The organism is Paraplanobispora takensis, from assembly GCF_016863195.1.
Taxonomy (GTDB): Bacteria; Actinomycetota; Actinomycetes; order Streptosporangiales; family Streptosporangiaceae; genus Planobispora; species Planobispora takensis.
In genome coordinates this window covers 1-56097 of the sequence record NZ_BOOK01000062.1, presented here as the reverse complement: position 1 = coordinate 56097, position 56097 = coordinate 1, and the positions used below count along the sequence as shown (strand labels likewise).

Below are 56097 nucleotides of genomic sequence, written 5' to 3'. Positions count from 1 at the left end.
CGCTTCAGGCGCAGCCCGTAGCCGGCCTGCCGCCCGTCGGCCTGCTCGGTTTCTTCGTCGAAGTCGATGAGCCGGCCGCGAACGTCGTGCACGCGGTCCGGTACTTTCCCGATGCGTCGCGCTTGCGGGAGTGCACGCCCCCGACTACCCGGTTCCGCAACGACGAGCTGACCGCCTTTCCCGCCTGCGCGTTGCGCGTGCGGGCGACGGTGAGTCTGCCGCAACGGCTGCTGTGGGACCTGGGTGATCTCGGTGAGCGGCTGCGGAGGCTGCCCCGTCCCGCGCCTCCCGGCCTCGAGGGCCGAAGCCGCATCGGCGGCCATCCTCAAGACGGCACCGGCCGGGACGCCTGTCGGCGGTGTCCCGTGGGCCGGTCGCCTCACTCACGGTCACCCCGTCATCGAGAGTGGGCCGGAGCCCGGATATCTCACCATCCGGCCGGTCCGGTCTCGGTTCTCCTCCGGTCTCGGGGCTCAACCGGTCTCGGGGGTGGCGATGTGCACGACCTTGGTGTGGGTCATCTCGTCGAGCAGCTCCGGGCCGTAGCCGAAGCCCTGGCCGCTGGCGCCCAGGGGCTGGGCCGCGCCGCCGGGTGCTCCGCCGAACACGGCGTTGATCTTCACCGTGCCGGCCCGCAGTTCGCGCCAGGCCCGCTGCATGTGCGCGAGTGAGGGCGTGAGCACGGTCGCGGCCAGGCCGTACTCCCCGCCGTTGGCCAGCGCGAGCGCCTCGTCGAAGCTGTCGACCACGCGGACCGCCGCCACCGGCCCGAACGTCTCCTCCCGCATCACGGGCATGTCGTCGGAGCAGCCGGCCAGCACGGTCGCCGGGTAGAAGGTGCCGGGCCCGTCGGGGACCTCGCCGCCGGTCAGCAGCTTCGCGCCCGCGGCCACCGCCGAGCGGACGTGCTCGTCGACGAGATCGCGCTGGCGGCCGTCGACCAGGGGGCCGAGAGCGGTCGACTCGTCGAGCCCCGAGCCCATGCTCAGCCCCTCGGCCTCGGCGACGAGCGCGGCGGTGAACGACTCGGCCACCGCCCGGTGCACGTAGATCCGCTCGATGGCGACGCAGATCTGCCCGGCGTTGGCGAAGCAGCCGAGTGCGGCCTGCCCGGCCGCCCACTTCGGGTCGACGCCCTCGTCCACGATGAGCGGGTCCTTGCCGCCGTTCTCGCGGAGTACCCGTCCGCGGGCGACGGCGGCGATCTGGCGGCCCGCCTCGCTGGAGCCCACGTGGGCCACCAGGTCGACGTCCGGGTGGGCGGCCAGCGGCCAGCCGGCGCTCTGGTCTCCGGCGACCATGGTGAGGGTCCCCGGGGGCAGGTCGGCGGCGAGCAGCTCGACCAGGCGGGCCCCGGTGTGCGGGGTGCGCTCGGACGGCTTGTGCACCACCGTGTTCCCCGTCACCAGCGCGGCGCCGATCAGGCCGCACGCGATCGCCACCGGGTCGTTCCACGGGGTGATGACGGCGACCACGCCCAGCGGCTCGCGGACCATCAGGTCGGTCGCGCCCCAGCCGCCCTGCAGGGTCCGGCCGCCGTGCAGGGGGCCCAGCTCGGCGTACTGTTCCAGGGTCCCGGCCCCGGCCTCGACGCCGCCGCGCGCGTCGGCCAGCGGCTTGCCCATCTCCCGGGTCACCAGCCGGGCCAGCTCGTCGGCGTGCTCCCTGACCCGGGCGGCGGCGCGGCGCAGGATCGCCCCCCGCTCGGCGGGGGCGACGCGCGCCCAGCCGGGGGCCGCCCCGCGCGCCGACCGTACGGCGGCCCGGACGTCCTCCTCGCACCCGCGCGGGCATTCGCCCACCCGCTCGCCGGTGGCCGGATCGTCCACGGCGATCACGTCGTCGCCCGCGCTCTCGCGCCATTCGCCGTCGGTGAAAAGCCAGAGCGTTCTCATCGGGGGTTCACGCCTCCACTCCTGCGGACCGGGTCGCGGGACACCGGTGGGCGATGAGGCAGTGCCCGTGAACGGGCTTGCGGAAACGCGCCGCCCGGGTCCCGGCCGGATTCAGGCCGGGACCCGGGCGGGGACGCGGTTCAGGCGCCGCTCTCCGCCAGGGTGCGCTGGGCGACCGCGAAGGCGGCGTTGGCGGCGGGGACCCCGCAGTAGATCGCCGTCTGCAGGAGCACCTCCTTGATCTCGTCCGGCGTCAGGCCGTTCCGCAGGGCCGCGCGGACGTGCATGGCCAGTTCCTCGAGGTGCCCGCCCGCCACGAGCGCGGTCAGCGTGACGCAGCTGCGGGTGCGCCGGTCCAGGCCGGGGCGGTTCCAGATCTCGTCCCAGGCGTAGCGGGTGATGAGGTCCTGGAAGTCCTCGGTGAAGGCGGTGGTGCGGGCGATCGCCCGCTCGACGTGCTCGTCTCCGAGCACCTCGCGACGGGTCCGCATCCCGGCGGCCCGGCGGTCGTCGTCGTCCCGCGTCCCCGCGATCGGCCGCTCGTCCCTCCGCGGGGAGGACCCGCCCGCGGCGGACGCCCCGCTCCGGCCGTCCCCCGCGGACGGCCCATTCCCGACAGATGATCCGGTTCCGGCGGGGGAGCCGGTCCCGCTATCCGTGGGCACTCCGGTCTCGTGCAGGTGGCGGGTCACCGCGGAGGTGACCGCCGCCGCCCGTTCCACGCTCGCCAGGTGGGCGCCGGGCACCACGGTCAGCAGGGCGCCGTCGATGCCCCGGACCAGGGTGAGGGCGTGCTCGACCGGGGTGGCCGGGTCGCCGGCTCCCGCCACGACCAGGGTGGGCGCCGTGATCGCGCTCAGCCCGCCGGTGAGGTCGTAGCCTGCGATGGCCTCGCAGCAGGCCGCGTAGGAGCCGGGGTCCACGGCGTGCAGCATCTCCAGGACCCAGGAGATCCGGCCGGGGTCGCCCTCGGCGAAGCGGGGGGTGAACCACCGGCCGACCAGGGTCGGCGCGAGCTGCCGCATGCCCTCGCGCCGTACGGCCGCCGCCCGCTCCCGCCACGGCCCGGGCTCGCCGAACCGCGCGGAGGTGCAGCACAGCACCAGGCCGGTCACCCTGCCGGGGACCCGCGCGGCGACGGTGGCCGCGATCGCCCCGCCCAAGGAGATGCCGCCGATCGCGAACCGCTCCTCGCCGACCAGCTCCAGTACGGCCTGCGCCAGTGCGTCGACGGTCAACCCGGCGGCGGGAGCGGCGGCGATCGATCCCGCGACGGGTTCGACAGCCTCCGGTTCCACACCGGACACGCCGGCAGACGGTTCCGCAGCAGACTCGTCAGCGGACGATCCCCCGGCGGGAGCGCTGCCGCCGTGGCCGGGCAGGTCGTAGCGCAGCACCCGCCAGGAGGCGGTCAGCGCCTCCATCTGCGGTTCCCAGATCTCCAGCGTGGTGCCCAGCGAGGGTCCCAGCACCAGCAGCGGCGCGCCGGCTGGGCCGTCGAGGCGGTGATGGAGCCGCACCGCCGTACTCCCCGCCCCCGCCCCCGCCCCCGACCCCGACTCCGTACCCGTCTCCGCCTCCGCGCCGTGCCGTACGGCCGCCGCCCGCTCCGCCCCCGGCGCGTGGTCAGAACTCAAGGAAGACCGTCTCCCCCTCGCCCTGGAGGCGGACGTCGAAGCGGTAGACCTCCCCGTCGCGCTGCGCGATCAGCGTCGCCCGGCGCCCGGGCTCCAGGCTGTCGAGCAGCGGGTCGGGGCCGTCCTGGAGGTAGACACGGGTCGAGACCGCGCACAGCAGGCCCCGCGCGAAGACCAGCAGCGCGAGGTACGGTCCGGCGGGGGGCGCGGTGCGGAACCGGTAGGTGCCGTCGGGGGCGGTGGCGCAGCGCCCGAAACCGCAGGCGCCCTCTCCCTCGCGCCGCAGCACGCCGCGGGTGCCGGTCTCCCCCGTCCACAGCTCCAGCATCGCGTCCGGCACGGGCTCGCCCGCCCCGTCGAGCACCCGGCCGGTGACGGTGATCGCCCCCGGGTGCCCCTCGGGCACCAGGTCGGGGCCGCCCTCGTAGGGCAGGGCGTGGCCGAAGAACGGCCCCACGGTCTGCGAAGGTGTGAGCATCAGTCCTCCATCGGGGTACGGCCGAGCACGACGTCGAAGCGGTAGCCCAGCGCCCACTCCGGCTCGGTGACGTCCAGGTCGAAGGCGGCCACGAGCCGCTCGCGGACCACCGGGTCCGGGACGGACTGCATGATCGGGTCGAAGGGGAAGAGCGGATCGCCCGGGAAGTACATCTGGGTGACCAGGCGCTGGGTGAAGGCGGTGCCGAACACCGAGAAGTGGATGTGCGCCGGCCGCCAGGCGTTGGGGTGGTTGCGCCACGGATAGGCGCCCGGCTTGATCGTGACGAACCCGTAGCGGCCCTCGTCGTCGGTCAGGCACCGCCCCGCCCCGGTGAAGTCGGGGTCCAGCGGCGCCGGGTGCCGGTCGAGCTCGTGGGCGTAGCGACCGGCCGCGTTGGCCTGCCAGACCTCCACCAGCGTGTTCCTGATCGGGCGCCCGGAGGCGTCGAGGATCCGCCCGGTGACGATGATGCGCTCGCCGATCGGCTCGCCCTCGTGCTGGCGGGTCAGGTCGGCGTCGAGCGGGCCGACCTCCCCGTGGCCGAAGACCGGGCTGGTCAGTTCGATCGCGTCCGGGTCGGCCTTGAAGGCGACGGCCGGCTTGGACGGCGCCCGCAGGAGCGTGCTGCGGTAGCCGGGGCTCAGGTTGGGGGGGTGGATCATCAGCTTCCTTCGGGGACGGGAGGCGGGGTCCGTCATCTCAGTGGCCGCCGTCTCGGGGGGCGCGCCGGCTCCGGTGGTCTCGCTCACCGGGCCGCCTCGTACGGCAGGCCCACGTAGTTCTCCGCCAGCGTCGTCGCGGCCGCCTCCGAGGAGGTCACGTAGTCCAGGTACGACAGCTGCAACCGGCGCGCGTAGGCGTCGTCGGAGTCGAAGGTGTGCAGCAGCGTCGTCATCCACCAGGAGAAGTGCTGGGCCCGCCAGACCCGCTTGAGGCAGATCTGCGAGTAGCGGTCGAGCAGTTCGGTGGAGCCGTCGGCGTAGAAGCGGGTCAGCGCCTCGGTCAGCACGCGCACGTCCGCGACCGCCAGGTTGAGCCCCTTGGCCCCGGTCGGCGGCACGATGTGCGAGGCGTCCCCGGCCAGGAAGAGCCGGCCGTACTGCATGGGCTCGGTGACGAAGCTGCGCAGCGGGGTGACGCCCTTCTCGATGATCTCCCCGGTGGCGAGGGTGAAGCCGGGCACCGTCTCCAGGCGGGCCTTCAGCTCGGTCCAGATCCGCTCGTCCGGCCAGGCGTCCGGGTCCTCGTCGGCGGGCACCTGCAGATAGAAGCGGCTGACCTCCGGCGAGCGCATGCTGTGCAGGGCGAAGCCGCGGTCGGTGCAGGCGTAGATCAGTTCCTCGGCCGAGGGCTTGACCCGGGCCAGGATGCCCAGCCACGCGAAGGGGTACTCCCGCTCGTAGGCGGTGAGCACGCCCTCGGGGATCGACGGCCGGGACACCCCGTGGAAGCCGTCGCACCCGGCGATGACGTCGCAGTCGAGGCGCTCGCCGCCGAAGGTGATGTACGGCGCGTCCTCCAGCGAGTGCACGGCCACGTCGTCGGCCTCGAAGCGGATGTCGCCTCCGGCGGCCAGGCGCGCGGCGATGAGGTCCTTGACGACCTCCTGCTGGCCGTACACCGTGATGGTCCGCCCGGGGACCAGCTTCTCGAAGGCGATCCGGTGACCCGCGCCGCCGTAGCGCAGCTCGATCCCGGAGTGCGGCAGCCCCTCTCCGAGCATCCGCTCCCCCACCCCCGCCTCGATGAGGGTGTTCACCGTCCCCTGTTCCAGCACGCCCGCGCGCACCCGCCGCTCCACGTAGTCGCGGCTGCGGCGTTCCAGGACCACCGAGTCGATGCCGTTGAGGTGGAGCAGGTGGGAGAGCAGGAGCCCGGCGGGGCCCGCCCCGACGATTCCGACCTGAGTTCGCATGGAGGAGAGCATTCAGCTCCGGGCCGGGAAAACCGAGCCCGGTCTTCCGCTCAGTGGAATACCGGGGCAGGATTCTCACCGGGACCGCAGGTGCGGCCCGGGCGCGGAGGCCCGTACGGATCTCCGTGCCCGCCGCACGCCGGACACGGGGAGACGATCATGGCGGGTGGGGCGCGCGAGCCGGGGCGCTCGGTCACGTCCAAGGTGCTGGCGGTCCTGGGCGCGTTCGATAGCGCCCATCCGCAGCTCAGCCTCTCCGACATCGCCCGCAGGAGCGGGCTCCCGCTGACCACCGTGCACCGGCTGGTCGGCGAGCTGGAGGCGTGGCAGGCGCTGAGCCGCACCTCCGACGGCCGCCTGCGCGTCGGCATGCGGCTGTGGGAGCTCGGCCAGCTCGCCCCCGCCCGGCTGCAGGACCTCGCCCACCCCTGGCTGCAGGAACTGTTCGTCACCACCGGGGAGAACGTGCACCTCGCCGTCCGCGACGGCATGGAGGTGCTGTACGTGGACAAGGTGCACGGCCGGCGGGCCGTGCCCATCGTCTCCCGGACCGGCGCGCGCCTGCCCATGCATCCCACCGGCGTCGGCAAGGCGCTGCTGGCGCACGAGCCGGAGTGGTTCGTCAGCTCCTACCTGGCGCGGCGGCTGGAGCGGCCGACCCCGCACACCGTCACCGAGCCCGGCAGGCTCGCCCGCGAGCTGGCCGCCGTGCGCGCCCAGGGGTACGCCCTCACTTTCGAGGAGATGACCCTGGGCTCGTGCTCGGCGGCTGCCCCGATCCTCGTCGGGGGCCGGGCCGTGGCCGCCATCGGTCTCGTGCTGTCCTCCCGGCGGGCGCGCGAGCTCAAACGCCTGGTGGAGCCGTTGCTGGCCGCGGCGGACCGGATCGCGCACGACTACGCCCGGGCGCACGCGGCCTGAGCCGCCCGCCGGAGGGTCATTGCAGCCGGTGCTGCAGGGCCGGGGCCAGCTCGGTGGTGGTCAGCAGGAAGGCCACGACGTAGTCGACGAGGTGGTCGCGACCGGTGTCCAGGTCGCCGCGGAACCAGGTGGTCAGCAGGTCCCACAGGCCGGCGGTGACGGTCAGGGCGGTCAGGTGGAGGTCGGCGGCGGACAGGGGGACCTCCTCCAGCAGTTCGTGGACCTGGGCGGTGAAGATGGCCGCCAGGGTCTGGATGATGTGGCGGCGGCGCTGTTGCAGCAGCGGATGGGCCGAGAACTCGTGGGCCAGGATGCGGCCCCGGCGCGGGTCGGCGGACAGGAAGTCCACGATGGCCTCCACCACCGCGTGGGCGCGGGCGCGCAGGCGGGGGGGCGCGGACCCGGCCGCGGCCAGGATCACGGCGGTCCCCCGGGCGGCCTGGTCGTCGACGACGGCCAGCAGCAGGGCGTCCAGGTCGGTGAAGCTCTCGTAGAAGTAGCGGTCGTTCAGACCGGCCTGCCTGCACACGCCCCGCACGGTCGCGGCCGCCCAGCCGTGGCGGCCCAGCACCTCCAGGCCGGTCTCCAGCAGTGCGGCGCGGCGCTGCGCCCGCCGTTCTTCGGCCGGCATCCCGCGGTAGGGACGCGCGGAGGAGGTTGAGGAGGTCACGGCATCCGATTGTGCCTCAGCCCTTGACACCTTGGCTAAATCTGGTGATGGTTGACACCAGAATTTCTGGTGTTGGTAAGCACCAGAAAATGCGTCCCTCGACCCGAGCAGGGAAAGGCGGTCGCCTGTGACCACGCAAGAGTCGACATCCCCTCCTCCCCTCACGCCGGCCTCCATCGACCTGAGCGACCTGAGGTTCTGGGCCCGGTCACCGGCCGAGCGCTCCCGGGCCTTCGCGTTGTTGCGCGCCCAGCCGCACCCGTTGTGCTTCCGGTTGCCGAAGGTCCCCTTCCTTCGGCGCGACCCCGGCTCCTGGGCACTGGTCAGGCACGCCGACGTGGTGGAGGCCGGCCGCCGTCCCGACGTCTTCAGCAGCGAGCCCAGCGCCACCAGCCCCACCGACATGCCGGGCTGGATGAGCGGATACTTCACCTCGATGATCGACATGGACGATCCGCGGCACGCCGAGATCCGCCGGATCGTCTCCCGGGCGTTCACCCCCAGGATGCTGGCCGAAGCGGAGGACGACATCGCGCGGCGGGCCGCGCGGATCGTCGACGAGCTGATCGCGGCGGGGCCGGGCGACTTCGTGGCCCGGGCGGCGACGCGGCTGCCGGTCGAGGTGATCTGCGACATGCTCGGCATCCCGCCCCGCCACCACGCGCGGGTGGTGAAGCTGACCAACGTCGTGGTCGGCTACACCGATCCCGAGTACGTCGGCGCGACGGCGGACTACTCCGGCGCCGAGGCGAAGGTCTCACCGCTGCGGGTGATCCGCGTGCTGAGCACGGTGGCGCTGGCCGGATGGCGGCTGCACCGGCTGGCCGCCCGGCTGGGCCGCCGCCGCCGGCGCACGCCGACCGGCGACCTGACCTCCGCGCTGGTCAACGCCAACATCGACGGAGAACGGCTGAGCCCGCGCGAGTTCGCCGCGTTCTTCCTGCTGCTGGTGGTGGCCGGCAACGAGACCACGCGCACCGCGATCGCCCACGGCCTGAAGCTGTTCACCGACCATCCCGAGCAGCGGAGCCTGCTGCTGGCCGACTTCGAGGGCCGCATCGCCGGCGCCGTGGAGGAGATCGTGCGCCACAGCAGCCCCGTCATCTTCATGCGCCGCAACGTCACCCGCGACATCGAGATCAACGGTCACCACTACCGGGCCGGGCAGAAGGTGATGCTGTTCTACGCCTCCGCCAACCGCGACGAGACCGTCTTCACCGATCCCGACTCCTTCGACATCACCCGCTCCCCCAACCCGCACGTCGGTTTCGGCGGACCGGGACCGCACTTCTGCCTGGGAGCGCACCTGGCCCGCCGGGAGATCACCGTGATGTTCCGCGAGTTGTTCACCCGCCTGCCCGACATCACCGCCGGCGAGCCCGACCGGCTGCTGTCCAGCTTCGTCAACGGCTACAAACGCCTGCCGTGCACCTTCACCCGTCCGGCGGCCGGAACCGGCGACCGGCAGGCCTGAAACGGCATCCGGCCGGCGGAGGCCGGTGCCGGGACACGGCCCGGACGCCGGGACACAAGCCGGTGCCGGGGCGGCCGCCCCGGCACCGGCACGGTCAGTACTGCAGCGAGGTCATGTTCGTGAACTCCTCGATGCCCATCGCGCCGAGCTCGCGGCCGTAGCCGCTCTGCCCGAAGCCGCCGAACGGCGCGGTCGGGTTGAACACCCCGCCGTTGACCGCGACCTGACCGGTGCGCATCCGCCGGGCGAAGGCGGTCGCGCGGTCGGCGTCGCCCGCCCACACCGCGCCGGACAGGCCGTACGGCGTGCCGTTGGCCACCTCCAGCGCCTCCTCGTCGCCGCCGTCGTAGGGCACGACGGTCAGCACGGGCCCGAAGACCTCCTCCTGCTCGATGCGCGCGCCTGCCTCGGCCACCAGGACGGTGGGCCTGATGAAGAACCCGGACGGGGTGGTCTCGGGCTGCTCGGGCCCGCCCGCCACCAGCCGCGCCCCGTCCTCGATCGCCTCGCGGATGTAGGTGCGCACGCGTTCCTGCTGGACCTTGCTGACCAGCGGGCCCTGCTGGGTGCCCGGGTCCATCGGGTCGCCGACCGTCGCGAACTGCGTGAACAGCTGCAGCAGCTCCTCGGCCTCGGCCAGGCGGGCGCGGGGCACCAGCAGCCGGGTGGTGGCGCTGCACGTCTGCCCGCTGTTGATCAGGCATCCGGTCAGCGAGCCGGCCACCGCGTTGCCGAACTCCTCGGCCGACAGGTCGTCCAGCAGCACACTGGCCGACTTGCCGCCGAGCTCCAGCGAGGTGCGCTTGGGCGCCGCGGCGGCCAGCTCGGCGACCCGGCGCCCGGCGCGGGTGGAGCCGGTGAAGGAGACCATGTCCACGGCCGGGTGGGAGACGATCGCCTCGCCGACCACCGGGCCGGTCCCGGTGACGAGGTTGAACACGCCGGGCGGCAGGCCCGCCGCGTCGACGATCTCGGCGAGCAGGTAGGCCACGCCGGGCACCAGCTCCGACGGCTTGAGCACGACCGTGCACCCGGCGACCAGGGCCGGGGCGACCTTGGCCGCGATCTGGTGCAGCGGGTAGTTCCACGGAGTGATGGCGCCCACGACGCCGACCGGCCTGCGTACCAGCACCGAGTTGCCCGAGCGCCGCTCCCACTCGACCTGGCCGGCGACGTCCTCCATGGAGGCGAAGTCGATCACGGGCAGGCCGGCCTGCACCATGACGGCCAGCTGCCAGGGCGCGCCCATCTCGCGCGAGGCCGTCAGGGCGATCTCCTGCGCGCGGGCCTTGAGTCCCTCGGCCACGGCCGCGCACATCTTGAGCCGGTCGGCCAGGGGCGTCTGCGACCAGCCGGGCAGCGCCCGGGCGGCGGCGCGGGCGGCCTTGTCGACGTCCTCGGGAGTGCCCTCGGGCACGGTGCCGATGACCTGCTCGGTGAAGGGGTTGACGACCGGCAGCGTGCCGGTGCCGGTCGAGGGGATCCAGGCGCCGTCGACGTAGATGTGCTCGCGGGTGTGCTCGATCTCCGGAGTGGTCATCTCTCGCTCGCTTTCAGGCCGCGGTGATGTGCTCGGCGGTGCGGTGGGCCAGGGCCATGCACGTGAGCATCGGGTTGGCGCCGGAGGGCGTGGGGAAGGCACTCGTGTCGCCGATCCAGACTCCGGCGACGTCGTGCAGCTCGCCGGTCGGCTTGGCCACGGAGGTCTGCGGGTCGGTGCCCATGCGGGCGGTGCCCATCTGGTGGGCGCTGCCCATGAACAGCCCGCCCGCCCCGATGTGGATCGAGTCCAGGCAGGCCATCCAGGCCTCGAAGTCGTCGCCGCGCCGGAAGACCGGCGGGGTGGCGCCGAACCACAGCTCCTCGGCCCCGGCGGCCAGGTGCAGCTCGGCCAGGGCGCGCAGGCCCCTGCGGTAGGCGGCCACGTCGCGCTCGTCGGTGAGGGCGTAGGTGTGCACGGCCTCGCCGTCGGCGTCGATCGTCACCTGTCCCCCGGCGTGCTCGCGCAGGACGAACAGGAAGTCGGCCATGCGGCCGAGCTTGCTCATCGCCTCCTTGGCCTCGCGGCCGTCGCGCCGCGCCAGCTGGAAGGCGAAGACGCCGGTGTAGTACTGCGAGCCCTCGATCAGCAGGCCGTACCCGTCGCCCAGGTCGCGGTACTCGTCCACGATCCCGGCCTGCGGCGGCCCCCACCACGCCTGCTGGTCCTCGGGGTAGACGCCGAAGATGCCCGCGCTGGGGTGGAGGTAGAGGTTGTGGCCGACGGCGGGCCCGCCGATGCCGGAGCGCAGCAGCAGCGCCGGGGTCTCCAGCGCGCCGCAGGCCACCACGACGTCGGCCGCGCGCACCGTCACCCGGCGGGTCTCGCCGCTGCCGGGGTCGGTGTGGACGGCCTCGACCCCGACGGCCCGGCCGCCCTCGGTGAGGACCCGGTCCGCGCGGGTGTGGACGAGTATCTTCGCGCCGTGGTCGAAGGCGTCGCGCAGGTAGGTGTTCAGCGTGCCGCGCTTGCTGCCGCTCGGGTCGCCGAACTGGGTGTAGCCGGCGGCGACCGGGTCGTAGGCGGCCTCGTCGACGTTGCGCACCGCGGTGTGCATCGACCAGCCCAGGGCCTTGGCGCCCTCGGCCATGCGCTGGTGCGGGCCGTTGAAGTCGCTGCACCGGTCGTTGGCGCCCATGCGGGTCAGCACCGCCTCCAGGTGGCGGTCGAACTCCTCGGTGTCGAGGCCCTCCAACCCGTGCTCGCGCGCCCACTCGCGGCGCACCGCGTCGCTGGGCCGTACGCAGTTGTGCCAGTTGACGGTGGTGCCGCCGCCCAGGGTGTGCCCGGCGAGCAGGCCGATGTTGCCGTCGGCGGAGACCGACAGGCCGCCCCGGTACATCATCTGCCTGCCCTCGATCTCCAGCTGGCGGTAGTCCCGCTCGCTGGTGGCCCCGCCCGCCTCCAGCACGACGACGCGCCGGCCGCGGGTGGCCAGCACGCCGGCGATCGTGCCGCCGCCCGCCCCGGAGCCGACGACCACCACGTCGGCCTCCAGCACCTCGCCGTCGGCCGGGACGTGCGGGGTGATGTACGGCTCCGCCTGCGGCGGTGTGATCTGCGGGCCGGGATAGCCGTACTGCGCCCAGAAGGGGTTGCGCCCGCTCTCGTCGGTGACGGAGTGGGCCAGCATGCACGCTCCCGCGCGCAGGGTGGAGATCGCGACGAGCGCCTCGGGCGCCAGCGCCATGGCCGTGGCGAGCATGCCCTCGCGGGTCGCCCGCCCCTGGTGCTGGAAGCCGAGCATCGCCAGGCCGTCGAGCAGCTGCGCGACGCCCGTCTGGTCCGCCTCCGGCAGGGTGTCCAGGTACTGGGCCAGCGCCTCGTCGGCGCCGACCGCCGAGCCGGGGGTCGCCCAGAACCCGTGGGGATCGTCCTCGGCTTCCAGCGCCGGGACGGCGGTGTCCACCAGCGCGCGCAGCACCTGGCGCTGGACGGGGGTGAGAGCAGGCACAGGTCCTCCATCGGAAATGGGCGGACGCTCGCCCGCCCGGCGCATGTGACCACCGGTCACATTAGAACTTGATTCTGTGACGTGCAACACTCCGGGCAAATGGAGTGACCTGGGCGGTTGTGCGCATTCCACTCACCCAGCACAGTGAGCACATCCTCACCTCCGGCTCACCTCGGGAGCGATCGATGGACATCGTGGAGTACGCGGACCTGGTCTGGAGCGGAAAGGCCGACGACAGCATCGTGCAGGGCGGCCTGGCCGGGCACGGCGTCGTCGACGTCGTGGACGGCGTGGGCTTCCGCAGCGGCTTCGGCAACACGGTCGTCGTCCGGGACGCCGGCCGGGCCGCGCTGTTCGACACCGGCAACCCCTTCGACGCCGCGCGGCTGCACCGGGAGGTGCGGGAGTGGACGGCCGACCCGGTGACGGAGGTGGTCTACTCCCACGGGCACATCGACCACGTCTCGGGGGTGGGCCCGTTCGACGCCGAGGCCGAGGCGGCCGGGCGCCCACGCCCCGTGGTGAGCGCCCACGAGGCGGTGGCCGCGCGCTTCGACCGCTATCTCATGACCCTCGGCTACAACTCGGTGATCAACCGCAGGCAGTTCCAGATCGACGACCTGAGCTGGCCGTCGGAGTACCGCTATCCGGACGTCGTCTACCGCGACACCCTGACCGCCGGCCCGTTCGAGCTCTTCCACGGCAAGGGCGAGACCGACGACGCCAGCGTCGGGTTCCTGCCCGGGCAGCGGGTGCTGCTCCCCGGCGACCTGTTCATCTGGGTCAGCCCCAACTGCGGCAACCCGCAGAAGGTCCAGCGCTACCCGCGCGAGTGGGCGATCGCGCTGCGCCGGATGGCCACGCTGAACGCCGAGATCATGCTGCCCAGCCACGGCGCGCCCGTCTTCGGCGCCGACCGGGTCGAGCAGGCGCTGATCGAGACCGCCGAGTGGCTGGAGAGCCTGGTGGAGCAGACCCTCGCCATGCTCAACGACGGGGCCAGGCTCGACGCGATCGTGCGGGAGGTCCGCCCGCCCGCGCGGCTGGCCGACCGGCCGTATCTGCGGCCGCACTACGACGAGCCCGAGTTCATCGTGCGCAACATCTGGCGGCTGTACGCGGGGTGGTACGACGGCAACCCGGCCAACCTCAAGCCCGCGCCCGACGCCGTGCTGGCCGCGGCGGTGGCCGGGCTCGCGGGCGGTGCGGCCAGGCTCGGCGAGGCGGCGCAGCGGGCGCTGGAGGCGGGCGACCTGCGGCTGGCCGGGCACCTGGCCGAGATGGCCGTGCAGGCGGCCCCCGAGGACGCGGACCTCCACCGGATCAGAGCCGAGGTGTTCGCGGCCAGGGCGGCGGCCGAGGCCTCCCTGATGGCCCGGGGGGTGTTCTCCTGGGCCGCCGCCGAGTCCCGCCGGGCGGCCGGACCGCAGGGCGGGTGACCCGGTTCCCGGGATCAAGGCTCGGTACGGTGCCCGGGATCAAGGCTCGGTACGGTGCCCGGGATCAAGGCTCGGTACGGTGCCCGGGATCAAGGCTCGGTACGGTGCCCGGGGTCAGGGCTCGGCGGTGACGCGGGTGCCGAAGGCGGCCTCGAACACGTCCAGCAGCCGCATGGCCGCCGCCTCCACCTGGGCGGGGTCGCCGCTGCTCAGGCCCAGGACCGGGTCGAGCCCCGGATAGGACGGCGCCAGCGCCAGGTGCGGCAGGACCATCAGCAGCAGCGCGAGGCAGGCGTCCAGGTCGGCGTCCGGGCGCAGGTCGCCGGCCTCGCGCGCCCGCTCCAGCAGGGGCCGCAGGTCCCGCAGGTAGAAGCGGTTGACCACCTCGCGCACGGCCAGGCGCGCCGAGGGCTCCGGTTCGAGGTTCACCGCCGCCGTCAGCGCCAGCTCCACCGGATGGGTGCGGAAGTACTCCATCCACACCAGCACCAGCTGCCGGTAGGCGGCGAAGAACCCCCGCTCCCACGGCATCCGGGCGATGTGCCGGCCCATGTGCGCCGAGATGCGCGCGCAGGCCAGCTCCGACAGGTGGGTGTACAGGTCGATCTTGTCGGTGAAGTACTGGAACAGGCTGCCCTTGGCCACCCCGGCGTTGCGGGCGATGACGTTGAGGCTCCCGCCGGAGAACCCGTGCGCCGCGAACTCCTCCTCCGCCGCCCGCAGCACCGCCGCGCGCCGCGCTTCGGGAAGCCGTTCCCACGTGGCCGTCGGCACGGCCCACCTCCTCGGGTCCCGGATGACCGCCGATCATCATCATGACCCATGCGCGGCGCGGCCACCCGCCGGTCCGGTGACCGGCGGGCGGCCGGTGCGGGGGCCTCCGCGCCGATTCCCCCGCGGTCTCAGCGGCCGTCGGCCAGCTTGCGCAGATAGCGCAGTTCCTCCTCGCGCTGGAAGCCGCCCCCGCCCTCGTGGCCGTTCCACGGCCACACGGTGATCTCCTTGGGCCCCTTCCAGTGGTTGTGGGCGGCGAAGACCGTGGAGGGCGGGCAGACCTCGTCCATCAGCGCCGCCGAGTAGAGCGCGGGGACCTGCCCGCGGGCGGCGAAGTTGAGCCCGTCGAAGTAGGACAGCGTGCGGAAGACCCGCTCGGCGCCGTCGCGGTGGGTGGCCAGGAAGCGCACGATCTCCTGGTACGGGTCCCTGCCGGTGATCTCCACGGCCCGGCGGAAGTGGGTCAGGAACGGCACGTCGATCAGCGCCGCCCGCACGTCGGGCCGGAGCGCGGCGACCGCCTGGGCGATGCCCCCGCCCTGGCTCCCTCCCCCGACCGCGATCCAGCCGGCGTCCACCGCCGGATGCGCCGCCGCGACGTCCACCCCGCGTACCGCGTCGGTGAACACGCGCCGGTAGTAGTACTCCTCGGGATCGAGGATGCCGCGGGTCATCATGCCCTGCGCCTCGGCGAAGCTCCCGCCGTGCGGGTCCCCCGTGACACCCGGCCGCTGGTTGTTCTGACCGCCCTGCCCGCGGGTCTCCACCACGAGCACGGCGAAGCCCGCCGCGGGCCACATGAGGTGGTCGTGCGGGAACCCCCGGCCGCCGCTGTAGCCGATGTAGTGCACCAGGCACGGTACGGGACCCTCCGCCTTCGGCGTCACCAGCCAGCCGCCGATCCGGTGACCGCCCCATCCCGCGAAGGAGACGTCGTAGACGTCGACGGCCCTCAGAGCCGTGTCGTACGGCGTGAACACGGGGTCGAGGTCGAACGCGCCCGCCTCGGCGAGGGTCCGGGCCCAGAAGCCGTCGAAGTCGGCGGGCTCGTCACGCTGCGGGAGGTAGTCGCGGAGGCTCTCCGGGGGCAGGTCGAACAGGGGCACGGGGTCTCCTCATGGGTGGGGGCCACTCGCCGCGATGGGCTGCGATCAGGTTCGATACCTTACTTCCGTGATCCCCAGTGATCACTTCCCGCTCCCGGTCCCGCGGCCCCGCGCCGGTCCCGGGCGGCGGGGCCCGCCGTTCCCGATCCTGTGACCGGAAGGACCGCTCGTGAGCGCCGTCGATTTCCCCGTCCCCGCGACCAGCGGCTACAGCGCCGTCGCGAGCGTCGCCCCCGGCAGCCGGCTCGTCTGGACCTCGGGCCAGGTCCCGATCGCCCCGGACGGCACGGTGGCGCCCGCCGGCGACTGGGAGGCCCAGACGCGCCAGGTCATGGAGAACGTCGGGGCCGCGCTCGAGGCCGCCGGCGCGACCTGGGACGACGTGTTCAAGCTGACCATCTTCGTCGTCGACACCTCGGCGCTGCCCGTGGTGCGCGCCGTACGCGACGAGTTCGTCAACACCGCACGCCCCCCGGCCAGCTCGCTCGTGCAGGTCGCCGGTCTCTTCCGGCCGGACATCCTGATCGAGGTCGAGGCGGTCGCCGCCGTCTCCCCCGCCTGACCGCCGCCACCAGGCCATCGCTCCCCCTCCCATCAGCCCATCCTCAGCGCGAGCGCCGGGCACATCTCCACCGACCGGCGGGCCAGGCGCAGCAGCTGCGGCGGTACGGCCTCGCGGGAGAAGACCGGGAACCCGTGCTCGTCGAGCCTGACGAGATCGGGGGCGAGCTTGGCGCACAGGCCGTGACCCTGGCAGCGGGTCCAGTCGATGGTCAGCCGGATCTCGGGCTCCTTCTCCTTCTCGGGAAGGGGGAGGACCCCGGTGATCGGGCGCCCGCAGGTCCCGCGCAGCAGGTGCTCCTGAACGTCGTCGGGGAAGGCGGTCAGGGCCGACAGCACGAACTTGGACGTGCCGTCGGGGTGGAAGCACGCGCCCCTGCCCCGGACGGCGGCCGCCCTGCGGCGCAGCTCCTCCAGGGCGGCGGCCGACCCGTCGACGAGGTCGCCCATGGTGCGGGCGAGGTCCGGCAGGCCGAGCCGGCAGGGCCCGCACTGCCCGGACGACTCCGCGGCCAGATAACGCGCCACCCGGAGCGTCTCGCCCAGCGGGCAGGTCTCGTTCCCCAGCGGCACCATGATCCCCGCACCGAGGCTCCCGCCCGCGTCGGTGATGCCCTGCCGGGACACCGTGGCCAGGGCGGCGGCGTCCGGGTGGATCCACGCGCCGTGGTACCCGCCGATCAGCACGCCGTCGCCCGACGTCGCCCGGCAGGCGTCCATCACGGCGTACAGCGGCGTCCCCGCGGCCACCTCCACCACCGCCGGGTCGCCCGCCGCCCCGCCCACGGTGAGCAGGACCGTGCCGGGCTCGCGCGCGGTCCCGACGTCGGCGTAGCTCTCGGGTCCCAGGGTGGCGAGCACCGCGAGCTGGGCGAAGGTCTCGGCGTTGGACAGCAGGGTGGGGCGGCCGTCCACGCCGCTGTCGCTGGTCCTGGTCTTGCGGCCCGAGGGCCCGCCGCCCTGCCCGTTCACCGCCCTGACCAGGGTGCTGCTCTCGCCGGAGATGAACCTCTCCTTGATCCCGACCACGCGGACCTGGTCGCCCGCGCCCCGCTCCTCGATCGCGGCGGCCACCGACGCCTCGCCGAGCCCGCCGGCGGCGGTCGCGACCACGATCTTGCGCGCGCCGAGCGCGCCGGCGGCGATCAGGGCGCCCTCGATGACCAGGTGCGGGGTCCGGGTGAGCAGCATCGCGTCCTTGCTGCTGGCCGGCTCGCCCTCGGCCCCGTTGACCAGGACGACCGGTTCCGTGCGGTTGGCGCTCACCGCGCGGACCTTGCGGGCGAAGGGGAAGGCCGCGCCGCCCCTGCCCCGCAGGTCCACCGAGTCGGCCAGTTCGGCGAGCTCCTGGGCGTTCATCCGCGGCCCCGTGCCGTGCATGGCCCGGTGGGCGGACAGGTTCATCCTCCGGGTCTCGTCCAGTCCCGCGGTGAGCCTGGCCGGTCCCAGCCGCTTGATCGAGGGAACTCTGTAGGGAATCATCCGATCCCTCCTATCCGGCGGACGTCCGCCAGGCTCTCCGTTCCGTTCTCTGTCACATCGTCGGGCGCGACCCTGATCCGTGCCGCGTCGTCGGGCACGACCCTGATCTGCGCCACGTCGTCCGGCACGATCTGGATCTCTCCCGTGTCGTTGGGCACGATCCGGATGCCGCGCTCCCGGCGCGGGACCCGGCCGACGATGCTCGTGGGCGTGTTCGCGCCCCCGCTCGCGGGTGCGGCCAGGTCGTCGGTCCCGGTGCGCGCCGCCACGACCTCGACGGGCCGTCTGAGGTCCTCGGGCCGCTCGGCCGCGACGATCCGCTCGGCCGCGGTCTCGGCGAAGGTCGGCGCCTGCCTGGGCCGCAGGGTGCTGGCCACCCTGATCAGCAGCGCCACGCCGACCGCGACCAGGCAGAGCACATAGCTCCAGGTCACCCACGAGGCGGGCGACCGGCCCGCGCCCAGTCCGTGCATGATCGCCGGAGGCCACGCCAGGTAGGCGGATCCGTGCAGGATCCGCCAGACCCACGGCCTGCCGCTGTCGGCGAAGCCGGCGCGGGCGATCCCCGTGGCGAAGATCAGGATCATCACGTCGGAGGCGAAGGTGCCCAGCCCCAGCACCACGGTGGTTCCGGGCATCGGCACCACGGCGGCCACGGCCGGGGCCCGCCCCTCCGAGATCTTCATCAGTATGTGGGTCGCCAGGAACGCCATGCCGACCATCGCCGTCGCCCGGTGCAGGAGCTGGGTCCTGACCCTGCCCATGGCGGGCAGCACGACCCGGTCCGCGGACAGCAATCCGAGCGCGACGGTGGCCGTCAGCGAGACGAGCGCGAAAACGCCGGCGAAGAAGGAGAGGAACCCCCACAGCCTCCCGGTCATCTGCGCGCCCGCCTCGGTCCTGGTCAGCATCAGCAGCCCGACCGTGGCCACGGTGATCCCCGCTCCGACCGCGATCCGGGTGAGCCGCCGGTCGAGGTGGGACACGGGCTCCTGACGGGAGTGCCGTGCCTGGCCGCGTCCGGGTCTCTCCGTCTCGCGCGGGGTGTTGTCCATGGTGTTGCGCACAAAGCCTCCTCGTCGTCCAAGCGGAGAGGGTGCCGCTCAGGATGGAGAAGACGGCGTCGGTGGAGAAGACGGCGTCAGCAGCGACGGCCTCGGTTGATGCAGTCCACCGCGAAGCGCATGAGCCTGTCGGGCATCACGTTCGCGAAGTCCGCGTGGTCGGTCACCGGATTGTGGAGCTGCTCGGGGAAGGCGTCGACGGCGAAGGAGGCCGTACGCGGCACGGAGTAGGCCAGGGTCATCCGCAGCTGCGGGATGGGCCGCGTGCCGGCCGGGCAGGCGCCGTTCCCGTCGGGGAACAGCACGTGGGTGCGGTGGTTGGCGCTGTCGGTGTTCTGGCCGTCCCAGCAGCTCGGGAAGTCCAGGATCCGCATGAGCAGGCTGCCCCGGGGGCAGAGCGGATACTTGTCGGTCAGCACCCGGTTGGTGAACCCGCTGCAGGTCCACTGGGCCCTGGCGTTGGCGCCGCCGTTGGTCGCGGCCTTGGCGTCACCGGTGATCAGCCGCAGGAACCGCGGCATCGCGGTCACCCTGGCCACCGGGTTGCCCCGGAACTGCATGGTCGCCACCCGGGGCGTCAGGATCTGCCCGACGTTCCCGTCCGCGTCCTGGGTGTTGACGTCGGCCGTACGGTCCCTCATGACGGGCCAGAAGTAGGTCGAGCGGTCACCGAAGGCGCACGTGGTCCCCGCCGCGGCCAGGCTGGCGTCGGTGGAGAAGCCGTCGGTGGACAGGTTGCCGACGTAGTCGTGCACGTGGTGGGCGCCGTTGCTCACGCCCGGCGCGACGATGAAGTTGTCGGAGTTGCGGTGGCCGTTCTGGTTCCTGCCGCACCGCGAGACGAAGGCGCCCCTGGAGCCGCCGCGCTGGAAGCGGGGCGTCTGGACGTTCGGCTGCACCTGACGGATGTCGACGAAGTCCTGCGGGAACGGGCCGAGGTCGGCGCACGCCTCTTCCTCGCCCTGCTCGTCCTGACCCTGACCCTGCTGGTCCTGGTTCTGGTCCTGCTCACCGGGGTCCTGCGGCGCCGGGTCCTGCTGGTTCTGACCTTGCCGGCCCTGCTGGTTCTGCTGACCCTGCTGGTCCTGGTTCTGCTGACCCTGCTGATCCTGCTGGTTCTGGTTCTGGTTCTGGTTCTGGCCCTGCTGATCCTGCTGGTTCTGCTGGTTCTGCTGGTTCTGGTTCTGGTTCTGGCCCTGCTGGTTCTGGTCCTGCGCCTGCTGGTCCTGGCCCTGGCCCTGCTGATCCTGTTGGTTCTGGTCCTGCTGGTTCTGGTTCTGCTGCTGACCCTGATCCTGGCCCTGCTGATCTTGCTGGTTCTGCTGGTTCTGCTGGTTCTGGTCCTGCTGGTTCTGGTCCTGCTGTCGGTTTTGCTGTTGGTTCTGCTGCCCCTGCTCAGCGGGGTCGCAGTGGTCGGCGGCAGCGGGGCCCGCTCCGCTCAGGACTCCGGCGACCAGGGTGAAAGCGATCACCGGGGTGTACAGCCGTTTCATCCGTTTCATGGATCTGTCTCTCCTCACTGTGGCGCGGGCGGTTCGGGAAGGGTCGTGTAGTCGACGAGACCCGTGCTCTCCAGCAGGGTCATGTGCTTCATGACCACCTCCACCGCCCGCTGGGCGAAGGATCGGACGAGGTCGTTCCGCGTGCCGGCGCGTACGGCGGCGACCACGTTGAAGACCTTGCCGTGGGCCTGACGGAGCCGGGCGGCGAAGACGCGGTCGTAGTCGGCGCCGGACTTGGACGACAGTTCGGCCATCCAGCGCCGCTGGTCGGCGCTCGCCTGGTCGGGCAGCTTCACGTCCAGCTGGGCCGCGACCGAGCGGACCTGCACGTCGAGCTTCTGGTGGTCGGTCACCAGGTGCATGCCGACCTCCTTGACCCGCTTGCTACCGGCCCGCTGCTGGGCCTGCCGGCCCGTGGGGATCTCCCACAGACCGGCCTGGCGGACCTTGACCAGGAAGTCCCGGTCGGCCGGGCTGAGCGGGCCGTACTGGGTCTGGGTCCAGCCCTGGGGGGTGGCCGCCTGCGAGGCGGGCAGCCCTCCGGACGGGGTGATCAGTACGACCGCCAGGCCGGCTACCGCCAGGAACGTCCCGAACAGCAGCAGCTCTCCGTTGCCGACACGGCCGAGCAGCGATCTGCGCATCGCCCGTCCCGGCAGTGATCTGCGCATCGTCCGTCCCGGTTCAGTAACCGTCCGGAGCCTGCGGTTCCGCACCATCCGGTGCCTGCGCCTTTCTGCCGTCCGGGGCGCTCGCGAACCAGGCGCCTCCCGCACCGTGGCCCTTGACGTCCCCGGGAATCTGATCTCCGGAGAATCGGTAGAGTGGCCAGCCACCCAGGGTGACCTGAACGGTGCCGTCCGAGCGTTCGGTCGTGCCGACGAGGCTCTCGTCGATGCCCTCGACCATGACCTGGTCGGGGGTGGTGACGGGCGGCCACTCGGCCGCGCACTTCTCGTCGCAGTTGGACACCGACGGCTCGTCCCTGTCGAAGCGGTAGAGCGTGCGGCCCTCGGCGTCGAGGACGGTGCCGAGGTCCGACGCCTGGAGGAAGGCGTGGCCCTCGTGCTCCTTCACCGCTTCGGAGGTGGCGTAGGCCTGGCCGGAGGAGTTCTGGGCGGAGGTGGCGTCCATGCCGCATCCGGTCAGGGTGACGAGGGCGAAAACGGTCCCGGCCAGCCAGGGGGCGTACCGTACTGCCATGATCGTTCCTTTTCCCAAGAGCCCGCAGGTGCGGGCGCACTTGGTGGGAGGTACGCGCCCATCTCAGAGGTGGTTCACCACAAGTTCGGAGATAGTTAGAAATAACTGGAGTTGCGAGAGTTGCACACGGGACCATAACGATGGTGTAAAGATGTGCTCGTGCCTCGTCATCTCGACAGCCGGTACGAGAGCGCGGAAACCGACGATGATGATGTCCTGATAGAGGTTCTCTACCAGGAGTTCGGTGCTCCTCTGCTCCGGCATGTACGCAAGGCCACCGGCAACGATCTGCAGTGGGCCGAGGACGTCGTCCAGGAGACGATCGTCCGGGCCTGGCGAAACGCGGGGAGATTGCACCGGGAACCAGGCCTTTTGTGGGCCTGGTTGCTCACAGTCGCCCGCCGCATCGTCATCGACGGCCGCCGCCGTAGGGGGGCTCGACCTCAGGAGGTCGAGCCCGCCGACGCGGACGCCATATCCGTCCCCGACGGATCAGAACAGGCTCTGGAGGCGATGCTCGTCGCTGAGGCTCTTCGCGATCTGTCCGAAGAACATCGTGAAGTCATCGAGCACACTTACCTACGGGACCGTACGATTAGTGAGGCGGCGGAGATCCTCGGGATCCCGCCCGGCACGGTCAAGTCCCGGCTTTACTACGGGATCCGGGCTCTCCGGAGGATCCTGAAGGAGAGAGGTGTGGCGAGCTGATGTCCCCCTCCTCACGCGACGTGCATGAAGACGTGGCGGCGTACGCCCTCGGCGTGCTCGACGAAGCCGACCACGAGGCGTTCGAAAGCCATCTCATGTCGTGTGAGGCGTGCCAGGTCGAGCTCCGGGAACTGAGCGAGGTTCCCGGCCTGCTCGACGCGGTGCGGCGGGACCGATCCAACTCCCTCGACGACGACCGGACCTCGCGCTGAGGCCTCGCACCGAGACCTCCGGCTGAGATTCCGGGCCGAGGTTCCGGACCGTGGTTCCGGACCGTGGTTCCGGACCGTGGTTCCGGGCCGCACCCGGCCCCGCCGCGCAGCCGCCCGGACGGCGGCCCGCCGCGCCCCGCTCAGCCCTCGCGCCACTCCCCGGAGGTGAGGGCGCCGGCCGCCTGCGGACCCATGAGGACCAACCCTCCGTCCACGAACAGGGAGGCCCCGGTGACATACGACGAGGTCGGGCCCGCCAGGAACGCCACGGCGGCGGCGACCTCGCGGGCGTCGCCGGGCCGGGCGATCGGATAGCCGGGACGGCTGCCGGGCTTCGGCGGCTGGTCCTCCTGGCCCGTCATCGGGGTGGCGATCTCGCCCGGAGCGACGGTGTTCACCGTGATCCCGTGCGGCGCCAGCTCCAGCGCCAGCACCCGGCTGAGCATCCGCAGGCCTCCCTTGGCCGCGCAGTACGGCCCCGCCCCGACTCGCGGATACTGCTCGTGGACGCTCGTCACGTTGACGATGCGCCCTCCCCTGCCGGCGTCGACCATGCGCCGCGCCGCCCGCTGGGCGCACAGGAAGGCGCCGTCGAGGTCCACCGACACCACCGACCGCCACTCCGTGAAGTCCATCTCCAGCAACGGGCGGCTGCTGCCCGTCCCGGCGTTGTTGACCAGGACGCCGAGCCCGCCCAGTTCCCCGGCCAGCTCGTCCACCACCAGACTGGCCCGCTCGGGATCGGTCAGGTCATGGCGGCGTACGGCCGCGGCCCGGCCGTGGCCGCGCACCAGCTCGGCGGTCTCCTCGGCGCCGGACTCGTCGGTGTGGAAGGTGATCCCCACGTCGAAGCCCTGCTCGGCCAGGGCCACCGCGCTGGCCTTGCCGATGCCGGAGTCCGCCCCGGTGACGATCGCGATCCGGTCGTATCCGGAGTCGGAGATCGGTGCCTCGCTCATGCTCGTCCTCTCCCGAAGGATCCCTCGCCCGGCGGGGACTCCCCCGCGGCCCCGTCAGGCCCGGACCCCTGTCCGTCCCGGCCCGCGACGAGCGGGTATTACCCGTGCCCGCGGCCGTCATGCGATCCCCGGGGACGCGCGGCGCCGGTCCCGTCTTGCCCGGAGCGCCCATCCGGCGAGGGCCGCGGTCCCGGCCAGGCAGGACCAGGCGAACCAGTCGCCCCAGCCGGTGTAGAGGGTGCCGGTTCCGCCGACCGGGACGGCCGCCGTGACGGTCACGATGTCGCGGCCCCCGGTCGCCCGCTCGGCGAGGACGCGCCCGTACGGGTCGCTGACCGTCAGGTTGCCGTCCGCCCCGGTGCGCACGACGGCGAAGCCGTTCTCCACGCCGCGCGTCACCGCGATCCGGGAGTGCTGCCAGGCGTCGAGCTCGAAGTCCAGGGAGGGCACGAGCATGACCGCGGCCCCGCTCCGCCGGTTCTCCCTGGCCAGGGCGGGGAAGTCCAGGTCCTTGCAGATCGCCACCCCCGTGTCGCCGAGGACGAGGGTCCGCTCGCCCGGCTCGTACGGCTCGACGCCGGGCACCATGTGCCGTTTGCGGTAGACCTCCGGCTCTCCCCCTCCGGCGGGGAAGAGCATGGCCGTGTTGTGGCCGGCGTCGGTGACGATCACTCCGGCGACGATGTCCATCCGGCGCTCGCGGGCCAGCGCGGCCAGCGGTCCGGTGATCTTCGGCAGGTCCGCCCCGTCGGTGACGAAGGCGGCCTCCGCCAGCACCGCCACGCCCGTCTCCCGGGGCAGGGCGCGCAGGCGCGCCAGCATGTCCCGGAGCTTCTCGGCTCCCCGGGGCGTGTCCACCGGGGCCCAGTCCCCGTGCAGCCCGGCGGCCAGCAGCGCCACGTTCCGGTGCGGGCCCGCGGGGGCGGCGAGCCGTACGGTCCCGTACCCCACCGCCGCGGCGAGCAGCGCCAGCGTCGTGAGGCCCACGCCCAGGCGCGCGCCTCCGCCCGTCCCCGGCGTGAGGATCGCGGCGACGGCCGCCGGGACCGCCATCAGCGTGAACGTGATGCCCCACACGCCGGTGAGCGAGGCGAGCTGGAACACCGGCAGCACCCCGGCCTGGGTGTAGGCCAGGCTCCACAGCGCCCCGTCCGGCCCGAGGACCGAGACCAGGTACTCCCCGCTCACCCACACCGCGGGCACGGACACCACGGCCGCGACCGGCCTGCCCCGCCGCAGCAGGGCCCGCAAGAGGAGCACGGCCGCGACCGCCAGCAGGGCCGGGACCACCACGCTGAGCAGCGCCACCGGCAGCGGGACCTCCAGCCGGTCCCGCTGCAGGCTCCACAGGTTCAGCCCACCGGCGCCCCAGGCCGCGAACGCCGCGACGGCCGCGACGGGCGCGGAGACCCGGGGCGCGAGCAGCAGCACCGGCAGGGGCGCCAGCCAGGTGAGCCACGGCAGCGGGGTCAGACCGGTGCCGGAGAACAACAGGACGGCGGTGGCGACAGTGGAGACGGCGGCGGCGGCGAGGACGACCGGCAGGCGCACGCCGGCGGGAGGAGACGGCACGGTGGGGCCGGAGGACTCGGGAGGGGACGGGGGCGGCGCGGTGTGGAGGGGGGATGCGTCGGGACCGGGCGGCGGGTGCATCGGAGCGTTCTCCTCACAGAGTGGACCTCAGGCCCGGGAGGGGCGCAGGGCCGGTACGGGCTTCGAATGCTGCCCGTGAGGAGCGCTCGGGGGATCGCCGCGAGGAGTGAACCCGCCCTCATTCCCAGGAGTGAGCCCCCGCCACGACGAGGCCCGACTCGTAGGCGAAGACCACCGCCTGCGCCCGGTCGCGCAACCCGAGCTTGGCCAGCAGGTTGCTGACGTGGGTCTTGACGGTGTGCTCGCTCACGTACAGCGCCGCGGCGATCTCGGCGTTGGACATCCCCCGCGCCACCCGCTCCAGCGTCTCCCGCTCCCGGGCGGTCAGCTCGCCGAGCCGGGCCTTCAGACCTGGTACGGCACCGCCCCGCCGTACCAGGTCGGAGATCAGCCGCCGCGTCACCGTCGGGGCCAGGAGCGCCTCCCCCGCGGCGACCACGCGGACGGCGGCGACCAGCTCGTCCCGGTGGGCGTCCTTCAGCAGGAAGCCGCTGGCTCCGGCCCGCAGCACGGCGTAGACGTACTCGTCGAGATCGAACATGGTCAGCGCCAGCACCCTGGCGTCGCTGCTCCGGCAGATCCGGGTCGTCGCCTCGATCCCGTCCATGCCCGGCATCCGGATGTCCATCAGCACCACATCGGGCCTGAGCTCCACCGCCTTGCGAACGGCCTCGGCGCCGTCGGCGGCCTCCCCGACCACGGTGACGCCGGGCTGGGCGTCGAGGATCAGGGAGAAGCCACCACGGAACAGGTCCTGGTCATCGACGACGAGCACGCGCACCATCGGCGCTCTCCTCCCGTCCACTCGGCGGCATCACGACGGCCGCGGACTGTTCCCGTCCGGCCGGGGTCCCGGTCGGTGACGTCCCGATCGGCAGGGTCGCGGTGACGGTGAACCCGCCGCCCGTTCCCTCGCCCCGTCCGGGATCGCCCCGTCCGGGATCGCCCCGTCCGGGATCGCCCTGTCCGAGGTCGCCTCGCCCCGGGCCCGTCCGCAGCACGCCCCCGCACGCCTCGACCCGCTCCCGCATACCGATCAGGCCGTGTCCCGCCACAGTCCCCTCCGGCCTCTCCGGGGCCGGGCCGCGACCGTCGTCGGTCACCTCGATCCACAGAGCATCCGGCGACCAGCGCAGCCGTACCCACGCGGTGGTGGCCCCCGCGTGCCGGAGCGTGTTCGTCAGCGACTCCTGGACGAGCCGGTAGACCGCCAGGTCGACATCGGCGGGCACCGGCCCGGCCTCGCCGAGGGACTCGACGACCACCTTCAGCCCGGTGCCCCGGACCTGCCCGGCCAGGCGCCCCAGCTCACCGAGCCCCGGCGGCGGCGCGTTTCCGCCGTGGCTCCAGCCCTCACGCGTGCCGCCCATGACTCCGTCACCGTCACCCGACCGCAGCGCACCCAGGACACGGCGGAGCTGGCCGACCGCCTCCCGCCCGGTCCGCCCGATCGCCTCGAAGGCGGCCTCGGCCCGGTCCGGGTCGGCCCGCACCACCAGCGAGCCCGCGTCCGCCTGGACGACCATGATGCCGACCGAATGAGTCAGGACGTCGTGCATGTCGCGCGCGATGCGCATGCGCTCCTGCGCGGCGACCGCCGCCCGCTCCTCCTCCAGCCGGCGGGCGCGCTCCTCCAACGCGGTGATCTCCGCTCTGCGCGCCCGCACTCCGGTCCCCAGCGCCCAGGCGGCGGCGAAGGCCATGCCCACGTACCCGAAGGACTCCGGCGACTCACCCGGCGCCACGAGGGACACCACCAGCAGCACCGCGCCGGCGGCCCCGCTCAGCAGGCGCACCCGCCGCGCGCTGAGCGCCGCCACCGTGTACACCCCCACCAGCGCGCCGTACGGCAGCGGCGGCAGCGCGTGGGCCATCGCGAGCCCGGTCGTCGCCGCGCACACCGCCGAGGCGGCCAGGACGGGCGCCCTCCTCCGCCACAGCAGCGGAACCGACGCCCCCAGGGCCAGCACCACCACCCCCGGCCCTCCACCGGCCCACCGCACCCCGGACCAGAGCGTGGCGACGGCCACCGTGATGACGATCACGGCGTCGACGGCCACCGGCGAAACCCCCCGGAACCCGGCGGCCCACCCTCGCACGGACGTGGTCCTCCGCACCGGCACGATCGAGGGGATCGGCAACGCGCACCTCCTGAGGCGGGATCCGCCCCCAGTATCCGATGACCGCCCGGCCTTCCGTCCGGCGGACCGGTCGTCGAACCCCTCACCGGTCCGCCGGGAACCCCTCCGGGGAACCGGCCTCCGGCGGGCCCCGCAGGGGACCGGCCGGGGAGGTGCCGTTCAGGAGGCGGGCCGTCGTGTGTCGTTCGGAGCGGAGTTCCCGGATCGTCACGCCCACGTAGCGGAGCAGGCCGTACCGGTCGGTGCCCGGCCGCAGCAGCGCGCGTGCGGTCCAGCCGGCCAGGCGGCGGAGGGTGAGCGCCTGGCCCGGCCGCACGGTCCGGGAGTAGACGTCCAGGAAGGCGGTCATCAGGGCCGGGTCGGCGCGCAGGGCGCGGTGCATCTCCACATCCAGCGGGCCGACCGGGTCGGCGCGGCCCATGCGGGCGGTCCAGTGGAAGGTCTCCAGGCACTCGCGGTCGCGGCGGCGCTGCCACGCGGCGACCGCCCGGTCCACCGCCGCGTCGTCCGCCCCCGCCCCGATCGCCTCCGCCAGCGTCTCCCCCAGCAGGCGGCCGAAGCGTACGGCGTCGCGGATGCCCTGGGCGGTGACGGGGTCCTTGAAGTGGCCGGAGTCCCCGGCCAGGGCCCAGCCGGGTCCAGCCGACCGGCGGAAGAAGGACTCCAGGTGCGCGGCGCCGAAGACCTTCGAGCGCCGGGTGCACCCGGCCAGCCGGGCGTGCAGGCCGGGCAGGAGTTCGGCGATGGTCCGGTCGTACTCGCGCCCGGGATCGCCCCGGAAGTCCCCGGCCCGGGAGTCGGGCGGCATCAGCAGGACCAGGGTGAGGTCCCCGTCGCAGGGGAAGGCGGTGCCGAGTTCCCTGCCCTGCCGCCACTGCGCGGCGACCGGGCGCAGCTCCGGATGGGGGTCGTCGAAGTAGGCGTAGTAACAGGCCCGCCCGTCCGGACCGGACAGGTACGGCGGGCCCGCACCGGCGAGCCGGGCCACGGTGGAGCGCCGCCCGTCCGCCCCGACGACCACCGGGGAGTGGATCTCGTAGGTCCGCCCGTCCCGCTCACGGACGACGACCCCGGTGACCCTGCCGTCCCGGTCGCTCCCGTCACCTTTATCGCTCCCGTCACCTTTATCGCTCCCGCCTCCCCCGCCGCCCGCGCGGAGCAGGCCGACCACCCGCGCCCCCTCGCGCACCTCCGCGCCCGCCTCCCGGGCGGTCTCGACGAGCGCGAGGTCCAGCCCGGTACGGCGCACGCACATGGCGTAGTCGACGCCGCCGACCGGGCTGTAGCGGCCGGACGCCGTGATGCCGGGGACGGCCACGGCCGCGACCGGGAGCCGGGGCGCCCCCAGGGCCTCGACCCGCTCCAGCGCCCCGATCCCGGCCAGCTCCGCCAGGCCGCCGGGCCAGAGCAGGTGGGTGGAGACCACCGGGGAGGGGAAGCGCGCGGAGTCGACCGCGATCACCTTCCGGCCCGCGCGGGCCAGGGCGACGGCCGTGGCCGACCCCGCGCATCTCGCGCCCACGATCACCGCGTCGGCGCGCTCCCCGTTCACGGCCACCGGGTGTCGAGGACGTCGAACTCGTTGGGCAGGCCGAGCCGGTAGCGCACCCTGTCGGTGTTCTTGAACGGCTCGAAGATCGGCGAGCGGTAGAGGCTGTGGACCCGGCAGCGGGAGGCCTCCGATCCGGCCGCGTCGAGCAGGGCGTTCACCGCCTGCCTGCCGCCCTGGTTGGCCCCCTCCATGGTGGTGACGTTGATCGGGGTGCGGACCCAGTCACCGGCGAGGAACAGGTTGGGGATCGCCGTCTTCGACTCCGGGCGGATCCGCCACGAGCCGGGGTGCTGGATGAACAGCGGCTCGTCGTTGGTCACGTTCGCGGTCCCGGAGCCGGTGATGGCCGGGTCGAGGAACCAGGAGTGCAGCATGTCGTCGGTCAGGACGGTCTTGCCGCCGTCGTTGAGGTGGGCCTTGATCTGCGCCCACGTCTCGGCGGCGACCTCCTGGGGCGTGCAGTCCCTGGCCTTCTTGCCGTTGACGTTCCCGGCCGTGAACCAGTCCGAGATGATCGTGGACAGGCAGTCCCGGACCGTGCCGTCGCCGTACGCGGCGAAGTCCCGGCTCCAGAACTGCGCCTGGCTGATGGAGGTGACCGCCCAGCCGGAGTCCATGTAGTTCACGTGGCCGGGGGTGAGCGGCAGTTCCTTCCTGAGGAAGAACATCAGGCCGTTCATCCAGTCCTGGCGGAGCTTGGCGATGTCGGCCAGCTTCGGGTCGGCGGCCACGAGGGCGGGGCTCATCAGCTTCGCCGCCTGCTCCGACGGCATGGAGACGATGAACCAGTCGGCGTCGACGGTCTGGGACGCGCCGCGCGGGTCGCGCGCCGTGGCGCCGGTGATCCTCCCGCCGGAGACGTTCAGCGCGTCGACCGTCCAGCCGACGTCGAACCGCACGCCCCGGCCGCCGAGATGGCTCACCCAGGGGTCGATCCACATCTCGTTGGTCGAGCCCGAAAGGACCCGGTCGACCGAACTGCCGGGCTCGTTGCCCAGGCCGAGGATGCTCCACACGGTCGCCTCGCCCACCAGGCCGATCGAGTGGGTGCTGGCGTCCTTGGACTTGGTGGCGGCCAGATTGCGGATCTGGCCGTCGGCGAGGAACTTGTTGTACTCGTCGGAGAACCGGTCGGACCGGATGAAGTCCGCCCAGGTGATGTCGTCCCACTGGCCGAGCCTGCGCTCGTCGCAGCTGGTGAAGTAGACGACGATCTTCTGGGCGAAGAAGGCGATCTCGACCGCCGAGAGCCTGCCGAGCGTCTGCAGCCCGGAGGTGATCGTGGAGAGCAGCGTCGCCGGGGAGTAGATCCGCGGGTTGGGCGGGAGCGGGAAGGGGAAGGGCGCGGTCAGGTCCGGACGGCCCTGCCGCGACATCATGTAGGACGTGGCGCGGGTGAGGTTGTCCCAGCAGCCGCCCGCGTTGCCGGGGAACGGCGTGCGCCGCATCGTGTCGGTCAGGTCGAAGTAGAAGCCGGGGAAGAAGCGGAACCCGTGCTCGCCCGGCAGGTCGGCCCGGCCGCCGGTGCCGGTGGCCGGCACCGGGATGCTGCGGGCCTTGCCGCCCAGCGCCTTGCGCTCGTAGACGGTGACCTCGAACCCCCGCTCGGCCAGTTCGTGGGCCGCCGACAGGCCCGCGACGCCGCCGCCCAGCACCGCGACCCGCCTGCCCGCCGCCCCGCTCCGCCCGCGCCCTGCCCGTTCTCGGGCCGCCCACGACGGCCTCGTGCCCCCGAGGATCCCGGCGGTCGCCGCCGCGCTCCCCGCGGCGATCCGGAGAAAGTCCCTGCGCGTCTCCTCACTCATCTCGCCTCCATGGCGTGAGGGGCTGTTGATGTGATTCGTAGCACGCTATTGACGGACCGCCAATAGTTTTTGGCGGTCCGCCAGTTTGCCTCCGGGCGGTACGGGGAAACAGGAGAGAATCATGGGTGTGGAACGCATGGACCCGGACGAGCGCCGGGGGCAGATCATCTCCCGCGCGCAGGTCCTCTTTCGGGAACGCCCGTACAGCGAGGTGTCCAACACCGAGATCGCCGCCGCCGCCGGGGTCAGCCGGGGGCTGCTCAACCACTACTTCGGCACCAAGCGGGAGCTCTACCTCGCCGCGGTGGCCGAGATGCTCAGCGTCCCCCCGGTGCCGGTGCCGGAGTACCTGCCGGGCGCGAGCGTGCGCGATCGCACCTGCCAGAGCGTCGAGGGCTGGCTGGAGCTGCTGGAACGCAACCGGGAGACCTGGCTGGCCGCCATCGGCATGGACGGTCCCGCCGATCCCGAGCTGGAGCGCCTGCTCGACGCCGCCCGCGACCGGCTGGTGGACCACATCGCCGAGGTCGTCGGGCTGGGGCCGTACGCCAGGGAGCACCCCGAGGTCCACGCGCTGCTGCGCGGCTTCAGCGGCATGGCGGAGGCGACGTCGCGGGAGTGGCTCAAGCGCGGGCGGCTCACCCGGCGCCAGGTCCACGTGTTCCTGGAGGAGACCCTGCTGCGGATCCTCACCGGCATCCTGCCCCGGGTCGTCGAGGACGACGGGAGCGGACACCACTGCGCCCACGCCGGCCGCACGACCACCGGAACGCCCTCACCGGACGTGCGATGACCGCGCCCCCCGATATCGCGGCACACGGAGAACGCGGAGTGCTCAGCCCAGGTTGAAGGCCACATCCGTCACCCGGACGGTCCGCACCTGCGGATCGTCGAGCAGGGCACGCAGATCGGCCAGCATCCAGGATTCGGCGACGAAGGCGTGCGCCACGCCCTTGCCCGCGGCTTCGGCCAATCCCGCCCGGGTCAGGGCCAGCTGCCGCAGGCCGGCCTCGTCCTCCGGGCGCAGCGCGGCGACCCAGGAGCGGAACGACGCCAGCGCCGCCTCCGGCTCCTTCTCGCACTCGTGCGACAGGCCGTCCGCCTCCGGGAACGGGTTCATGCCGACGTTCCAGCTGACCGCGTTCTCCACGTCCAGGCCGTTGCCGTGGCCGAAGGGCCGGTAGACGTAGGTGGTCATGCCGCAGCGCTCGTGCCGCCGGGTGAAGCCGACCAGCTGGGCCGCGGTCAGCGGGCGCTCGAACTCCACCAGCGCGACCGCGTTCATCGCGGCAGGCAAGGCGTCCAGGCGCTTTCGGGCCTGGCGCAGGGCCTTCTCCCGGCTCTGGTCGCGCTCACCGAGGGTCATCAGGCTCTGATCGAGCGCCGAGTCGCCGATGCTCAGGGCGGATCCGGCGTCGACCGTGCCGGAGGCGTCCCTGGTGACCTCGTAGGTGACACCTGGGCCGTGGATGTCCTCGGTGATGCCGTCACCGGCCGCCAGCGGCTCACCGGTCAGGCGCAGCCGGTCCGATCCGTCGTCGCCGTCGTTGCTGAAGCCGTGGAAGTCGTAGTCGGGGTTGGCGATCTGCACGGCGGTGTCCATCACCGCGGCGAATCGCTCGCCTGCCTGCTCCGGTCGACGACTGTCGGCGATCATGGAGAGCGCGACGGCGCCGAACATGAACAGCGACACGCTCAGGACGACGACCCGGGCCAGGGAGCGGATGACGAGCAGCCAGTCGGGCTCCCCCGGGGCATGGGGAGGAATTCTGATCACGGGCACGTCATACTCACAGGGCACCTAAAATCCGACAAATACCGACAAATACCGACAAATGGTATGTGGTGGCCTGTGTAGCCGCCTCCCCGCGCGCAGGCTCGTCGTCACGTGAACCAAACAATCGCTTGTGCATAGAGAGGGTCCGGACTAATGTCTGGACATGTGTCCGGAAAGTTGGTTGCAGAGCCCACCCGCCGGCGGCTGACCGAGCGTCAGGCGGACACCGTGCGGCGGCTGACCGAGGCGGCCGTGGAGGAGATCCGGGAGACCGGTTTCGACGGGCTGACCGTGCGCAACGTCGCCCGCCGGGCCGGGGTCGCGCCGGCGACGGCCTACACCTACTTCGCCTCCAAGAACCACCTCGTCACCGAGGTGTTCTGGCGGCGGCTGAGCGCCCTGCCACCGGTGGACAACCCGGTGGAGGCTCCCCCGGAGCCCTCGGCGGGCGCTCTCCCCGCGGGTTCACCCGGGACGGCGGCCCCGTTCCCGGCGGACACGACGGACACCGTGGCCGGGGCGCGTGAGCGCGTGGTCGCCGTGCTCCGCGAGATCAGCCTGCTGGTCTCGGACGAGCCCCGGCTCGCCGCGGCCTGCACGACCGCGATGCTCGGCACCGATCCGGACGTCCGGGAACTGCGCGCCCGCATCGGCCTGGCCATCCGCCGCCGCCTGCGGGCCGCGCTCGGCTCGCGGGCCGACCACCGCACGCTGAACGCACTGGAGTTCGCCTACGCGGGCGCGCTCCTCCATGCCGGGATGGGCTACACCTCCTACGGGGAGATGGCCGACCGCCTCGCCGACATCGCCGAGCTGATAGTGAGGTAGCCGCCGTGGACTCCTCCCTCCGGAGTACGCACGAGCAGAGCACGCACGAGCAGGTCGCGTACAACCCCTACGACTACGCGATGCACGAGGACCCCTATCCGACGTACGCGCGCCTGCGGGAGGAGGCACCGCTCTACCGCAACGACGAACTCGGGTTCTGGGCGCTGTCCCGGCACGCCGACGTGGCGGGCGCCTTCAGGGACCACGAGCGCCTCTCCAACGCCAACGGCGTCTCGATCGACCCGAGCGCCTGGGGTCCGCACGCCCGTCGCACGATGTCCTTCCTCGGCATGGACCCGCCCGGGCACACCCGGATGCGCTCGCTGGTCTCCAAGGGTTTCACCCCCCGCCGGGTCCGCGAGATGGAGGACGAGGTCCTGCGCCTGACCCGCCGCCATCTCGATCCCGCCCTGGAGAAGGGCGAGTTCGACTTCGTCGCCGACGTCGCGGGCAGGCTTCCGATGGACGTCGTCTGCGAGCTGATGGGCGTGCCGGAGGCCGACAGGGACGAGCTGCGGCGCCTGGCCGACCTGGTCGTCCATCGCGAGGAGGGTCTCAACGACGTCCCGCCCGCCGGGATGGAGGCCTCCCTGACCCTCGTCGGCTACTACCAGGACCTCGTGGCCGAGCGCCGCCGCAGGCCCGGCGCCGATCTCCCCTCCGCGCTGCTGACCGCCCGGGAGGGCCGTGACCGGCTGAGCGAGGAGGACGTCATCGCCTTCCTCTTCCTCATGGTGGTGGCGGGCAACGAGACCACCACCAAGCTGCTGGCCAACGCGCTCTACTGGGCCCGGCGCAGCCCCTCCCAGCTGGCCAAGCCCATGGAGGACCCGGCCCGGGTCGGCGACTGGGTGGAGGAGACGCTCCGCTACGACGCCTCCAGCCAGATGATCGCCAGAACCGTCGCCGAGGACATCGAGCTGCACGGCCGGGCGGTCCCGGCCGGCGACCGGCTGCTGCTGCTGATCGGCGCGGCCAACCGCGACCCCCGGGTCTTCCCCGCCCCGGACGTCTACGACCTCGACCGCGACACCTCCCAGATGGTCACCTTCGGCGGCGGGCGGCACTTCTGCCTGGGCGCCGGCCTGGCCCGGCTGGAGGCGCGCGTGGCGCTGACCGAGTTCGTCCGGCGGGTCCGGGACTACGAGGTGGACGAGGACGACGCCGTGCGCGTGCACTCGGTCAACGTCCGCGGCTTCGCCTCCCTGCCCGTCTCCGTCTCCCTCCGCACCCCCTCATGACCGCCCCGGACCGCACCCCGTCACGACCGCCCCGAACCGCGCCGCGAGCACGCCGGACCCCGGGCCCGTGATCGCACCCGGTCCTCCGCCCCGTCCTTGGAGAGCGCGCCCATGCCCCGATTCGAACCCCATCCGCACCGCCGCCCCGCGCTGATCGCCGGGGCCTCCTCCGGGATCGGTGCCGCCACCGCCGCCCTGCTGGCCGCCGCGGGTCACCCGGTCGCGCTCGGCGCGCGGCGGGCGGACCGGTGCGAGGAGATCGCCGAGACCGTCCGCAAGGACGGCGGCGAGGCCTTCGCCCACCCCCTGGACGTCTCCGACTCCGGCTCGGTCGCGCGCTTCGTCTCGGCCGCCGCCGCAGCGCTCGGCGATCCCGAGATCGTCGTCTTCGGGGCCGGGGACCTCGGCGCCGAGCGCGTCCACGAGCTGGACTCCGACGGTTTCGCGGCTCAGCTCCAGGTCCATCTCGTGGGCGCGCACCGTCTCGTCTCCCACGTCGTGCCCGGCATGGTCGCGCGTGCCCGGGGCGACATCGTGCTCGTCTCCTCCGACGTCGTACGGGCCCCGCGCACCCGCATGGGGGCCTACGTCGCGGCCAAGAACGGCGTGGAGGGCATGGCCAGGGCCCTGCAGATGGAGCTGGAGGGCACCGGGGTCCGCGCCTCGGTCGTCCGTCCCGGCCCGACCATGACCGGCATGGGCATGGGCTGGGACGCCGAGACGACCGGGGAGGTGCTTCAGGAGTGGGTGCGGTGGGGGCTCGCCCGGCATCCGTACTTCCTGCGGCCCGAGGACGTCGCCGCCGTGATCGCCGCCGTCGTCGCCACCCCGCGCGGCACCCACCTGACGCTCGTCGAGGTCCAGCCGGAGGCGGCCGTCGGCGCCGGAGGGGAGCGGACGCGATGAAGGCGATGAAGCAGCCCGCCGTCGTCTCGGGAGGCCCCGATCATCTCGAGGAGCTCCGTACCGATCCCATCGCCCTGATGCGGCGGGTCCGCCAGGAGTGCGGCGAGGTCGGGGAGTTCCGGCTGGCGGGGCGCGCGGTGGTGCTGCTGTCGGGGGCGGAGGCCAACGAGTTCTTCTTCCGCGCCCCCGACGAGGAGCTGGACCAGGCCGAGGCCTACCCCTTCATGACGCCGATCTTCGGCGAGGGCGTCGTCTTCGACGCCACCCCCGAGCAGCGCCGGGAGGCCCTGCACAACCAGGCGCTCAAGGGCTCCTTCCTCAAGGGCCACGCCGCCACGATCGCCGCCGAGGTGGACCGGACGGTCGCCGCGTGGGGGGAGGAGGGTGAGATCGACCTGCTCGACTGGTTCGCCGAACTGACCATCTACACCTCCTCGGCGTGCCTGATCGGCAAGCGCTTCCGCGAGCGGCTGGACCGCCGCTTCGCCGAGCTGTACCACGATCTGGAGCGGGGCACCGACGCGCTGGCCTACGTCGATCCGTACGCCGACATCGAGAGCTTCCGCCGCCGCGACGCCGCCCGTGTGCAGCTCGTCGCGCTCGTGCAGGAGATCATGGACGAGCGGGCCGCCGCGCCGCGCCCGCCGAGGGAGGAGCGGGACCTCCTCGACGTCCTGATGTCGATCCGCGAGGAGGACGGCTCGGAGCGGTTCTCGGCGGACCAGGTCACCGGGATGTTCATCTCGATGATGTTCGCCGGTCACCACACCAGCTCGGGCACGGCGGCCTGGACCCTGATCGAGCTGCTGCGCCACCCCGGGGTGCTGCGCGGGGTCGTCGAGGAGCTCGACGAGCTCTACGCCGACGGCTCGGAGATCAGTTTCCAGGCCCTGCGGGAGATCCCCCGGCTGGAGTCGGCGATCAAGGAGGCGCTGCGCCTGCATCCGCCGCTCATCCTCCTGCTGCGGGTGGCCAAGTCCGACCAGGAGGTGCTGGGGTACCGGATCCCGGCCGGGACGATGGTCGGCTGCAGCCTGGCGGTCTCCAACCGGATCGCGGAGGACTTCCCCGACCCGGACGCCTTCGACCCGGCGCGCTACGCCGTGCCCCGCGAGGAGGACGTGCTCAACCGGTGGACCTGGGTGCCGTTCGGCGCCGGGCGGCACCGCTGCGTGGGCGCGAACTTCGCGATGATCCAGCTCAAGGCGATCTTCTCGGTGCTCCTGCGGGACTGGGAGTTCTCCCTCGCGCAGGACCCGGGCTCCTACCGCAACGACCACTCGAAGATGGTGGTGCAGCTGGCCCGCCCGTGCGCGGTGCGCTATCGCAGGAGGCGGCCGTGACGAACCCGGGGAGGCCGCGTTGAGGGTGGAGGCCGATCTCGACCTGTGCCAGGGACACGCGATGTGCGAGCTGGAGGCGCCCGAGGTCTTCGAGGTCCCCGGGAAGGGGAAGGTCGAGATCCTGGATCCCGAGCCCCCCGAGTCCCTGCGCCGCGAGGTCGAGGCGGCCGTCCGCTTCTGCCCGACCCGGGCGCTGCGACTGGTCCCCAAGCCCTGACTCCCGAACCGCTGATCCCCGAACTCTGACCCCGAACCCCTGAGCCTGTGGAGAGGAGACCCCGTGCCCGCCTTCGACCGTGAGGAGCTGGACGAGATGGTGAACCGGTGGCTGGAGGCCAACCGGCGCTGCGAGGAGGCGGGCGACTGGCGCCCGCTGGCCGAGCTCTACACCGAGGACGCCACCTACGGCTGGAACGTCGGCCCCGGCCAGGACTTCATGGCGGTGGGCCGCGAGGAGATCCGCGACCTGGCGCTCGGCTCGGAGATGGGCGGCCTGGACGGCTGGTCGTACCCGTACCGGAGCATCCTCGTCGACGACCGCAACGGCGAGGTGGTCGGCTTCTGGAAGCAGGTCGCCGACGCCAGGCGCCCGGACGGCGGCGCCTACGAGGTGGCGGGCATCGGGGGCAGCTGGTTCCGGTACGGCGGCGGCTTCCGGTGGTCCTGGCAGCGCGACTGGTTCGACATGGGGAACGTCACCTCGCTGTTCGTGAAGATGATGAAGGCCGGTGTCCTGTCGGACGGCATGAAGCGCCGCCTCGACCGGGCCGCCTCGGGGGAGCCGGTCCCCGGTTACTACCGGCGCGGCGAGACCCCGGTCCCCCTCTGGTGATCCTCGCCGGCGGTCTCCTCCGGCGAGATCGCCGCTCCGGCCGACAGCAGCCTCTCCGCCAGCACGCGGCAGCGCCTCCTTAGCTCCGGAGGGTCGAGCACCTCGAAGTCGTGCCCCAGCAGGACCACGTGCATGAGCACGAAGTCGAGACTGCCGGCGCCGCTGAGCACCTCGCAGCTCCCGCTCCCCCGCTCCCGTACGACGGCCGCCGACGCCGGGATCTGTGCGCGCACCGTGTCGGCCGGCGCGTGCACGAGGAAACGCGCCCGGTGCGGGTAGACCCGGCTCGCCACGCTCTCCTGTACGTACGCCGCCGCGTCGGGCGTCGCACGCGGGCGGAAGCGCCAGGTCCGCGCGGAGACGCCGGTCATCCGGTCGACGCGGAAGTTGCGCCAGTCGTCGCGGTCGAGGTCGTAGGCCAGGAGGTACCAGCGCCGGTCGGAGGCGACCAGGCGGTGGGGCTCGGCCCGCCGCCGTCCCGCCTCGTTCCCCGACGGGTAGTCGAAGCCGACCTCGACCTCGTCACGGCAGGCCCTGGCCAGCGTCATGAGCGCCTCGGGATCGACCGGCGTGCGGCCTCCGTCGAAGGACTCCACCGAGCCGGACAGTGCGCGCACCTCCTGCCGCAGCCGGGTGGGCAGCACCCGGTCGAGTTTGGCCAGCGCCCGCAGTGCGGCGTCACCGGCTCCGGCGACCGCGCCGCCCGCGCCGGCGAGCAGCGAGACCGCCGTGGCGATCGCCTCCTCGTCGTCGAGAAGCAGCGGCGGCAGGTCCTTGCCCGCGCCGAGCCGGTAGCCGCCGCCGACCCCCTGGCCGGCGTGCACCGGATAACCGAGCGCGCGCAGCCGCTCGACGTCACGCCGTACCGTGCGCGGCGTGACCCCGAGCCGGTCGGCGAGTTCGGGGCCGGTCCAGACCCGGCGCCGCTGCAACAGCCCGAGCAGGGTGAGCACCCGTTCCGTCGTGCCCCGCTCGTCACCGCTCGCCGTGTCCACATCACCCACTCTGCCAGAAATAGCGGACCGATCCTGTCCGCCAGGGGTGTCAGGGTGGTTCCGCGGGCACAGGGAGGCTCCACTGGAACCGGACGCTGTGAGACCTCTGCCCGCACACGGAACCGATACGAACGGAGCAATCCGATGAGCCGTCACATCCAGGTCACCTTCGACGCCCACGACCCGCGGGCGCTGTCGGCCTTCTGGCGCGACGTACTGGGCTACGTCCACCCCGGCCCGCCCGGAGTCGACCTGCCCGAGGGCGCCGACCCGCTGGCCGCGTGGGACGACTTCCTCGCGCGGGCCGGCGTACCGGAGGATCAGCGCAACGCGGCGTCGGCCGTCGAGGACCCGGACGGGCGGGGCCCGCGATTGTTCTTCCAGCGGGTCCCGGAGGGCAAGACCGCCAAGAACCGCGTCCACCTCGACGTCCGCGCGGCTCCCGGGCTGCAGGGGGAGGAGCGGATGGCGGCGCTGGAGGCCGAGTGCGACCGGCTCGTCGGACTGGGAGCCAAGCGGGTGCGCCGTCACGAGCCCGAGCCCCCGATGAGCGCCGGCTTCATCGTGATGACCGACCCCGAGGACAACGAGTTCTGCCTGGACTGACGCGGGCCGTACGGCGGGCGTGGTCAGGCGGGGACGTGCGGGGTGCCGTCGCGCATCGGCGGGAAGCGGAAGCGGGCGGCCGTGGTGCCCCGGGTCATCCGGGTGATCTCGGCCTCCCCGACCGGCTCGGTCTCCTCGTCGATGACGACCTCCCAGCGGCAGTGCGGGACCCGCCCGGCCGGGTCCCGCGGCGGGCGGTGCACCGGGCGGATGCGGGCGCGCGGGTTGACCGCCTGGGCGGTCCAGTCGAAGGTGCCGTCCTCGATGTGGTGGCACATCCCGCGGATGGCGCGCTCCCCGAACGGCTCGACGTCCAGCAGCGCCCCGCACGTGCGGAGCTGGAAGAAGCCGTGGGTCTCGGAGACGAGCTCGTACTCCACGTCCATGTAGTGCTGGGCGAAGCCGGGGTCGAGCTGGAGGCACTTGAAGATGGCCGAGACCCCGTCGCCCTCGATCTTCATGATCTCGCGGATCCGGTCCGTGTAGATCGGGCTGGCCCCGCGCCACTCCTCGATGGCGATCTCCTCGACCACCTTCTGGCCGTACCGCAGGCCGACCGCGGTGAGGGCCGCGCGGTCGAGCAGATGGACGATCACGCCGTACTCGCGGACGAGACGGACCAGGGCCTCCTTCGACAGATCCTCGAAGCGGAAGCCTGGATCGAATTCTCCGGAATAGTCCTTGCGTTCCGTCATGGACCGAACTGTAGTCTGGACATGTGTCCAGAACAACCGATCGCTTGCTTGGCAATCTCTCGCCGCTGCTGATCGACGGGGAGCTCGTCCCCGCCTCCCGGCGCTTCGCGACGGTCGATCCGGCGACCGAGGAGGTCCTGGGCGAGGCCGCCGACGCCGCCCCCGCCGACATGGACCGGGCGATCGGCGCCGCCCGCCGCGCCTTCGACGACTCCGGCTGGGCCGGCGACCTCGGCCTGCGGGTGCGCTGCCTGCGCCAGCTCGGCGAGGCGCTCGCCCGCCACTCCGACGAGCTGCGCGAGCTCACCGTCTCCGAGGTGGGCGCCCCGCGGTTCCTGACGTACGGCGCGCAGCTCGACGCCCCCGTCGCCGACCTGGCCTGGTTCGCCGACCTGGCCGAGCGCTACGAGTGGGAGCACGACCTGGGGCGGGCCTCGCCCATGGGCATGGCCAGCGACCGCCGCGTCGTGCGCGAGCCGGTGGGCGTGGTCGGGGCGGTCACCCCCTGGAACTTCCCGCACCAGATCAACCTGGCCAAGCTCGGTCCGGCGCTCGCCGCGGGGAACACGGTCGTGCTCAAGCCCGCCCCCGACACGCCCTGGTGCGCGGCGGTGCTCGGCGTGCTCATCGCCCAGGAGACCGACATCCCGCCCGGCGTCGTCAACGTCGTCACCGGCGCCGACCACGCCCTCGGCGCGATGCTGTCCGCCGACCCCCGGGTCGACCTGGTCTCCTTCACCGGCTCCACCGCGACCGGGCGGGCCGTCATGCGCGACGCCGCCGAGACGGTCAAGAAGGTCTTCCTGGAGCTGGGCGGCAAGTCGGCCTTCATCGTGCTCGACGACGCCGACCTGCGCGGCGCCTGCTCCTACGCCGCGTTCGCCGGGATCACGCACGCCGGGCAGGGCTGCGCGATCACCACCCGGCTGCTCGTCCCGCGCGCCCGGTACGACGAGGCCGTGGAGATCACCGCCGCCACGATGGCGAAGCTCGGCGCCCGGGACCCGCGCGACGACCGCACGGTCTGCGGGCCGGTCATCTCCGCCCGGCAGCGGGAGCGGATCGAGGGCTACCTGGAGCTCGCGCGCGCCGAGGGCGGCGCGTTCGCGACCGGGGGCGGACGGCCGGAGGGCCGGGACAAGGGCTTCTGGATCGAGCCGACCCTCATCACCGGGCTGGACAACACCGCCCGCGCCGCGCGGGAGGAGATCTTCGGCCCGGTGCTGGTGATCATGCCGCACGACGGCGACGACGACGCCGTGCGGATCGCGAACGACTCGCCGTACGGACTCTCGGGCGCGGTGCACGGCGGCGACCCGGAGCGGGCGCGGGCGGTGGCCCGGCGGCTGCGGGCCGGGACCGTCAGCGTCAACGGCGGGGTCTGGTACGGCGCGGACGTGCCGTTCGGCGGCTACCGGCAGTCGGGGATCGGCCGGGAGATGGGCGTGGCCGGGTTCGAGGAGTACCTGGAGACCAAGGCGATCGCGGAGAGCGCATGAGTCACGGAGGGAGTCGGATGAGCCGCTTCGAGAACAAGGTCGCGATCGTCACCGGCGCCGCGCAGGGCATCGGCGAGGCGTACGCGCGGGCGCTGGCGGCCGAGGGCGCGAGCGTCGTGGTCGCCGACGTCAGCGAGAAGGGCGCGGCGGTCGCCGAGGAGATCGAGGGGTTGTACGTCCGCACCGACGTGTCCGACCCCGAGTCGGTCCGGGCGATGGCCGCCGCGGCGGCGGAGCGCTTCGGCGGCGTCGACCACCTGGTCAACAACGCGGCGATCTTCGGCACCATGCGGTTGGACTTCCTGTTCACCGTGGACTGGGACTACTACAAGCGGTTCATGGCGGTGAACATGGACGGCGCGCTGCTGTGCGCCCGCGCCGTCCTGCCGTACATGGAGGGGCGCGGCGGCGGGGCGATCGTCAACCAGTCGTCCACCGCGGCCTGGCAGTACTCCGGCTTCTACGGCCTGGCCAAGGCGGGGGTCAACGGGATCACCCAGCAGCTCGCCCACGAGCTGGGCGGGATGAACGTCCGGGTCAACGCCATCGCGCCCGGCCCGATCGACACCGAGGCCAACCGCGCGGTCGTGCCGGAGGGCATGGTGCGGAAGATCGTGCGCGACAAGCTGGCGCTCAAACGCATGGGCACCCCGCAGGACCTGGCCGGCATGTGCCTGTTCCTGCTATCGGACGAGGCGGCCTGGATCACCGGGCAGATCTTCAACGTCGACGGCGGCGAGGTGTTCCGCGCATGACCGCCGCGCCCGCGCCGCACGGGGCGGCGGAACCGCACGAACCGGCAGGACGTCACGAGTCGTCAGGGCTCCGCGAACCGTCGGGATCCCGCGAGCCGGCGGGGCCGTACGGCTTCATCGGGCTGGGCCAGATGGGCGCCCCCATGGCGGCGCACCTGGCCGGGCGCGGCCTCGTCGTCTACGACACCCGCCCGCAGGCCGTGGCCCCGCTGGCGGACAAGGGCGCCCGGGCCGCGGCGGGCCCCGCCGAGGTGGCCGCCGCCTGCCCGATCATCTCGATCATGGTCCGGGACGACGCCCAGGTGGAGGAGGTGACGGCCGAGATCCTCCCCGCCGCGGCCCCCGGCACGATCGTCGCGATCCACTCCACCATCCACGCCGACACCGCGGTACGGCTCGCCGAGCGGGCGCTGCCGTACCGGATCGACGTCGTGGACGCGCCGGTCAGCGGCGGCTTCATGGGCGCCGAGGCGGGCACCCTCGCGGTCATGGTCGGCGGCGCCGAGGACGCCTTCGCCCGCTGCCGGGAGCCCTTCGGGGCCTGGGCCGATCTCGTCCTGCACATGGGACCGGTCGGCGCGGGCACCCGGGCCAAGCTCGCCCGCAACCTGCTGCACTTCACCGCGTTCGCCGCCGCGGCCGAGGCGCAGCGGCTGGCGGAGGCGGCCGGGGTCCCGCTGCGCCGGCTCGCCCGGGTGGTCAGGCACTCCGACGCCGTCACCGGCGGGCCCGGCTCGATCATGCTCCGCTCCGCCACCGGGCCCCTCGATCCGGGTGACCCGCTCTACGCAATCATGGAGAATGTGCTCGCGCTCGGCGAGAAGGACCTGTCCCTCGCCCTCGACCTGGCCGCCGAGCGGGGCGTCGACACGCCCCTGGCCCGGCTCGCGCTCGACCGCCTCGCCGAGGGCCTCGGACTTCCCCCAAGGAGGCACGGTGAGTGACGAGCGGCGGCGGCGCGGACTGGAGATGATGCGCCAGGTGTACGGCTGGGAGGTCGGCGACGCCCCCGGCGACTTCTTCGGCATCACCGTGGACCACCTGTTCGCCGAGATCTGGACCCGTCCGGGTCTGTCCATGCGCGACCGGCGGCTGCTGCTCATCGGGGTGCTCGCCGGTCAGGGGCTCAACGACGTCCTCGACATCCAGATCCCGGCGGCCCTGTCCAACGGCGAGCTCTCCCCCGCCGAGCTCCGGGAGGTCGCCGTCTTCCTCACCCACTACGTCGGCTGGCCCCTGGGCGCCCGGCTGAGCGTGCAGATCGACACCCTCATCGCCAAGTACGACAAGCAGCGCTCACTCGACCCGGACGACTGAGGCCGGGGAGAGAACCGGCGCCCGCCCGCCCGGCGCCGAGACGGGATCAGCGCCCGCCCGCCAGTACGTCCCTCGCCAGGGCGTCCCGGGCGGCGCTCTCCCGCTCGGCCGCCTCCTGCTCGGCCAGCGCGCGGGCGTCGTAGGCCGCCCGGGCCGCCGCGATCTCGTTCTGGTGCTCCTCGGTCCAGGTGACCAGGGTGCGGATGGTGTCGTGCAGGGTCGCCCCCATCGGTGTGAGCTCGTAGTCCACCCGCGGCGGCACGGTCGGGTGCACCGTACGGCTGATGAGACCGTCGCGCTCCAGATGCCGCAGGGTGCGGGTGAGCATCCGCTGGCTGACCCCGTCGATCTGGCGGCGCAGCTCGGTGAAGCGCAGGCTGCGCCGGTCGAGCAGGGCGATCACCAGCAGCGACCACTTGTCGGCGACGCGGTCGAGGATCTGCCTGACCTCACAGTCCTCGCGGGTGTCCCACTGCAGAACGCCGTAGTCGTCGCCGGTATCCCCGCAGTGCCCGGGGAACTTCGAAGTGCCGTCTTCCACGGTCCCCGATGGTGCCCGACGATGCTGCTGGTTACAAGAGGGAACCGGCGCACATTTGAGAACCGAGCCGGTCCCGCGTTCTCCCGAGAGGAGTCGGCTCATGTCCACATCGAGCGTCCGCATGGACGGGCGCGCACGGGGCGTGCTGATGGTGCTGTGCGGGGCGATCTTCCTGGAGGGGATCGACGTGGCGATGCTGAACGTGGCGCTGCCGTCGATCCGGGCCGATCTGGGCCTGTCCACCGGGATGCTCAGCGGCGTGGTCAGCGCCTACGTGCTCGGCTACGGCGGGTTCATGCTGCTGGGCGGGCGCGCCGCCGACCTGCTGGGCCGCCGCCGGATGTTCCTGTTCTGGCTGGGCGTCTTCCTGGTCTTCTCCGGTCTGGGCGGTTTCGCCACCGAGGGATGGATGTTGCTGGCCGCCCGCTTCGTCACCGGGGTGGCGGCCGCGTTCATGGCCCCGGCCGGGCTGGCGCTGGTCACCGCCAACTTCCCCGAGGGTCCGCAGCGTGTCAGGGCGCTCGGGTTCTACGCCGGGACGGCGGCGGGCGGCTTCTCGCTCGGCCTGGTCGCCGGCGGCCTGCTGGCCTCGTTCGGCTGGCGGTGGGTGTTCTTCGCCCCGGTCATCCTGTCGGCGGTGATCCTGGTGGCGGCCGTGCTCCTGGTCCGGGACGACCGCCCGCCGCGGCGGCCGGCGGGCGGCTTCGACCTGCCCGGCGCGTTCAGCGTCACCGGGGCGATGCTGCTGCTGGCCTACGGGGTGGTCCGCCTGGAGCACCCCGGCGACGGCTGGGCCGGCACGGTCGCGGCGTTCGCCGGCGGGTCGGCGCTGCTGGCCGCCTTCGTCGTGATCGAGCGGCGCTCGGCCGCCCCGCTGGTACGGCCGGGCATCCTGCGCGCGGGAGCCCTGGCACGCACCGGCGTGGCCGCGCTGCTGTTCATCGGCGCCTTCGCCGGGTTCCAGTTCCTGGTCACGCTGTACCTGCAGGAACTGCGCGGCTGGAGCACCCTGGAGACCGGCCTGGCCATGCTGATCGTCGGCGTCGACACCGTCCTGGCCCCCACCCTGACACCGCGGCTGGTCGAGCGCTTCGGCAACGGCGCGGTGCTGTTCGGCGGGCTGGCGCTGGCGACCGTGGCCTACGGGCTGTTCCTGCCCGTGACCCCGGACTGGACCTACGCCGCCATGCTCCCGACCATGGCCCTGCTGGGCCTGGCCTTCTCGCTGGCCTACGGCCCGCTGACCATGGCGGCCACCGACGGCGTCGCCGAGCACGAGCACGGCCTGGCCGGCGGCGTGCTGTACACCGCCATCCAGTTCGGCACCGCCCTCGGCCTGTCGGCGGTGACCGCCGTCAGCGTGGCGGCGCTCGGCGGCGACGGCTCACCGCAGGCCCGGCTCGACGCGCTCCGCGCGGCCCTGGCCGTACCGGTGACCGCGGCGGTCCTCAGCGCGATCGTGGCCGCGTACGGCCTGCGCGCCCGCAGGACCGCGGCACCGTCCGGAGCCGGAGCGGCGACCGAAGAGCCCGCCGAAGCCGCAGGGACCGCCGAACCGGAATCCGTGCCGGCCGCGCCCTGATCCGGGAAGGCCCTGGGCCGGGAGCCTCGGTCCGGGGGCTCAGAGCTCCTTGAGGAGGCCGCCGTCGACGGTGGACTCCGCCCCGGTGGTGCTCGCCGAGCGCGGCGAGGCCAGCAGGGCCACCACGTCGGCGACCTCCTGGGGGTCGGCCAGGCGGCCGGTGGTCAGCCGCATCATCTCCGGTGCGACGGTCGCGAGGACGCCGTCGCGGTCGGTGCCGGCCTGGGCGGCGATGACGTCGGCCGCACCGCCCCGCCTGGTCCACCAGTCGGTGCGCACCGGCCCCGGAGAGACGGTGTTCACCCGGATCCCGCGCCCGCCGAACGCCTCCGCCGCCTCGTCCACGGCCCGGCCGGGCGCCTGCGGATCGGTCAGGTCGGCCGCCACGTGCACCGGTTCCGACCCGGCCAGGCCGTCGAGCTCCGCGAGCTCCGCGAGCTCCGGACTCGTCTTGCGCGAGACGGCCGCCACCCTGGCACCCTCGGCCGGCAGGGTGCGCACGACGGCCAGGCCGATCCCCTTGGACGCCCCGGTGACGACCGCGATCTCGCCGGTCAGCTGCAGGTCCATGGATCCCCCTTCGCTACAGATCAACTGCAGCCGAAGGTACGCCGGACGCGGGGCCCGCATCCGGCGGGATTCGGACCGGCTTCTCGCGCGGGAAACGGACCCGGAAGCGGGCGGGTCAGCAGACCCCGCGCAGGGTGCAGACCTTGGCCGCCATCTTCCTGGCGTCCTTCGCCTGGACGCGGAAGTCCGAGGTGCGCACCTTGCTGTACTCGCCGGCGCGCACGTAGATCGCCAGCGCACGGCCCTTGCGCACCACGACGGTCCGCTGGCCGCCGATGGCCGGAGCGCCGTCCGGGCCGTAGGCCTGGGCGGACACCCGGGCGGCCTCGTCGCCGGCGTCGAGGGCATGCGCCTTGACCTTGAAGACCGGCAGAGTGTCGATGCGGTCGCACTTGGCGACCTGCGCCAGGAGCCCGGCGAAGGCCTTGTGCGCGGCGCCCGCGGAACGGAAGACGACCAGTTGCTCCGACTTGTGGAACTCCGGGGCGGAGTAGGTGATCGTCCGCGCGCTCACCCGGCCGGAGCCCACGGAGCTGCGCAGCCCACAGGGGTTGAGCGTGAAGTTCTCCGTCCGCCTGTTACTGATCGTCCACTCCTCCTCCTCCGGGTACTTCACCGGCTTGCGGGCCTGCGCCTCGTACAGCAGGAAGTCACGCGGCAGCTTCCCCGCGGCGCCGCTCACGCCCTGTCCCGTCTGTCCCGTCTGTCCCGCCTGGCCCGTTCCGGCGTGGGCGGCGCCGCCCGCGAGCGTCCCGGCCACCAGCGTCCCCGCCACGGCCACCCCCGCCAGGCGCGCGGCCGTCCGCCCGGTCCCCGTCGTACCGCCGCCGCTCAGCTTCTTCAGTAAGATCCCCATGCACCATGAGACACGCGCCGGGCGTAGAAAGTTCGCCTCCGGCGGGGTTTCCGGCGGACCGGCCGATTCCCGCCGGCAGACTCTCCCCATGGAGATCAAGCTGATCCAGGGCGACATCACCGAGCAGGAGATCGACGTCATCGTCAACGCCGCCAACTCCTCCCTCCTGGGAGGCGGCGGGGTCGACGGGGCGATCCACCGGCGCGGCGGCCCGGCGATCCTCGAAGAGTGCCGCAGGCTGCGCGCCTCGCACTACGGCCGGGGCCTGCCCACCGGCCGGGCGGTGGGCACCACGGCCGGCGATCTCCCGGCCCGCTGGGTCGTCCACACCGTCGGCCCGGTCTTCTCCCCCGCGGAGGACCGCTCGGAGCTGCTGGCCTCCTGCTACCGGGAGTCGCTGCGGGTGGCCGACGAACTGGGCGCCAGCGGCGTGGCCTTCCCCGCGGTCTCCACGGGGATCTACCGATGGCCGATGGACGACGCCGCCCGCATCGCCGTCGGCACCGTGCGCGCCGCCGCGACGCGGGTGGCCGAGATCCGGTTCGTGCTCTTCTCGGCGCACGCGTACGCCGCCTTCGAACGGGCGCTCGCCGAAGCGGGATCCCCGTGATCGAGGCGGCACGGAGATCTCCTGGAAACGATCTCCTCAAACGCGACAGAGGTCACTAAGGTGGCGGCGAGGCACTCGCTTCCCCGTCGCCGCCGGAACGCCGGACCCCGTCTCCGCCGGACGCGTTCCCGCCCGGCGTGACCCGCGAGCCCGCGGCGACGCGACCACCCCTCAGGAGGCATGATCGTGCGAACCCGGGTGATCCCCGCCCTCGTCCTGTCCCTGCTCACCGCCGGCTCCCTCGCCCTGCCCGCCGAGGCACAGGTCCAGCCGGCCCCTCCGCCCTCCGCGGCGGCCGAGGACACCCTGCTGGCCAAGCTCAAGGCGATACCCGGCCTGAGCGTGGTCTCCGAGACCCAGCCGACCGGCTACCGGTTCTTCGTCCTCACCTTCACCCAGCCGGTCGACCACCGCGACCCCGGCAAGGGCACCTACCAGCAGCGGCTCACCCTGCTGCACCGGTCGGAGACCGCTCCGGTGGTGCTCTACACCGGCGGGTACGGCCTGCCCGTGAACCCGGCCCCCTCCCGGACCGAGCCGACGCGCCTGCTCGACGGCAACCAGATCTCCGTCGAGCACCGTTTCTTCCGCTCGTCCCGGCCGGACCCGGCGAACTGGCGCGACCTGAACATCTGGCAGGAGGCCGGTGACGAGCACCGGATCGTGCAGGCGCTCAAGACGGTCTACTCCGGCAAGTGGATCCAGACGGGCGCCAGCAAGGGCGGCATGACCTCCCTCTACCACCGGCGCTTCTACCCCGGAGACGTGGACGGCGTGGTGGCCTACGTCGCACCCAACGACCGGATCAACCCCCTCGACGGCGCCTATGACGCGTTCTTCGCCCGCGTCGGCGACGCCGCCTGCCGTACCGCGCTGGACGATGTGCAGAAGGAGGCGCTCAAGCGCCGCGACCGCCTGGTGCCCAAGCTGGAGGCGTACGCCGCGCAGAACGGCTACACCTTCACCCGGACGCTGGGCAGCGCCGACCGGTCGTTCGAGATGACGGTGCTGGACACGGTGTGGGCCTTCTGGCAGTACTCCACCACCGCCGACTGCGCGGACGTGCCGCCGGCCACCGCCACCGACGACGAGCTGTACGCCTGGATCGACTCGGTCGCGGGCTGGTCGTTCTACACCGACCAGGGCATCGAGTACTACACGCCGTACTACTACCAGGCCGCCACCCAGCTCGGCTGGCCGGAGCTGCGCTTCAGGCATCTGCGCGGCCTGACCCGTCACCCCGGCCTCTACCAGCCCAACTCGGTCCTGCCGGCCGAGCTGCGCTCCCGGCACGACGCGCTGCCGATGCTGGACGTGGACCACTGGGTGCGCCGGCATTCCGACCGGATGATGTTCGTCTACGGCGAGAACGACCCCTGGGGCGCCGAGCGCTTCACCCCCAGCAGGAACGACTCCCACCTGTACGTCGCGCCGGGCGCCAACCACGGGGCGAACATCGCCGCCCTGACCGAGGCCGACCGCCAGGCGGCGACGGCGACCCTGCGCCGCTGGGCCGGGGTGGCCGACGTGCCGCCGGTCATGCGCAGCGCGCCGTCGATCCCCGACGACGACATGCTCCCGGGCCGCCGGACGTTCTGAGTCCCGGTACGGACGCCTCCCGGCCGCCGGAGCCTCCGGGCCCGGTCAGGCGACCTGCTGCCACGGGGTGACCGCCAGCAGGCCGTCGACCTGCAGGGCGGCGACCGGCGGGGAGAACAGGTAGCCCTGCGCCTGCGGACAGCCCATCTGCTGGAGCAGGGCCGCCTGCTCGGGGGTCTCCACGCCCTCGACGATGACGTTCAGGCCGAGACTGGCCGACAGCTCCAGGATCGCCTTGGTGAAGGCGCGCATCTGGTGGTGGTCGGCGTGCCCGGAGGGCGGGAGGAACGACTTGTCGATCTTGAGGATGTCCACCGGGAGGGTGCGCAGGTACGACAGCGAGGAGTAGCCGGTGCCGAAGTCGTCCAGGGCGACCCGCACGCCGTGCTCCCGGAGCGTGGCCAGGGCCGCGATGATGCGGGCGGTCTCGGCCGGGGTGGTGGCCAGCAGCATGCTCTCGGTGATCTCCAGCACCAGCGCCTGCTCGGGCAGGCCGTGCCGGGCCAGGATGTCCAGCACCGTCTCGGCGAAGTCGGGCTCGCGCAGCTGACGGCCCGAGACGTTGACGGTCACCGAGACGCCGTGCCGCTCATACCAGCGGCCCGCGTCCCGGCAGGCCTGCTCCAGCACCCAGGTGCCGATCGGCACGATCAGCCCGCTCTCCTCGGCGATCGGGATGAACACATCCGGCGGCACCGGCCGTGAGCCGGTCGGGTTCCAGCGCAGCAGCGCCTCCACCTTGCGGATGTCCCCGCTGGCCAGGTCGACGACCGGCTGGTAGTTCAGGACGAGCTCCCCGCCGGCCAGCGCGCGGCGCAGCCCGATGGTCAGCCGGGTGCGCTCCAGGCGGTCCTCGCGCAGGGCGGAGGTGAACATCGCGTACTGGTTCTTGCCGGCGTTCTTGGCCGCGTACAGCGCCAGGTCGGCATCGCGCAGCGCCTCCGACGGGGTGGCCGTCGGCAGCCCGGCCAGCACGCCGATGCTGGTGGTCAGGTGCAGCTCGTGACCGTCGAGGAGGTACGGCGCCCGCAGCGCGGTCAGGATGCGCTCGGCCACGGCGACCGCGTCGCCGACGGCGGCGTCGGGCAGCACCAGCGCGAACTCGTCGCCGCCCAGGCGGGCCAGCGTGTGACCGGCGCCGCCGGCGACGTCCTGCAGGCGCGCGGCCACATGGGTGAGCAGCTCGTCGCCGACCGGGTGGCCGAAGCTGTCGTTGACGTCCTTGAAGCCGTCCAGGTCCAGCAGCAGCAACGCCGGGGGCCGCAGGCCGGGCAGGGCCATGCTGGGGATGATGGCGTGCTGCAGGGACTGGCCCAGCAGCGTGCGGTTGGCCAGGCCGGTCAGCGGGTCGTGCAGGGCGTTGTGCGACAGGCTGCGCTGCAGGACCTCCTGGCGGCGCAGGGCGGTGCCCAGCTCCTCGGCGTGCTCCTCGGCCAGGCGGGCCACGATGCTCAGCCGCGCCACCAGCAGGACGGCCAGCACCACGGTCAGCCCGATGATCCCGAACGCGTCACGGGGGCGGAAGGTCGTGCCGAAGAAGAACCACTGGCCGAGGATCGAGGTCAGCGGGCTGAGCAGCGCGAGCCCCAGGAAGACGGTCACCCTGGCCCTGCTGGAGACGGCGCCGGCCCGCAGCCGTCGCGCGTCGGCCATGGACGGGTGCATGGCCGAGACGGCCACCAGGACCGACCAGCCCAGCCAGCCGATCGTGGAGGCGACGCCGTAGTCGCGGCCCTCCGTCTGGTCGAGCAGGTAGATGCTGTCGGCCGCGAACACGCTGAGGTAGGCGAGGTTCAGCAGCGCCAGCCAGGGCGCGCGGCCGTTGTCGAGGGTCAGCCTCGTCATCAGCCCGATGATGAACAGGTCGATGACGGGCAGGAGCAGCACGAAGGGCATGTCGACGCCGGTGTGCGCGCTGCGGTCCAGGGCCGGCTTGATGACCAGGCTCCAGATCGGCATGGCCACGCCGACGGTGATGATGCCGGCGTCCAGCAGCGCCGTCCCCCGCGCCCCCGCGCCCCGCGTGCTCAGGGCGACCAGCGCGGCCAGCGACACGAGATAGGAGATCAGCGTGCCGACGTTGTACAGGGTCATCAGCAGGGGGATCTTCAGCCAGACCCAGCCGATTCCCCAGCCCACGGCGGTCGACACCCACGAGAGCACGAGGGCCAGGCGGATCAGCCGCCAGGGCCGCAGATCGGCCAGGCCGTACCGGCTGACGGCGTTCAGCACGGCCAGCGCGCAGATGCCCTGCAGCGTGACCCATGACAGCAGTTCCAGCAGCGCCGACCGGGTGGCCAGTACCGGCGTCAGGACGGCCAGCAGGCCTCCGAGCAGTAGATAGACCAGCCAGCCGCGCGGGTGCCCGGCGAACCGGGGGCAGGCGGAGACGACGGCCGCGATCGGCCGAAATCTTCTCATTTCCCCCCATTTCACCCATGCTGCGCCGATGAGTGGTGCAGGTGTCCTATCGACGCGCGCGGGGAGGGCATGAGCCTTTTCCGGACTCCCTTTCCGCACCGGGGCGGGGAAACGGGGCCGGCTCGCCGCCGGGGCCGCCCGGGCCCGTCAGTAGCGCCAGCGGCTGCGTTCGACGATGTCGTCCGGCTCCGCGCCGTCGAACAGCGCGAGCTCGCCCCGGCGCACCGCCACCACGGTGTCCGCCATCTCCGGCCCGAGCGCCTCGCCGAGGACCCGGTCGTCCTCGAAGGCGGCGACGGCCTCGGTCAGCGTGCCCGGCAGGGCGGCGATCCCCCGCTTGCGCCGGGTCTCCTCGTCCATGGCGGCCGGGTCCGTCTCGACCGGGTCGGGCAGGCGCGACCCGGCCGCGACGCCGGTACGGCCGGCGGCCAGCAGGGCGGCGACCAGAAGGTAGGGGTTGGCCGCCAGGTCGACGCACTTGACCTCGATGTTGGCCGCCCGGTCGCGCTCGCCCTCCGAGCCGGTGACCAGGCGCAGCGCCGCCTCCCGGTTCTCCCTGCCCCAGCAGGCGAAGGCGCCGGCCCAGTGCGAGGGCACCAGCCGCAGGTAGCTCGCGACCGCCGGGGCGCCGACGGCGAGCAGGGCGGGCAACCGCTCCAGGATCCCCGCCGCGAAGCCCTCGCCGTCGCCGGTCAGCCCGTACGGGCCGGGACCGCCGGACATCAGGCTCATCCCGTCGCGCCACAGGCTGAGGTGGACGTGGCCGCCGTTGCCGACCCCGCCGGCCAGCACCTTCGGCGCGAACGTGGCGCGCATCCCGTGCCGTGCGGTGACCGCGCGGACGGTCTCGCGCACCAGCACCGCGAGGTCCGCCGCGCCGACCGGGTCGGCCGCGGCGACGGAGACCTCGTACTGACCGGCGGCGTACTCGGGGTGCAGTTGCTCGACGGCGACCCCCTGCGCGGCCAGGGCCGTGAGCACCTCGCGCAGATAGCCGGCCAGCTCGGTGAGCCGGGTCATGCCGTAGGCCGGGCCCCGGCACGCGGGCACGAAGTCGTCGCCGGTGCCCAGGGAGACGCACCACTCGATCTCGAACGCCGCGCGCACCGCGTAGCCGTCCCCGGCCAGCCGGTCGGCCTCGCGCCGGGCCAGGCCGCGCGCGTCCAGCGGGTGCGGCCGGCCCTCCTGGTCGTAGCGGTCGGCCGGGGCCCAGGCCCAGCCGGGGGCGGCGGCCAGGCGGGTGAGCCGGCCCAGGTCGGGGTACAGCCGCAGGTCCCCGACCGGGCCGCCGGCGTACCGGCCGGACACGATCGAGTCGTCGAGCAGGAAGGCGTCGAACACCGGTGAGGCCCCGACGCCCCAGGCGGCGGCCTGCTCCAGGCGGGCGGTCGGCACCGCCTTGACGCGGGTGACGCCGCTGGTGTCCACCCAGGTCACCGCGACGCCGTCGACGCCGTCGGCGGACAGGCCGGCGGCGGCCGTACGGGCGTGTTCCGCCCGGCGGGCCCGTTCTGGAGCGGTCAGCGGCTCTGGCATCGGCACGGCCTCCTCTGTTCAAGATTAGACGCCACCGCCCTCGCCGGCCCGGCGCCCCGGACCGGCCGTGATAAGTCTTGTCGGTGGCCGGTGCCCGACGAGCCCGCGACCGGCCCGCCGATCGGAGCAACCATGCCGAGGCCCGAACTCCTGCCCGCGGTCGCCGGGCTCCGCCTGGTCGACCACCACTGCCACGGGGTCGTGCCCGAGGACCTGCCGCGTCCCGCGTTCGAGGCGCTGCTGACCGAGGCCGGGGGCTCCTCGCCGCTGGGCGGGAGCCTGTTCGACACGCAGGTGGGGTTCGCGGTGCGCCGCTGGTGCGCTCCCCTGCTGGACCTGCCCCGGCACGCCGAGCCCGAGGAGTACCTGGCCCGCCGGGCGGAGCTCGGCCACGCGGAGGTGACCCGGCGGCTGCTGGCCGCGGCGGGACTGGGCGGGTTGTGCGTGGACACCGGCTACACCCCCCGGCCGCTGCTGTCCCCCGCCGGGCTGGCCCGGGCCGCCGGGGCGCCCGCGTACGAGATCGTCCGCCTGGAACGGCTGGCCGAGGAGGTGGCCGAGTCGGGGGTCTGCGCCGGGGACTTCGCCGGCCGCGTCCGCGAACGCCTCGCCGAACTGTCGTACGCCGGGAACGGTCACGGGCGGCGCGTGGGGACGCGGCACCCCGAGAGCGGTCACGAGGGGCGTGCGGGGATGCAGCACGTCCGGAGCGGGCACCCCGCGGGACTGGCGCGCACCGGGGACGGCCGGGTGGTCGGGGCCAAGTCCGTGGCCGCCTACCGGGCGGGGCTGGCGCTGGCCCCGGAGCGGCCGGGGCACCGCGACCTCACCGCCGCGGTGGACCGGTGGTTCTCCGGCATGCGGCCCGGCGTCCCGGCCCGGCTGGCGCAGGAGGTGCTGCACCGGTTCCTGGTGTACGCGGCCCTCGACCTCGGCCTGCCGGTGCAGTTCCACGTCGGGTACGGCGACGCGGACGTGCACCTGTCCCGGGCGAACCCGGTGCTGCTGACCGACCTGCTGCGGGCGACCGCGCCGGCCGGGGTGCCGATCATCCTGCTGCACAACTATCCGTACCACCGGGAGGCGGGCTACCTCGCCCAGGTGTTCCCGCACGTGTTCGCCGACGTCAGCCTGGCCACGCACAACCTGGGCCGGCGGGCCGGGGCGCTGCTGGCCGAGGTGCTCGAACTGGCCCCGTTCGGCAAGCTGCTCTACGCCTCCGACGCGTTCGGGCTGCCCGAGCTGTACCACCTCGGCGCGGTGCTGTTCCGCCACGCGCTGTCCGGCCTGTTGCGCGCCGGTCTGGAGGAGGACTCCTGGACGGAACGGGACGCCGCCCGGATCGCCGGGATGGTCGGATCCGGCAACGCCCGGCGGGTCTACCGCCTGCCCGCCTGAGGATCTCGCGGCTTCCGCGCCGGACTGTTCTCCTCACGCAGCGAATCCGCGGGTATACGCGCGGGTGAGCACGGTGTCGCGCCGCGGGAGACTGATCGGTGCAGCGAAATGAGGTTAGATGGGTTCCACGGGCCGGCGTTCTGCCGGGCCGACTCACATGCACAAAGGTCAGATGGATGCCTCTGTCGCTTGAGCTCACCCCGGTGACCGATACCGTCATGGTGATCACCATGACGGGCGAGCTGGACGCCGTCACCGCCCCGACGCTGGCCGCCATGCTGCGGCCGTTGCACGCCTCGCCCATCCTTCAGGTGGTGGCCCAGGTCGCGGCGCTGCGTTTCTGCGACGTGGCCGGAGTGCGGCAGCTCAACGTCACCGACCGGGCCCTGCACGACAGGGGCGGCGCGCTGGTCGTCGCCGGGGCCGGTCCCGCGCTGCGCCGCCTGATCACCTTGATGAACGGGCACTCGGCGCCGCGACTGCAGATGTACGACGACCCGACCCGGGCCCTGGCCGCGCTCGGCCTCGACCGCCGCGACACGCCGCCGCAGCGGGCCGCCGGGCGACGGCACCTGCCGACCCTGCGGCGCCTGACCTCGCCCGGCGGCTGGGACCCCGCCCCCGACCGGCGTCCCGTACGGCCGTCATCGGCGCGCCGGACCACCGTCCCGTCCCCGGCCGCTTTCGACCTCGCCTTCCTGGCGGCGGCCATGGTCCGCTCCCGCCAGCTGCGCAGCCAGGCCGTACACCAGGTTCTGACCCTGCAGCAGCGGCGTGGCGAGAACGGCGAAGCGCGCATCGTGATGGACCACAACCGCCGGCAGTGCCGCAGCGCCCTGGCCGTCATGCAGAGCCACCGCGGCAACCCGGTCACGATCCGGGACTGACCCGCCGGGGCGTGCGGCGCGCCGTACGGACTTCCCGTCCGCGTACGGCGGCGCGTGACGCGGGCGCCTCAGTGGCGCATCAGTGACGCATGGCGGCCTGCGCCAGCAGGGCCTGGGTGCGCGTCGACAACTCCTGGAGGCTGAACGGCTTGGTCATGTAGTCGCTCACTCCGGCGCCGAACCCCCGCCGCATGTCGGCGGCCTCCCCCCTGACCGTCAGCATCAGCACCGGCACCTGTTCCATGCCGGGCAGAGTGCGCAGATAGCGGCACAGCTCCACCCCGGAGATGTGCGGCAGTATCCAGTCGAGCACCACCAGATCGGGCCGCAGGCTCTGCAGCAGCGTCATGGCGACGGCGCCGTCGTCGGCGGCGTGGATGGTGTGCCCGTCCTGCCGCAGCCGAAAGGCGATCACTTCTCGGATATCCGCGTCGTCCTCGACGACCAGCACTTCGGCCATAGCTCCCCCGACTTCCCCGCTCATGTCTGCAACTACCCAGGTGGCGGAAGTTCATCCCGTTGTCCCGGCGATACGAACAGAGCCCCCGGGGAGGCGGCGGCGTCCGGTGCGTCAGCTGACGGTCAGGGGCTGGGTGTCGTCGTCGGCGCGGCGGAACACGGCGGCCTGACCGCCAGCGAGGTCCAGGGCTGACCA

General features: G+C 73.1%; 54 protein-coding genes (1 of these 54 only partly in view). 23 read left to right on the top strand and 31 right to left on the bottom strand.

Annotated elements, in window-relative coordinates; all coding sequences use genetic code 11:
* From Pta02_RS42095 to pobA, 6 genes are all read right to left on the bottom strand, one after another.
* On the bottom strand, positions 1–92 hold the 5' portion of the coding sequence (locus Pta02_RS42095) for a hypothetical protein (RefSeq protein WP_275423641.1). 31 nt of this gene lie to the left of the window's left edge; 92 of the gene's 123 nt are visible here — the first part of the coding sequence; its start codon is at positions 90–92; the stop codon falls past the left edge of the window.
* 381 nt (positions 93–473) lie between these two features.
* Positions 474–1895, bottom strand: coding sequence for an aldehyde dehydrogenase family protein (locus tag Pta02_RS35360; protein WP_203879370.1), 1422 nt, complete (start codon positions 1893–1895; stop codon positions 474–476).
* A 140-nt stretch (positions 1896–2035) separates the two neighbouring features.
* Complete coding sequence (gene pcaDC / locus Pta02_RS35355) at positions 2036–3532, bottom strand: bifunctional 3-oxoadipate enol-lactonase/4-carboxymuconolactone decarboxylase PcaDC (protein WP_203879369.1); 1497 nt, start codon at positions 3530–3532, stop codon at positions 2036–2038.
* Positions 3522–4010, bottom strand: coding sequence for a protocatechuate 3,4-dioxygenase subunit alpha (pcaG, locus tag Pta02_RS35350; protein ID WP_203879368.1), 489 nt, complete (start codon positions 4008–4010; stop codon positions 3522–3524). The genes pcaDC and pcaG overlap by 11 nt, the downstream gene beginning before the upstream one ends.
* Positions 4010–4675, bottom strand: a complete 666-nt coding sequence (gene pcaH / locus Pta02_RS35345) for a protocatechuate 3,4-dioxygenase subunit beta (protein ID WP_239131484.1) — start codon at positions 4673–4675, stop codon at positions 4010–4012. Before pcaH ends, pcaG begins: the two co-directional genes overlap by 1 nt.
* 83 nt (positions 4676–4758) lie before the next feature.
* Positions 4759–5928 carry a 4-hydroxybenzoate 3-monooxygenase gene (gene pobA / locus Pta02_RS35340; RefSeq protein WP_203879367.1) on the bottom strand — a complete coding sequence of 390 codons (1170 nt, stop codon included), beginning with the start codon at positions 5926–5928 and terminating at the stop codon, positions 4759–4761.
* 159 nt (positions 5929–6087) lie between these two features.
* Here pobA and Pta02_RS35335 point away from each other — a divergent pair, with 159 nt between their 5' ends.
* Positions 6088–6849: an IclR family transcriptional regulator gene (locus tag Pta02_RS35335; protein ID WP_203879366.1), complete on the top strand. Its 762-nt coding sequence runs from the start codon at positions 6088–6090 to the stop codon at positions 6847–6849.
* Positions 6850–6865: 16 nt separating this feature from the next.
* Here Pta02_RS35335 and Pta02_RS35330 read toward each other — a convergent pair whose 3' ends face one another.
* Entirely contained in the window at positions 6866–7519 is a 654-nt protein-coding gene (locus Pta02_RS35330; RefSeq protein ID WP_203879365.1) for a TetR/AcrR family transcriptional regulator, read from the bottom strand.
* Positions 7520–7646: 127 nt separating this feature from the next.
* On the opposite strand from Pta02_RS35330, the gene Pta02_RS35325 reads away from it, so the two are divergent.
* Positions 7647–8993 carry a cytochrome P450 gene (locus tag Pta02_RS35325; protein WP_203879364.1) on the top strand — a complete coding sequence of 449 codons (1347 nt, stop codon included), beginning with the start codon at positions 7647–7649 and terminating at the stop codon, positions 8991–8993.
* Between the two features lie 94 nt (positions 8994–9087).
* Here Pta02_RS35325 and Pta02_RS35320 read toward each other — a convergent pair whose 3' ends face one another.
* Both Pta02_RS35320 and Pta02_RS35315 read right to left on the bottom strand, forming a co-directional pair.
* Positions 9088–10533, bottom strand: a complete 1446-nt coding sequence (locus Pta02_RS35320) for an aldehyde dehydrogenase family protein (RefSeq protein ID WP_203879363.1) — start codon at positions 10531–10533, stop codon at positions 9088–9090.
* A 13-nt stretch (positions 10534–10546) separates the two neighbouring features.
* Positions 10547–12487 carry a GMC family oxidoreductase gene (locus tag Pta02_RS35315; protein WP_203879362.1) on the bottom strand — a complete coding sequence of 647 codons (1941 nt, stop codon included), beginning with the start codon at positions 12485–12487 and terminating at the stop codon, positions 10547–10549.
* A 185-nt stretch (positions 12488–12672) separates the two neighbouring features.
* On the opposite strand from Pta02_RS35315, the gene Pta02_RS35310 reads away from it, so the two are divergent.
* The gene (locus Pta02_RS35310; RefSeq protein WP_203879361.1) at positions 12673–13926 is read left to right on the top strand and encodes an alkyl sulfatase dimerization domain-containing protein; all 1254 of its coding nucleotides are present in this window, start codon (positions 12673–12675) and stop codon (positions 13924–13926) included.
* Positions 13927–14040: 114 nt separating this feature from the next.
* Here the strand turns inward: Pta02_RS35310 and Pta02_RS35305 are convergent, their stop codons facing one another.
* A complete protein-coding gene (locus tag Pta02_RS35305) occupies positions 14041–14700 on the bottom strand; it encodes a TetR/AcrR family transcriptional regulator (protein ID WP_203879360.1) in 660 nt (219 codons plus the stop codon).
* 128 nt (positions 14701–14828) lie between these two features.
* A complete protein-coding gene (locus Pta02_RS35300) occupies positions 14829–15806 on the bottom strand; it encodes an acetylxylan esterase (RefSeq protein WP_203879359.1) in 978 nt (325 codons plus the stop codon).
* A gap of 169 nt (positions 15807–15975) precedes the next feature.
* On the opposite strand from Pta02_RS35300, the gene Pta02_RS35295 reads away from it, so the two are divergent.
* The gene (locus Pta02_RS35295) at positions 15976–16368 is read left to right on the top strand and encodes a RidA family protein (protein ID WP_203879358.1); all 393 of its coding nucleotides are present in this window, start codon (positions 15976–15978) and stop codon (positions 16366–16368) included.
* 32 nt (positions 16369–16400) lie between these two features.
* On the opposite strand, the gene Pta02_RS35290 is transcribed toward Pta02_RS35295, so the two are convergent.
* From Pta02_RS35290 to Pta02_RS35270, 5 genes are all read right to left on the bottom strand, one after another.
* A complete protein-coding gene (locus Pta02_RS35290) occupies positions 16401–17849 on the bottom strand; it encodes an NADH-quinone oxidoreductase subunit NuoF family protein (RefSeq protein ID WP_203879357.1) in 1449 nt (482 codons plus the stop codon).
* A complete protein-coding gene (locus tag Pta02_RS35285; protein WP_203879356.1) occupies positions 17846–18916 on the bottom strand; it encodes a hypothetical protein in 1071 nt (356 codons plus the stop codon). The genes Pta02_RS35290 and Pta02_RS35285 overlap by 4 nt, the downstream gene beginning before the upstream one ends.
* Positions 18917–18990: 74 nt before the next feature.
* Positions 18991–20415 (bottom strand): DUF1996 domain-containing protein, encoded by a 1425-nt coding sequence (locus Pta02_RS35280; RefSeq protein WP_239131483.1) that lies wholly within the window; start codon positions 20413–20415, stop codon positions 18991–18993.
* Positions 20416–20429: 14 nt separating this feature from the next.
* Positions 20430–21086 (bottom strand): DUF4142 domain-containing protein, encoded by a 657-nt coding sequence (locus Pta02_RS35275; protein ID WP_239131482.1) that lies wholly within the window; start codon positions 21084–21086, stop codon positions 20430–20432.
* 13 nt (positions 21087–21099) lie between these two features.
* Positions 21100–21618, bottom strand: coding sequence for a hypothetical protein (locus Pta02_RS35270; protein WP_203879355.1), 519 nt, complete (start codon positions 21616–21618; stop codon positions 21100–21102).
* Positions 21619–21771: 153 nt separating this feature from the next.
* Between Pta02_RS35270 and Pta02_RS35265 the strand changes: the two genes are divergently transcribed.
* The gene (locus Pta02_RS35265) at positions 21772–22326 is read left to right on the top strand and encodes a sigma-70 family RNA polymerase sigma factor (protein ID WP_239131481.1); all 555 of its coding nucleotides are present in this window, start codon (positions 21772–21774) and stop codon (positions 22324–22326) included.
* Positions 22326–22538, top strand: a complete 213-nt coding sequence (locus tag Pta02_RS35260; RefSeq protein ID WP_203879354.1) for a zf-HC2 domain-containing protein — start codon at positions 22326–22328, stop codon at positions 22536–22538. Before Pta02_RS35265 ends, Pta02_RS35260 begins: the two co-directional genes overlap by 1 nt.
* A 140-nt stretch (positions 22539–22678) precedes the next feature.
* On the opposite strand, the gene Pta02_RS35255 is transcribed toward Pta02_RS35260, so the two are convergent.
* From Pta02_RS35255 to Pta02_RS35230, 6 genes are all read right to left on the bottom strand, one after another.
* Entirely contained in the window at positions 22679–23497 is an 819-nt protein-coding gene (locus Pta02_RS35255) for an SDR family oxidoreductase (RefSeq protein WP_203879353.1), read from the bottom strand.
* Between the two features lie 117 nt (positions 23498–23614).
* The gene (locus Pta02_RS35250; RefSeq protein ID WP_203879352.1) at positions 23615–25150 is read right to left on the bottom strand and encodes a nitrilase-related carbon-nitrogen hydrolase; all 1536 of its coding nucleotides are present in this window, start codon (positions 25148–25150) and stop codon (positions 23615–23617) included.
* A 118-nt stretch (positions 25151–25268) separates the two neighbouring features.
* On the bottom strand, positions 25269–25934 hold the full coding sequence (locus tag Pta02_RS35245) for a response regulator (RefSeq protein ID WP_203879351.1): 666 nt from the start codon (positions 25932–25934) through the stop codon (positions 25269–25271).
* Complete coding sequence (locus Pta02_RS35240; RefSeq protein WP_203879350.1) at positions 25909–27210, bottom strand: sensor histidine kinase; 1302 nt, start codon at positions 27208–27210, stop codon at positions 25909–25911. Before Pta02_RS35240 ends, Pta02_RS35245 begins: the two co-directional genes overlap by 26 nt.
* Positions 27211–27373: 163 nt before the next feature.
* Positions 27374–28843 carry an NAD(P)/FAD-dependent oxidoreductase gene (locus Pta02_RS35235; protein WP_203879349.1) on the bottom strand — a complete coding sequence of 490 codons (1470 nt, stop codon included), beginning with the start codon at positions 28841–28843 and terminating at the stop codon, positions 27374–27376.
* Positions 28840–30648, bottom strand: a complete 1809-nt coding sequence (locus tag Pta02_RS35230) for a hydroxysqualene dehydroxylase (protein WP_203879348.1) — start codon at positions 30646–30648, stop codon at positions 28840–28842. Before Pta02_RS35230 ends, Pta02_RS35235 begins: the two co-directional genes overlap by 4 nt.
* Positions 30649–30769: 121 nt before the next feature.
* On the opposite strand from Pta02_RS35230, the gene Pta02_RS35225 reads away from it, so the two are divergent.
* The gene (locus Pta02_RS35225) at positions 30770–31441 is read left to right on the top strand and encodes a TetR/AcrR family transcriptional regulator (protein WP_203879347.1); all 672 of its coding nucleotides are present in this window, start codon (positions 30770–30772) and stop codon (positions 31439–31441) included.
* Positions 31442–31483: 42 nt separating this feature from the next.
* On the opposite strand, the gene Pta02_RS35220 is transcribed toward Pta02_RS35225, so the two are convergent.
* Complete coding sequence (locus tag Pta02_RS35220; protein WP_203879346.1) at positions 31484–32425, bottom strand: hypothetical protein; 942 nt, start codon at positions 32423–32425, stop codon at positions 31484–31486.
* 165 nt (positions 32426–32590) lie between these two features.
* On the opposite strand from Pta02_RS35220, the gene Pta02_RS35215 reads away from it, so the two are divergent.
* The 6 genes from Pta02_RS35215 (at position 32591) to Pta02_RS35190 (ending at position 37575) form a co-directional block, all read left to right on the top strand.
* On the top strand, positions 32591–33253 hold the full coding sequence (locus Pta02_RS35215) for a TetR/AcrR family transcriptional regulator (RefSeq protein ID WP_239131480.1): 663 nt from the start codon (positions 32591–32593) through the stop codon (positions 33251–33253).
* A 5-nt stretch (positions 33254–33258) separates the two neighbouring features.
* On the top strand, positions 33259–34494 hold the full coding sequence (locus Pta02_RS35210; protein ID WP_239131479.1) for a cytochrome P450: 1236 nt from the start codon (positions 33259–33261) through the stop codon (positions 34492–34494).
* 111 nt (positions 34495–34605) lie between these two features.
* Positions 34606–35400 carry an SDR family oxidoreductase gene (locus tag Pta02_RS35205; protein ID WP_203879344.1) on the top strand — a complete coding sequence of 265 codons (795 nt, stop codon included), beginning with the start codon at positions 34606–34608 and terminating at the stop codon, positions 35398–35400.
* Complete coding sequence (locus tag Pta02_RS35200; RefSeq protein WP_203879343.1) at positions 35397–36743, top strand: cytochrome P450; 1347 nt, start codon at positions 35397–35399, stop codon at positions 36741–36743. The genes Pta02_RS35205 and Pta02_RS35200 overlap by 4 nt, the downstream gene beginning before the upstream one ends.
* Positions 36744–36768: 25 nt before the next feature.
* The gene (locus tag Pta02_RS35195; protein ID WP_239131486.1) at positions 36769–36960 is read left to right on the top strand and encodes a ferredoxin; all 192 of its coding nucleotides are present in this window, start codon (positions 36769–36771) and stop codon (positions 36958–36960) included.
* Between the two features lie 63 nt (positions 36961–37023).
* Positions 37024–37575 (top strand): Cif family virulence factor, encoded by a 552-nt coding sequence (locus Pta02_RS35190; RefSeq protein ID WP_239131478.1) that lies wholly within the window; start codon positions 37024–37026, stop codon positions 37573–37575.
* Here the strand turns inward: Pta02_RS35190 and Pta02_RS35185 are convergent.
* On the bottom strand, positions 37539–38570 hold the full coding sequence (locus Pta02_RS35185) for a helix-turn-helix transcriptional regulator (protein ID WP_203879341.1): 1032 nt from the start codon (positions 38568–38570) through the stop codon (positions 37539–37541). The genes Pta02_RS35190 and Pta02_RS35185 overlap by 37 nt on opposite strands.
* Positions 38571–38714: 144 nt before the next feature.
* On the opposite strand from Pta02_RS35185, the gene Pta02_RS35180 reads away from it, so the two are divergent.
* A complete protein-coding gene (locus Pta02_RS35180; protein WP_203879340.1) occupies positions 38715–39176 on the top strand; it encodes a VOC family protein in 462 nt (153 codons plus the stop codon).
* 23 nt (positions 39177–39199) lie between these two features.
* Here Pta02_RS35180 and Pta02_RS35175 read toward each other — a convergent pair whose 3' ends face one another.
* Positions 39200–39871, bottom strand: a complete 672-nt coding sequence (locus tag Pta02_RS35175) for a hypothetical protein (protein WP_203879339.1) — start codon at positions 39869–39871, stop codon at positions 39200–39202.
* Between the two features lie 44 nt (positions 39872–39915).
* Between Pta02_RS35175 and Pta02_RS35170 the strand changes: the two genes are divergently transcribed.
* Genes Pta02_RS35170 through Pta02_RS35155 form a run of 4 tightly spaced genes read left to right on the top strand, consistent with a single transcriptional unit; the run spans position 39916 to position 43442 of the window.
* Entirely contained in the window at positions 39916–41370 is a 1455-nt protein-coding gene (locus Pta02_RS35170) for an aldehyde dehydrogenase (RefSeq protein WP_203879338.1), read from the top strand.
* 17 nt (positions 41371–41387) lie between these two features.
* Positions 41388–42125, top strand: coding sequence for an SDR family oxidoreductase (locus tag Pta02_RS35165; RefSeq protein ID WP_203879337.1), 738 nt, complete (start codon positions 41388–41390; stop codon positions 42123–42125).
* Positions 42122–43069 (top strand): NAD(P)-dependent oxidoreductase, encoded by a 948-nt coding sequence (locus Pta02_RS35160; protein WP_203879336.1) that lies wholly within the window; start codon positions 42122–42124, stop codon positions 43067–43069. Before Pta02_RS35165 ends, Pta02_RS35160 begins: the two co-directional genes overlap by 4 nt.
* Positions 43062–43442, top strand: a complete 381-nt coding sequence (locus tag Pta02_RS35155) for a carboxymuconolactone decarboxylase family protein (protein WP_239131477.1) — start codon at positions 43062–43064, stop codon at positions 43440–43442. The genes Pta02_RS35160 and Pta02_RS35155 overlap by 8 nt, the downstream gene beginning before the upstream one ends.
* Before the next feature lie 46 nt (positions 43443–43488).
* Here Pta02_RS35155 and Pta02_RS35150 read toward each other — a convergent pair whose 3' ends face one another.
* The gene (locus tag Pta02_RS35150; protein WP_239131476.1) at positions 43489–43983 is read right to left on the bottom strand and encodes a winged helix-turn-helix transcriptional regulator; all 495 of its coding nucleotides are present in this window, start codon (positions 43981–43983) and stop codon (positions 43489–43491) included.
* 100 nt (positions 43984–44083) lie between these two features.
* Here Pta02_RS35150 and Pta02_RS35145 point away from each other — a divergent pair, with 100 nt between their 5' ends.
* Positions 44084–45565 carry an MFS transporter gene (locus tag Pta02_RS35145; protein ID WP_203879334.1) on the top strand — a complete coding sequence of 494 codons (1482 nt, stop codon included), beginning with the start codon at positions 44084–44086 and terminating at the stop codon, positions 45563–45565.
* Between the two features lie 39 nt (positions 45566–45604).
* Here Pta02_RS35145 and Pta02_RS35140 read toward each other — a convergent pair whose 3' ends face one another.
* Together Pta02_RS35140 and Pta02_RS35135 are read right to left on the bottom strand one after the other, a co-directional pair.
* Positions 45605–46135 carry an SDR family NAD(P)-dependent oxidoreductase gene (locus Pta02_RS35140; protein WP_203879333.1) on the bottom strand — a complete coding sequence of 177 codons (531 nt, stop codon included), beginning with the start codon at positions 46133–46135 and terminating at the stop codon, positions 45605–45607.
* A gap of 115 nt (positions 46136–46250) precedes the next feature.
* Complete coding sequence (locus tag Pta02_RS35135) at positions 46251–46991, bottom strand: hypothetical protein (RefSeq protein WP_203879332.1); 741 nt, start codon at positions 46989–46991, stop codon at positions 46251–46253.
* An 88-nt stretch (positions 46992–47079) separates the two neighbouring features.
* On the opposite strand from Pta02_RS35135, the gene Pta02_RS35130 reads away from it, so the two are divergent.
* Together Pta02_RS35130 and Pta02_RS35125 are read left to right on the top strand one after the other, a co-directional pair.
* Entirely contained in the window at positions 47080–47601 is a 522-nt protein-coding gene (locus Pta02_RS35130; RefSeq protein ID WP_203879331.1) for an O-acetyl-ADP-ribose deacetylase, read from the top strand.
* A 180-nt stretch (positions 47602–47781) separates the two neighbouring features.
* Positions 47782–49200, top strand: a complete 1419-nt coding sequence (locus Pta02_RS35125; RefSeq protein WP_203879330.1) for a S28 family serine protease — start codon at positions 47782–47784, stop codon at positions 49198–49200.
* Positions 49201–49245: 45 nt separating this feature from the next.
* Here the strand turns inward: Pta02_RS35125 and Pta02_RS35120 are convergent, their stop codons facing one another.
* A complete protein-coding gene (locus tag Pta02_RS35120) occupies positions 49246–51621 on the bottom strand; it encodes a putative bifunctional diguanylate cyclase/phosphodiesterase (RefSeq protein WP_203879329.1) in 2376 nt (791 codons plus the stop codon).
* A 147-nt stretch (positions 51622–51768) separates the two neighbouring features.
* The gene (locus Pta02_RS35115; protein ID WP_203879328.1) at positions 51769–53157 is read right to left on the bottom strand and encodes a glutamine synthetase family protein; all 1389 of its coding nucleotides are present in this window, start codon (positions 53155–53157) and stop codon (positions 51769–51771) included.
* 132 nt (positions 53158–53289) lie between these two features.
* On the opposite strand from Pta02_RS35115, the gene Pta02_RS35110 reads away from it, so the two are divergent.
* Positions 53290–54555, top strand: coding sequence for an amidohydrolase family protein (locus tag Pta02_RS35110; RefSeq protein WP_203879327.1), 1266 nt, complete (start codon positions 53290–53292; stop codon positions 54553–54555).
* A 176-nt stretch (positions 54556–54731) separates the two neighbouring features.
* Complete coding sequence (locus tag Pta02_RS35105; protein ID WP_203879326.1) at positions 54732–55442, top strand: STAS domain-containing protein; 711 nt, start codon at positions 54732–54734, stop codon at positions 55440–55442.
* A 79-nt stretch (positions 55443–55521) separates the two neighbouring features.
* Here Pta02_RS35105 and Pta02_RS35100 read toward each other — a convergent pair whose 3' ends face one another.
* A complete protein-coding gene (locus Pta02_RS35100; protein ID WP_203879325.1) occupies positions 55522–55902 on the bottom strand; it encodes a response regulator transcription factor in 381 nt (126 codons plus the stop codon).
* Between the last annotated feature and the right edge of the window lie 195 nt (positions 55903–56097).

Bases quoted from the DNA above. Each gene is read 5' to 3' on its own strand.
- Pta02_RS35360 (WP_203879370.1), bottom strand. From the start codon at position 1,895: ATGAGAACGCTCTGGCTTTTCACCGACGGCGAATGGCGCGAGAGCGCG.
- pcaG (WP_203879368.1), bottom strand. From the start codon at position 4,010: ATGCTCACACCTTCGCAGACCGTGGGGCCGTTCTTCGGCCACGCCCTG.
- pcaH (WP_239131484.1), bottom strand. From the start codon at position 4,675: ATGATCCACCCCCCCAACCTGAGCCCCGGCTACCGCAGCACGCTCCTG.
- pobA (WP_203879367.1), bottom strand. From the start codon at position 5,928: ATGCGAACTCAGGTCGGAATCGTCGGGGCGGGCCCCGCCGGGCTCCTG.
- Pta02_RS35335 (WP_203879366.1), top strand. From the start codon at position 6,088: ATGGCGGGTGGGGCGCGCGAGCCGGGGCGCTCGGTCACGTCCAAGGTG.
- Pta02_RS35320 (WP_203879363.1), bottom strand. From the start codon at position 10,533: ATGACCACTCCGGAGATCGAGCACACCCGCGAGCACATCTACGTCGAC.
- Pta02_RS35310 (WP_203879361.1), top strand. From the start codon at position 12,673: ATGGACATCGTGGAGTACGCGGACCTGGTCTGGAGCGGAAAGGCCGAC.
- Pta02_RS35290 (WP_203879357.1), bottom strand. From the start codon at position 17,849: ATGATTCCCTACAGAGTTCCCTCGATCAAGCGGCTGGGACCGGCCAGG.
- Pta02_RS35280 (WP_239131483.1), bottom strand. From the start codon at position 20,415: ATGAAACGGATGAAACGGCTGTACACCCCGGTGATCGCTTTCACCCTG.
- Pta02_RS35275 (WP_239131482.1), bottom strand. From the start codon at position 21,086: ATGCGCAGATCACTGCCGGGACGGGCGATGCGCAGATCGCTGCTCGGC.
- Pta02_RS35270 (WP_203879355.1), bottom strand. From the start codon at position 21,618: ATGGCAGTACGGTACGCCCCCTGGCTGGCCGGGACCGTTTTCGCCCTC.
- Pta02_RS35260 (WP_203879354.1), top strand. From the start codon at position 22,326: ATGTCCCCCTCCTCACGCGACGTGCATGAAGACGTGGCGGCGTACGCC.
- Pta02_RS35255 (WP_203879353.1), bottom strand. From the start codon at position 23,497: ATGAGCGAGGCACCGATCTCCGACTCCGGATACGACCGGATCGCGATC.
- Pta02_RS35250 (WP_203879352.1), bottom strand. From the start codon at position 25,150: ATGCACCCGCCGCCCGGTCCCGACGCATCCCCCCTCCACACCGCGCCG.
- Pta02_RS35245 (WP_203879351.1), bottom strand. From the start codon at position 25,934: ATGGTGCGCGTGCTCGTCGTCGATGACCAGGACCTGTTCCGTGGTGGC.
- Pta02_RS35230 (WP_203879348.1), bottom strand. From the start codon at position 30,648: ATGAGTGAGGAGACGCGCAGGGACTTTCTCCGGATCGCCGCGGGGAGC.
- Pta02_RS35225 (WP_203879347.1), top strand. From the start codon at position 30,770: ATGGGTGTGGAACGCATGGACCCGGACGAGCGCCGGGGGCAGATCATC.
- Pta02_RS35205 (WP_203879344.1), top strand. From the start codon at position 34,606: ATGCCCCGATTCGAACCCCATCCGCACCGCCGCCCCGCGCTGATCGCC.
- Pta02_RS35200 (WP_203879343.1), top strand. From the start codon at position 35,397: ATGAAGGCGATGAAGCAGCCCGCCGTCGTCTCGGGAGGCCCCGATCAT.
- Pta02_RS35180 (WP_203879340.1), top strand. From the start codon at position 38,715: ATGAGCCGTCACATCCAGGTCACCTTCGACGCCCACGACCCGCGGGCG.
- Pta02_RS35175 (WP_203879339.1), bottom strand. From the start codon at position 39,871: ATGACGGAACGCAAGGACTATTCCGGAGAATTCGATCCAGGCTTCCGC.
- Pta02_RS35165 (WP_203879337.1), top strand. From the start codon at position 41,388: ATGAGCCGCTTCGAGAACAAGGTCGCGATCGTCACCGGCGCCGCGCAG.
- Pta02_RS35160 (WP_203879336.1), top strand. From the start codon at position 42,122: ATGACCGCCGCGCCCGCGCCGCACGGGGCGGCGGAACCGCACGAACCG.
- Pta02_RS35145 (WP_203879334.1), top strand. From the start codon at position 44,084: ATGTCCACATCGAGCGTCCGCATGGACGGGCGCGCACGGGGCGTGCTG.
- Pta02_RS35140 (WP_203879333.1), bottom strand. From the start codon at position 46,135: ATGGACCTGCAGCTGACCGGCGAGATCGCGGTCGTCACCGGGGCGTCC.
- Pta02_RS35135 (WP_203879332.1), bottom strand. From the start codon at position 46,991: ATGGGGATCTTACTGAAGAAGCTGAGCGGCGGCGGTACGACGGGGACC.
- Pta02_RS35130 (WP_203879331.1), top strand. From the start codon at position 47,080: ATGGAGATCAAGCTGATCCAGGGCGACATCACCGAGCAGGAGATCGAC.
- Pta02_RS35125 (WP_203879330.1), top strand. From the start codon at position 47,782: ATGATCGTGCGAACCCGGGTGATCCCCGCCCTCGTCCTGTCCCTGCTC.
- Pta02_RS35120 (WP_203879329.1), bottom strand. From the start codon at position 51,621: ATGAGAAGATTTCGGCCGATCGCGGCCGTCGTCTCCGCCTGCCCCCGG.
- Pta02_RS35115 (WP_203879328.1), bottom strand. From the start codon at position 53,157: ATGCCAGAGCCGCTGACCGCTCCAGAACGGGCCCGCCGGGCGGAACAC.
- Pta02_RS35110 (WP_203879327.1), top strand. From the start codon at position 53,290: ATGCCGAGGCCCGAACTCCTGCCCGCGGTCGCCGGGCTCCGCCTGGTC.
- Pta02_RS35105 (WP_203879326.1), top strand. From the start codon at position 54,732: ATGCCTCTGTCGCTTGAGCTCACCCCGGTGACCGATACCGTCATGGTG.
- Pta02_RS35100 (WP_203879325.1), bottom strand. From the start codon at position 55,902: ATGGCCGAAGTGCTGGTCGTCGAGGACGACGCGGATATCCGAGAAGTG.